We start from the raw sequence: 54384 nt of genomic DNA on the forward strand, positions 1-54384 counted from the left end.
ACCGACCACGATGCATTGCACGCCAAAGCGGTCAGCCAGACGGGTAATCAGCGTCGGGTCAGCCAGCGCCGGCGAGTTGATAGAGATTTTATCTGCGCCAAACGAGAGAATTTTGGCGGCATCGTCGACCGACTTAATCCCGCCCGCTACGCAGAAAGGAATGTCGATCACTTCCGCGACGCGCGAAACCCAGCTTTTATCGACTACCCGACCGTCGCTGGAGGCCGTGATGTCGTAGAACACAAGCTCATCGGCACCTTCATCGGCATAGCGTTTCGCCAGCGGGACGATGTCGCCGATGATTTCGTGATTGCGAAACTGCACACCTTTTACGACCTGACCGTCGCGAACGTCGAGGCACGGGATTATACGTTTTGCCAGCATTGGATCGCCTCCTTAACGGTGAATTTACCTTCCAGCAGCGCACGTCCGACGATCACGCCGCGCACGCCAGTTCCGCGCAGTGCAGCGACATCATTGATATCACCGATCCCCCCGGAGGACTGAAAGGCCACCTGTGGATATTTTTTGCATACCTCTTCATACAAAGAGACGTTTGAGCCCGCCAGCGTGCCGTCGCGAGAAATATCCGTACAGAGCACATGTTTCAGGCCTACGGGTAGATAGGTTTCCACCAGTTCTTCGAGCGAAATGCCGGAGTTCTCCTGCCAACCGCTCACGGCTACCTGCTTGTTTCCCTGCTCATCAATGCGTACATCCAGCGCGAGAACCAGCGCGTCGGCGCCAAAACGCTCGAACCAGCCCTTCACCTTTTCCGGCGACTTTACCGCCGTGGAGCCAATCACCACGCGAGCGACACCCGCCGCCAGCAGCGCCGCGACGTCGTCTTCGGTGCGTACGCCACCGCCCACCTGAACCGGCACGTTCACGCCCGCGACCAGGGTTTTAATCAGTGGGATCTGCCGTTTCGCCGGATCTTTCGCGCCGGTTAAATCAACCAGATGTAGCACCTCAGCACCTTGCGCCGCGTAATCCTGCAAGCGCGGTAGTGGATCGCTGCCGTAATCACGCTGTTGCGCGTAATCGCCCTGATGGAGACGTACGACGGTGCCGTCGATCAAATCTAAAGCCGGAATAATCATCACATCTCCAGAAAGTTTTTCAGCAATTGCGCGCCAGCGGCACCCGAGCGCTCCGGGTGGAACTGCACGCCGAAGAAGTTATCTTTTTGCACGGCGGCAGTGAACGGTTCGCCGTAGTGACACTGGGCGATGGTCCACGGATTGACCGGCATTGCATAGCTGTGCACAAAGTAGAAATATGCGCCATCCTCAATGCCCCGAAAAAGACGATTCCCGGCCTGAGGATAAACGCGGTTCCAGCCCATGTGCGGCAGCGGCAGGCCCACGTCAGTCATCTTTGGAACATCCTGATCGATAATGCCCAGCATATCGACGCCCTGTGTCTCTTCACTACGCCGTCCGAGGATCTGCATGCCGAGACAAATACCCAGTACCGGTTGGGTACAGGCTTTAATCAGATCAATCAGTTCACGCTCGCGTAACTGGTCCATTGCCGCCTGCGCCGTGCCGACGCCGGGTAGAAACAGTTTATCCGCACGTAAGACCACATCCGGGTCGCGACTGACCAGGGGAGCATAACCATGGCGCGCGACGGCAGATTTCACCGAGTTCAGGTTGGCGCAGCCGGTGTCGAGGATCACCACGTTCATCACAGCACTCCTTTGGAGGAGGGAAGGGTATCACCTTCAACACGGATGGCCTGGCGCAGAGTACGACCGAAGGCTTTGAACAGGCTTTCCACACGGTGATGGTCGTTTTTACCTTTGGTCTTCAGATGCAGCGTCACGCCCATGGTGTAGGAGAGTGAACGGAAAAAGTGTTCGATCATTTCGGTACTGAGATCGCCGACACGCTGATAGGTAAACTCGGCACGGTATTCGAGGTGCGGACGCCCGGAGATATCCAGCGCACAGCGCGCAAGGCATTCGTCCATTGGCAGCACGAAGCCAAATCGGCTGATACCACGTTTATCACCAAGCGCCAGTTTTAACGCTTCACCCAGCGCCAGGCCCGTGTCTTCCACGGTGTGGTGGTCGTCGATATAGAGATCGCCCTTGACGGTGATCTCCATACGAAACCCGCCGTGCGTCGCAATCTGATCGAGCATATGATCGAAGAAGCCGACGCCGGTGTTAATTTTGCTGCCGCCTTCGCGGTCCAGCCACACTTTGACGTCAATCTGCGTCTCTTTAGTTACGCGCTCAACGTGGGCATAGCGGTCGCGTTTCGTCAGTTGCTCGCCAATTGCCGCCCAGTTTAGCGTCTCGCGATGGTAACGGAGCCCGGTAATCCCCATGTTTTCTGCCAACTGGATATCGGTAGCGCGATCGCCAATGACGTAGCTGTTGGCGCTGTCCATCGCCTGTTCTGCGAGATAACGTTCGACCAGCTTCACTTTCGGCTTACGACAGTCGCACTCCTCTGCGGGCAGGTGCGGGCAGATCAGCACGTCATCGAACAGCACGCCCTGCGAGGTAAAGATTTGCATCATCAGATTGTGCGGGCCGTCGAAATCCGCCTGCGGGAAACTCTGTGTTCCCAGCCCGTCCTGATTGGTGATCATCACCAGCCTGAAGCCCGCTTTTTGCAACTTCAGCAGCACCGGTACAACGTCTGGTTCGAAGGCGAGCTTGTCAAAACGATCCACCTGGAAATCGCTTGGCGGTTCGGAAATCAGGGTTCCATCACGATCGATAAAGAGATACTTCTGGCTCATACTTGCTCCGCACGTAAAGCGTCGATGACGCGCTGGCTTTCTTCACGGGTACCAACAGTAATACGCAGACAGCCGCTTAAAGAAGGTTGTTTGTTCTGGTCTCGTAAGATAATGCCCTGATCCCACAAAGATTTAAATACGCTGCTGGAGGCGGTGAAGCGCGCCAGAATGTAGTTGGTCTCGGAGTCAAAAACCTGTTCGACACAGGCAATCTTGTTGAGCTCGCTCATCAGGTACTGGCGCTCAAGCAGGATCTGCGCCACGCGCTCACGCATCGCATTGATGCCCTGGGGACTGAGCGCTTGCGCGGCGATGTCGGCGACGGGCGTGGATAGCGGGTAAGGGGCGATTACCTTCAGCAACAGGTTAATCACCTCCTCATTCGCCAGCGTAAAGCCACAACGCAGACCGGCAAGAGCAAACGCTTTAGACAGCGTGCGCAGAACGACCAGGTTGGGGTACTCGGAAAGCCAACCCGCCAGCGTAGCCTGTGGGCAGAACTCGATATAGGCTTCGTCGGCGACCACAATGGCTTTGCCGCGCGTCAGTTCCAGCAGCGTGCGCAGATCCTGTGGATTAATCAGTTGCCCGGTTGGGTTATTGGGGCTGCACACGTAAACAACCTTCACGCCGTCCAGGTTGTCAGAAATACCCTGCATATCCAGTTGCCAGTCGGCGAGCGTGGGGACGGTGCAACATTCGACGCCAATGGTTTCGGCGCTGACGCTATACATTCCATAGGTGGGCGGGCAGAAGAGAATCGCGTCTTTCCCCGGTTCGCAGAAGGCGCGGATAAGCAGCTCAATACCTTCATCTGCGCCACGGCTGACCAGCACCTGTTCCGGTTTAACCCCGGCGTACTGTGCATAATTTTCAATCACCGCTTTCGGCTGGCATTCCGGGTAGCGGTTAAGCGTTTGCTGAGTGAGCTGATAGTCGACCGCCGTCGGGAATTCGTTGGCATTGAGCCAGACGTCGCCGTTGCCGCCCAGACGACGAGCAGATTGATACGGCGTCAGATTACGGACGTTTTCACGGGCTAAGTCGTTGACGCTGAACGTGTTTTCAGTGCTCATGCTTGCTCCTTCAGGGCGTTGACACGCAGGGTGACGGCATTTTTGTGAGCGGTCAGGCGTTCAGCCGCCGCCAGAGTCTCAATAGTTGAAGCGAGCGCAGAGAATCCCGCTTTTGACAGTTCCTGAACCGTCATACGCTTCTGGAAATCCGCCAGTCCGAGGCTGGAACAGGTGGCCGTATACCCGTAGGTCGGCAGCACATGGTTAGTCCCGGAGGCGTAATCGCCCGCTGATTCCGGCGACCAGTCGCCGAGGAACACCGAACCGGCGCTGGTGATGTCATCAACCAGTTCGCGGGCGTTGCGGGTCTGGATAATTAAGTGCTCAGGACCATACAGGTTCGAAATGGCAATACACTGCGCCACATCTTTTGTCACAATCAATCGACTGGCGCTGAGCGCCTGACGTGCCGTTTCCGCACGCGGGAGTTCAGCCAGTTGGCGTTCAACGGCCAGCGCAACGCGACCGGCGATATCGGCATCCGGGGTCAGCAGAATCACCTGTGAGTCCGGGCCGTGTTCCGCCTGCGAAAGCAGATCGGAGGCGACGAAATCTGGCGTTGCGCCGCTGTCAGCAATCACCAGCACTTCAGAAGGACCGGCTGGCATATCAATCGCTGCGCCGTCGAGACGCTGGCTAACCTGGCGCTTCGCTTCGGTCACAAACGCGTTTCCGGGGCCAAAAATTTTGTCCACTTTCGGTACGGATTCGCTGCCAAATGCCAGAGCGGCAATGGCCTGCGCGCCGCCAACGTTAAAGATCTCCTGCACACCGCACAGTTGCGCCGCATAGAGAATTTCATCGGCAATTGGCGGCGGGGAACACAGCACAACCTTTTTACATCCCGCAATGCGCGCTGGCGTGGCAAGCATCAGTACGGTAGAAAAGAGTGGAGCGGAACCCCCTGGAATATATAAACCGACGGATGCCACCGGACGCGTCACCTGCTGACAGCGTACACCTGGCTGGGTTTCTACATCGACGGTCTGTATTTTTTGCGCGTTGTGGAAGGTCTCAATATTTTGCACCGCGACGGCCATCGCTTGCTTGAGATCGTCGCTCAGTCGTGCGCTGGCGGCGGTTATCTCTTCTGCGGTTACCCTCAGCGCCGCAACCTCGGTTTTATCAAACTTTGCGCTGTATTCGCGCAGGGCGTCATCACCACGGGCTTTGACATTATCCAGAATCTCACTCACGGTACGAGAGATGCTGTCAGACGCAGAAATCGCCGGGCGCATCAGTAATTCACGCTGCTGCTCGGGGGAACAGGTGTTCCAGTTAATGATTGTGCTAAAGCTCATGGCTATCACTCCATCATCTTCTCAATCGGCAGCACCAGAATCGAGCTGGCGCCGAGCGCTTTCAGTTTTTCCATTGTCTCCCAGAACAGGGTTTCGCTGCTGACCATGTGCATCGCCACGCGCTGTTGATCGCCAGCCAGCGGCAGAATGGTCGGGCGTTCTGCGCCCGGCAGCAGGGCGATCACTTCTTCCAGACGCTCGCTTGGCGCGTGCATCATGATGTACTTCGATTCGCGCGCCTGGATAACGCCCTGAATACGGGTCAGCAGTTTATCAACCAGTTGCTGCTTGGCATCGGTCATCTCGCCGTCACGCTGGATCAGGCAGGCTTTAGAGCGATAAATCACTTCCACTTCGCGAAGACCGTTGGCTTCCAGCGTCGCACCGGTCGATACCAGATCGCAGATGGCATCGGCGAGGCCCGCGCGCGGAGCCACTTCCACAGAACCGTTCAGCAGACAGGATTTAAAGGAGACGCCTTTCTGGTCGAGATAACGTTTGAGCAGGTGGGGATAAGAGGTAGCGATGCGTTTACCATCCAGCGCGGCGGGGCCATTCCAGGTTTCATCGACCGGCGTTGCCAGAGAAAGGCGACAACCGCCGAAGTCGAGGCGACGCAGCGTAAAGTAGCGCGGGTCTTCGCCCTGGGCACGGCGGTTCAGCAGTTCCTCTTCCAGAACGTTTTCGCCGATGATGCCCAGGTCAACGACGCCGTCCATCACCAGACCGGGGATATCGTCGTCACGCACGCGCAGAATATCAATTGGCATATTCTCTGCCATCGCAATCAGGCGCTGGGTGTGTAAGTTAATTTTAATCCCACAGCGGGCGAGTAATTCGCGTGAGTCATCGCTCAAACGACCTGATTTCTGAATAGCTATGCGTAAACGGGTGTTATCTAACATTCTCTTTTCCTCTTTATCCTGTCTGAACCTGTCTGAATTTCGCACCAAAAAAAAAGCCCCCGGAAGAAATCTTCCGGGGGCTTTCTCATACGTTCATGCACCACTGGAAGATCTGAATGTCTCCCAGCACACATCGCCTGAAAGACTAGTCAGGATGATGGTGATGATGGTGGTGTTTAAATTGAACGCGTGTCATAAAATTCTCGATGAATGCTTATTCATTTGATGCCTTTTAACCTAAACCACTTTAACGCCTTAAAGCAAGCGCTTTTTTTAATTCCTATTTATAGTATGAATTGTCAGTCTTAAAACGCTGGCGTAGCCTTGTAGACATAGTGCTGGAGTCAGGAGAAAACGGATGAAAAAGGTCGCAGTTGTCGGTTTAGGATGGTTAGGCATGCCGCTGGCGATGTCACTTACTGCCAGAGGCTGGCAGGTGACGGGGAGCAAAACCACCCAGGATGGCGTGGAAGCGGCCAGAATGAGCGGGATCGAAGGGTATCCGCTACGGCTCGAGCCTGAGCTGGTGTGTGAAACAGATGACCTGGATGCGCTGATGGATGTTGATGCGCTGGTGATTACATTACCGGCTCGTCGCAGCGGTCCGGGAGAAGACTTCTATTTGCAGGCGATGCAGGAGCTGGTGGACAGTGCGCTGGCGTATCGTATTCCGCGCATTATCTTTACCAGTTCGACCTCCGTCTATGGCGACGTGCAGGGGACGGTGAAAGAGGGAACGGCGCGTAATCCAGTCACCGCCAGTGGTCGCGTGTTAAAAGAACTGGAAGACTGGTTGCATAATTTACCGGGTACGTCGGTCGATATCCTGCGTCTGGCCGGGCTGGTAGGGCCTGGACGTCACCCGGGCCGCTTCTTCGCCGGTAAAACTGCCCCTGACGGTGAACACGGCGTCAATCTGGTCCATCTGGAAGATGTTATCGCCGCCATCACGCTGCTGTTACAGGCACCGAAAGGGGGACACATCTATAATATATGTGCGCCTTCGCATCCTGCCCGAAATGTATTTTATCCGCAGATGGCGCGTCTGCTGGGAATGGAGCCGCCGCAGTTCCGTGATTCTGCGGATAACGGTAAAGGTAAAATTATAGATGGCAGCCGGATCTGTAATGAGCTTGGGTTTGAATACCAGTATCCCGATCCGCTGGTGATGCCGTTGGAGTAATGCATACCGCCAGCAGTTAGTCGCCATACACCGCAAGGGGGCGTGTATGAAACCACTGCTGGATGTGCTCATTATTCTCGATGCCCTTGAAAAAGAGGGCAGCTTTGCGGCGGCGTCGGCCAAACTGTATAAGACGCCGTCGGCACTCAGTTATACCGTCCACCGCCTGGAAAGCGATCTCAACATTCAGATCCTCGATCGCAGCGGTCATCGCGCCAGGTTCACGCGTACAGGACAAATGCTGCTGGAAAAAGGCCGGGAAGTCTTGCATACCGTGCGGGAGCTGGAAAAGCAGGCGATTAAACTCCACGAAGGTTGGGAAAATGAGCTGGTCATTGGCGTAGACGATACGTTCCCTTTTTCTCTGCTTGCCCCACTGATTGAATCCTTTTATCAACATCACAGCGTAACGCGTCTGAAGTTCATTAACGGCGTGCTGGGGGGATCGTGGGATGCGCTGACTCAGGGCAGGGCGGACATTATTGTCGGCGCGATGCATGAACCGCCCTCATCCAGCGACGTTAGCGTTGCGCGTCTGGGTGAACTGGAACAGGTTTTTGCTGTCGCGCCGCACCATCCTCTGGCTCAGGAGGTGGAGCCGTTGAGCCGCAGTACCATCAAACGCTATCGCGCAATTGTGGTTGGTGACAGTTCGTCTCTCTCTTCTGCAACCGCGACGCAACTGCTTGATGACCAGGAGGCGATCACCGTCTTCGATTTTAAAACCAAACTGGAACTGCAAATCAGCGGTCTGGGATGCGGCTATCTGCCACGCTATCTGGCGCAACGCTTCCTGGAAAGTGGGGCGCTGATCGAGAAAAAAGTGGCGGCACAAATACTCTTTGAACCAGTGTGGATGGGGTGGAATGAGCAGACGGCAGGTCTCGCCAGCGTCTGGTGGCGGGATGCAATTTTAGCAAATAGTGCTATTGCCGGCGTCTACACAAAAGACGAGACAAACAAATCAAACATTTAAGAAAAAATAGTTCGCGACAAGCCTCTCATTCTCTTGTCTTTTCGCCTCATTTTAGTGCACAATGCGCCGCTTGCAAAAAATGACATTAACCGACGTTTTCATACGCGTCGGTTATTTTTTTGCATCAAACCAATCATTCATACAAAGAGGCCGGGCTTCGTACCGGATAGATATTTACTAAAAACCGACAGTTGTTGTCGCTGAGGAATCCAGAAAATGGGGCAATTTTTTGCTTACGCGACGGCATTCGCCGTAAAGGGGAATGACCATGTCGCATAACGCTACTCCAAAAACCTCTCGCGTGGAATTGCGTAAAACGCTTACGCTGATTCCGGTTGTCATGATGGGTCTTGCCTATATGCAGCCAATGACGCTGTTCGATACGTTTGGTATCGTTTCAGGCCTCACTGACGGTCACGTTGCAACGGCTTACGCCTTTGCGCTGATCGCAATTCTTTTTACTGCGTTGAGCTACGGTAAACTGGTTCGCCGTTTCCCGTCTGCAGGCTCGGCGTATACCTATGCCCAGAAATCCATTAGCCCGACCGTTGGCTTTATGGTGGGCTGGTCATCCCTGCTGGACTATCTGTTCATGCCGATGATCAACATTCTGCTGGCTAAAATTTACTTTGAAGCGCTGGTGCCGTCTGTGCCATCGTGGATCTTCGTTGTTGCGCTGGTGGCCTTTATGACCATTTCTAACCTGCGTAGCATCAAGACCGTGGCGAACTTCAATACCCTGATTGTGATCCTGCAGATGGGTATTGTGGCGGTGATTGTTGGCCTGATCATCTACGGTGTCTCCAACGGCGAAGGGGCCGGTACGCTGACCAGCACCCGTCCGTTCTGGTCGGAAGGTGCACACGTTGTGCCGATGATTACCGGGGCAACGATTCTGTGCTTCTCGTTCCTGGGCTTCGACGGTATCTCCTCGCTGTCTGAAGAGACTAAAGATGCAGAGCGCGTGATCCCGAAAGCTATTTTCCTGACGGCGCTGATTGGCGGTCTGGTGTTCATCGGTGCCTCTTACTTCCTGCAACTGTACTTCCCGGATATTTCTCGCTTTAAGGATCCGGATGCGTCTCAGCCGGAAATCATGCTCTATGTGGCGGGTAAAACCTTCCAGTGGGGCGTGCTGATTTTCTCCAGCGTGACCGTTCTGGCTTCCGGTATGGCGGCACATGCAGGCGTCTCTCGTCTGATGTACGTGATGGGTCGTGATGGTGTATTCCCGACGCGTTTCTTCGGCTACATTCATCCGAAGTGGCGTACCCCGGCATGGAACGTGCTGCTGGTTGGGGCGATTGCCCTGATGGCGATTAAATTTGACCTGGTGACGGCGACGGCGCTGATCAACTTCGGCGCGCTGGTGGCGTTTACCTTCGTGAACCTGTCTGTGATTTCACAGTTCTGGATCCGCGAAAAACGCAACAAGACGCTGAAAGACCATTTCAACTATCTGGTGTTGCCGGTCTGTGGCGCGCTGACCGTTGGCGCTCTGTGGATCAACCTGGAAGAGAGTTCTATGGTTCTGGGCCTGATCTGGGCCGGCATCGGTCTGGTGTATCTGGCTTGCGTGACCAAAAGCTTCCGCAACCCGGTTCCGCAGTACGAAGATATCGCACAGTAATTCATAAGGTCTGTAGGCCCGGTAAGCGAAGCGCCACCGGGCAGGAAGCCGGAGTTAACCACTCCGGCTTTTTTTATGTCGTTGGTTTATTTCCAGTCATTATTCATAACCATTTGTTCTAAATTAGAGAATTTGGTTATTGGTTCCCCGCCGCGTGGTCAGGAATAATTTCCTGATTGATATTCTTCAGGCTAACTAATTTATGTTTTCAATGATTTTGAGCGGGGTTATCTGCGGCGCGTTGCTGGGTTTTGTGATGCAACGCGGTCGATTCTGTCTGACCGGTGGTTTCCGCGATATGTATATCGCCAAAAACAACCGCATGTTCTATGCGCTGCTGATCGCGATTTCCATACAGAGCGTCGGCGCTTTTGCCCTGATTCAGGCGGGGGTGATCCGCTATGATGCAGGCGCGTTCCCGTGGCTTGGCACCGTTGTCGGCGGTTACATCTTTGGGATTGGGATTGTTTATGCAGGCGGATGCGCCACCGGAACCTGGTATCGTGCGGGTGAGGGGCTAATCGGCAGCTGGATAGCACTGGTGACCTACATGGTGATGAGCGCGGTGATGCGTTCGCCTCATGCCAGCGGTTTAAACCAGACGCTCAAGACGTACAGCACGGAGCACAACTCCATTGCCGACACCCTGAACCTCTCGGTCTGGCCGCTGATTGCGGTTCTGCTGGTGGTAACGCTCTGGGTGGTCAGCAAAGAGCTGAAAAAGCCAAAACTGAAAGTGGCTTCTTTGCCGCCGCGCCGTACCGGGCTTGCACATATTTTGTTTGAAAAACGCTGGCACCCGTTCGTGACGGCAGTGCTGATTGGTCTTATCGCACTGCTGGCATGGCCGTTGAGCGAAGCCACGGGGCGTATGTTTGGGCTCGGGATCACTTCGCCGACGGCAAACATTCTGCAGTTCCTGGTGGCGGGAGACAGTAAATTCCTCAACTGGGGCGTTTTCCTGGTGCTGGGGATTTTCCTCGGTTCGTTCATTGCAGCAAAAGCCAGTCGCGAATTCCGCGTGCGGGCTGCCGATGCGGCAACCACGCTGCGCAGTGGTTTCGGTGGGATCCTGATGGGCTTTGGCGCCAGCATAGCCGGCGGTTGCTCTATCGGTAACGGTCTGGTAATGACAGCGATGATGACCTGGCAGGGCTGGGTTGGCCTGGTATTTATGATCCTTGGCGTCTGGACCGCGTCGTGGATTGTGTTTGTACGACCGCAGCGTAAAGCCCGTCTGGCAACCGCTGCGGCAAATTAAGCGTAAGGATTAATGATGGCGATTAAAAAACTGGACGTGGTCACGCAGGTTTGCCCGTTCCCACTGATTGAAGCAAAAGCTGCGCTGGCCGAGATGGCGAGCGGTGATCAACTGGTAATTGAATTTGATTGCACCCAGGCAACCGAAGCGATCCCTCAGTGGGCGGCGGAAGAGGGGCATGCGATTACGGATTTTCAGCAGGTTGGCGATGCCGCCTGGAGCATCACCGTACAGAAAGCGTGATAGCAGGCCCTCCGCCGCGATGCGGAGGGCGAATCTCAGACGATCTCCTCCGCGTACTGCCACAGCGCCTTCAGCAGTGCCTGCTTCTCTTTATCATCCGCATATTCCTGATACAACACCTGCAACTCATCGGCGTAGCGCTGTAAATATTCCGGCGTAAAGACCTGGCGACGGTGTTCCAGCCAGCGCTGCTGTTCTGCCTCATCCAGCGTACCGGGGAAGTTACGCGCCCGGTAGTTGAACAACAGTTTCTCAATCCGCGGGTCGACAAAGGTGATATCCAGCGCCGGCAGGTTCTGCGGGTCAGTTTCCAGCACAATCTTCATCGCCGCCCGGTCAGCATCGCTGAAGAAGCCGTTATAGAGCTGGGCATCCACGTTGTCAGACGGCGTGAAAGGTTCCGCTTGCGCAAAGACAGCGACCACGTTGTCACGCACCTGCGGATTTTCACGCAGTATTTTCAGATTATCGAGACAGTGCTGACGATTAATCCCCAGACGATCGGCATCTTCGGGACGCAGCGTGTTAGCCTGCGCCAGCACCGGGCATTTATTGATGTGTACCAGCTTCAGCGGCACGGCGGCGTTATCGCCCAGATCGGCTTTGGCGGTGTACAGACGTTCGCGCAGGGTGTCGCTGTCCAGTTCCAGCAATGGCGAAATATCACCGGCCAGATCAACCATAATCACTGCATTACGGTTATCCGGATGCCAGGCCAGCGGCGCAACCCAGCTGGTGTTGCCGCGCCATGCGCCAAACATGCCAGAAACATGCACCAGCGGCTTCATTTGCGGCACATCAATCAGCGCGGCAAGCTTGTGCTTGTTGCGGTGCGTATAGAGATACTCAAACAGACGCGGCTGACGTGACTTCACCAGTTGCGCCATGGCAATGGTGGCATAGACGTCCGCCATCGCATCGTGCGCGTTGCTGTGTTCAATACCATTCGCTTTCGTCAGATGCTCCAGGCGAAAACTGGGAAGCCCGTCGTCGTTTTCCGGCCAGTTGATGCCTTCCGGGCGCAGGGCGTAGCAGGCGCGCATAACGTCCAGCAGATCCCAGCGTGAATTATCATGCTGCCAGCTCCAGGCGTAGGGATCGTAGAAGTTGCGGTACAGCACGTTACGTGTGACCTCGTCGTCGAAACGCACGTTGTTGTAGCCAATAATGCAGGTTTTCGGCACCGTAAACAGCGCGTGGATCCGCGCGGCAAACTCCGCTTCATTGTCACCTTTCTCCCGCGCTTCCTGAGGGGTGATCCCGGTGACCATTACGGCGCCAGGCTGAGGCAAGTAGTCATCCGCAGGTTTGCAGTAAAACACCTCTGGCTCGCCGATGACATTGAATTCGCTATCGGTACGCAGGGCGGCAAATTGCGCAGGTCTGTCGAGCGCCGGGTGAACGCCAAAGGTTTCGTAATCGTGAAAAAGAAAGGTGGGTTGCTGCTTGCCGTCATTCATAAATAAGTGGATTCCGTGACATCTGGTTGCGCACTGCCTGAACTGCACAGAGTACCAAAGTTCGACGCGGTAATCAGCCGGACTCGCCGCGAAGACATGAAGAAACTCGCGATCGGGAACGCGCTCAGAGGGACTCAAGAGAGAAAACTCTGCGATAAGTCACATTTTCTTGCAATTAATCCCTGTTTGTTTCGCCAGTTTTCCGTAAAAAGGACGGCTATTTTGGAACACCTGAGGACATGCTGTTGAAACCCCGTCAGTTTATTGCCGCTTCTTTACTTGTGATGAATCTCTCTTCTGCGTTTGCCGCTACTTCGGCCAATTTTGCTCCCCCTCCGCCCAGCATCGAGGCCGGTTCGTGGGTGCTTATGGATTACACCACGGGGCAAATTCTCACGGCGGGTAATGAACATCAGCAGCGCAATCCTGCCAGCCTGACCAAACTGATGACCGGCTATGTGGTCGACCGCGCCATTGACAGCCAGCGCATTACGCCGGATGACATAGTCACGGTGGGACGCGACGCGTGGGCGAAGGACAATCCGGTCTTTGTTGGATCCTCGTTGATGTTCCTCAAAGAAGGTGATCGGGTATCCGTGCGCGATTTAAGCCGTGGACTGATTGTTGATTCCGGTAACGACGCCTGCGTTGCGCTGGCTGACTATATCGCCGGTGGGCAGCCGCAGTTTGTCGCCATGATGAATAATTACGTTAAGAAGCTTAATTTGCAGGATACCCATTTTGAGACGGTTCACGGACTGGATGCCCCCGGTCAGCACAGCTCGGCTTACGATCTGGCGGTGTTGTCCCGGGCTATCATTCATGGCGAGCCTGAGTTCTATCATATGTACAGTGAGAAAAGCCTCACCTGGAACGGTATTACACAACAGAACCGTAACGGGCTGCTGTGGGACAAAACCATGAACGTCGATGGGCTGAAAACCGGGCACACTTCGGGCGCGGGCTTCAACCTGATTGCCTCAGCGGTGGATGGCCAGCGGCGACTGATTGCCGTAGTGATGGGGGCGAATAGCCCGAAAGGGCGTGAGGAGCAGGCGCGCAAACTGCTGCACTGGGGGCAACAACATTTCGACACGGTGCAGATCCTGCGCAGCGGTAAGCAGGTTGGAACGGAGCGCATCTGGTACGGCGATAAAGAGAACATCGCGTTGGGCACCGAGCACGATTTCTGGATGGCGCTGCCGAAGGCAGAAATCCCGAACATCAAAGCGAAGTACATCCTCGATAAGAAGGAACTGGAAGCACCGCTCGCCGCGCATCAACGGGTCGGCGAAATTGAACTCTACGACCGTGACAAACTGGTTGCTCACTGGCCTCTGGTGACACTGGAAGCCGTTGGGAAGGGGGGCGTTTTCTCCCGCCTGAGCGACTACTTTCACCATAAAGTCTGAGTCGTACTGACAACAAACTGGCAGGAGTTCGGCTCCGCTCACATAATAACCACAAAGTGCTTGTGATGGCTGTTTAGTCTTCGTTACACTGTATATAAATACAGTGTAATAATGGAGGCAACATGAACTACGAGATCAGAAATGTTGATAAACGCACCGTTGCAGGTTTCCACCTGGTGGGGCCGTGGGATCAGAAGGTGAAACAGGGCTTTGACCAACTGATGGTGTGGGTGGATGGCAAGCAGGTTGTCGCGCAGGAATGGATCGCCGTTTACTTCGACAATCCGGATGAAGTGCCCGCCGAAAAACTGCGCTGTAGTACGGTTGTTTCTGTGCCCGCCGATTTTGTTATACCGGAAAACAGTGAAGGCGTGACGCTCAGCGAAATCGACGGCGGTTACTACGCCACGGCGGTTGCGCGCGTTGATAATGGTGACTTTGCGACGCCATGGCATCAGTTATTTAATAGCCTGATGCAGGATCAAACGTATGAAATGACGTGCAAACCCTGCTTTGAAGTCTATCTGAACAACGGTTGCGAAGACGGTTACTGGGATATTGAGATGTATATATCGGTGCAACCTACCACGAAGTAAGCATAAAACCAGGCGGACCGGCGCTGAGCGACTACGCTTAGCGTGATGTCCTGTCCGCCGTGACAATCTTCTGCGCGTAAAAACAGGTACAATCTTTTTTTTATTCTTGCCTGACGGAGTGCCTGAGTGCGTGCCGACAAGTCACTGAGCCCATTTGAAATACGCCTGTATCGCCATTACCGCATCGTGCATGGTATTCGCATCGCGCTGGCCTTCATTTTGACCTTTCTGCTCGTTCGTTTATTTAACATTCCGGAAGGAACATGGCCCTTGATTACGCTGGTGGTGATCATGGGGCCAATCTCGTTCTGGGGAAACGTGGTTCCCCGCGCGTATGAGCGGATTGGCGGCACGATCCTCGGGTCGGTACTGGGTCTGGTGGCGCTGCGTCTGGAGCTTTTTTCATTGCCGTTGATGCTGCTCTGGTGTGCGGCGGCGATGTACCTCTGCGGATGGCTCGCACTAGGAAAAAAACCGTATCAGGCGCTTTTAATTGGCATAACCTTAGCCGTAGTGGTGGGCGCACCCGCAGGCGACATGGAGACCGCGCTCTGGCGCGGCGGGGATGTTATTCTCGGGTCGCTCCTCGCCATGCTGTTCACTGGAATCTGGCCGCAGCGCGCCTTCATCCACTGGCGCATCCAACTGGCACACTGCGTAACGGCCTATAACCGTGTGTATCAGGCTGCGCTATCGCCTAATCTGTTAGAACGTCCCCGGCTGGATAAACATCTGCAACAGCTCCTGGCTGACGTGGTAAAAATGCGCGGACTGATAACTCCTGCAAGCAAAGAAACGCGCATCCAGAAATCCATTTTTGAAGCCATTCAGACCGTCAACCGTAATCTGGTTTGCATGCTTGAATTGCAGATCAATGCCCTGTGGGCGACCCGTGAGAGCCATTTCGTCATGCTCAACGCCCATACGCTGCGGGAAACGCAGCAAATGACCCAGCAGGCGTTACTGACGATTGCTCATGCGTTGTTTGAAGGTAATCCGCAACCGATTCTCGCGAACAGTGAAAAACTAAATGAGACCGTTAACGAACTGCGCACGCTGATACGTCAACATGATGAGCACAATGTGGCCGAAATACCGATTCATGGTTACGTCTGGCTAAGCCTGGAAACGGCCCGTCAACTGGAGCTGCTGTCGCATCTTATCTGCCGAGCACTGCGCAAATAAAAAACAGGTAAGGGGGAATACTGCCCCTGCTGCTTCGATTCAGCAAGGAATAAGGGTATGATGGAAACCAGAATGAAGCCATTGTCATTTGTGGCTGCGAAAAGTAATGTTAGCCCTATCGTTTAAACGAATCCGACTCTCACATTATCAGGGGTGTAAAAATGGAAACTACCAAGCCATCTTTCCAGGACGTGCTGGAATTTGTCCGTCTGTTCCGTCGTAAAAACAAACTGCAGCGTGAAATCCAGGACGTTGAGAAAAAGATCCGTGACAACCAGAAACGTGTTCTGCTGCTGGACAACCTGAGTGATTACATCAAACCGGGTATGAGCGTTGAAGCTATTCAGGGCATCATCGCCAGCATGAAGAGCGACTATGAAGATCGCGTTGATGACTACATCATCAAAAATGCAGAGATCTCCAAAGAACGTCGCGACATTTCCAAGAAACTGAAAGCGATGGGCGAAATGAAAAACGGCGACGCGAAAGCGGAGTAACGTTTGTATGCAGTGAGGATCCGCAGTGCGATCCTCACTGAGGTTTTACGCCGCCGCTGACCATCCGCAATAAGTGCTGTTCCGGCCAGTGTTCGGTCAGTCTGTTCTTTGCCAGTAGCCACTTAACGTAGTCCACATCGTGTCGCTGCCTGTCGAGCATCAGTCCGACGACGCTGCCACTGTGCGCCACGTTCACACCGTATAAATCGCACTCTTCAACCAGCGACAATAGCGCATCGAAATCGGGCTTCGGCAACAACATCTGGCTGGCAATAGCGCTCAGCGTCGCCGCTTCTCCCATCCGATAAGGATTCTGCTCCGCGCAGGCTTCTTGTACTTTTTCCCATGCCCGCTTCAGCGCAGGCGCGCCAGCATGCAAGCCAGCCTGCCGCGGAATGCGGTGATAGTCAGCAGTACGTAAAGTTTGCGGGCTTTCCAGCACGAGGAGATCAAGCGTTGGTTGAGAATCGCAGGAGATTTGCGTCGATGCGTCGTTGTGGTCAAACAGAGTGAGTTGATGAAAAACGGTGCTGTCGGTCGGTTCCAGTGAGACGCAAAGCTGTGCGAGCGTGGATTCATCCAGTTGATGACCGAGGTGCTGCGCAGTGGCGACGGCTGTGGCGGCGATATCCGCCGTACTGCTGGCCATGCCTTTTGCAACTGGGATGGTTGAATGGATCGAAATACGGATATCCTGGCTCAGGTGCGCGGGGTAATTCCAGTGTTCAAGGAGTGTGTTAACCATCGCCCGGGAAAGAGGGCGCTCATCTGTTAAAGGGGAACCGGTACTGACCTCGACGGTGCTGTACCAGTCAACCGGGCAGGAGACCAGTTTCTCGCTGCCCATAATCCAGCCCTGAATAAGCTCTCCGCATGACGCGGGGCACTGCGCAACAGCCACGTTATCACCTTTCCGCTCTGCAATCCTCGGCGCATAGTGTCATGGCGATTGCGCTATTACCATGATTTGCCGCAATTTGTGCGGCGCGAACTCAGGCCGACACGACGAAAGATTCTGATTCTGCGAGAGCAATCCGCATCACGTCCTGGGCTATCATCAGCTCTTCGTTGGTGTTGATGACCGCGACCTTAACGATCGCGTTTTCCGCCTGAATAAAGGTCGCATTCCGTTGGTTCTTCTCTTCATCTATGGCAAGACCCAGGAAGTGCAGATTCTGACAGACTGCCGCTCTGGCGCGCGCCGAGTTTTCTCCGATACCACCGGTAAACACCAGAGCATCCAGTCCCCCCATCTGCATAATATAGCTGCCAATCGTGGCACGAATACGCTCCGCAAATAGCGACAGGGCGAGCGTGGCGCGAGGGTTCCCGCCGTCGGCGGCCTGTTCAACGTCACGATAGTCATGCGAGACGCCTGAAACGCCAAGCAGCCCGGATTCATTGTTCAGCAGGTGGTTGAGTTGCTGCGGGGTCATGTTTTCACGCTGGGCAACCCACGGCAAGATAGACGGGTCGATATCTCCGCTACGGGTTCCCATCATGACGCCAGACTGCGGGGTGAAACCCATCGATGTATTCACCGACTTCCCGCCCTTAATCGCACAAATACTGCTGCCGTTGCCCAGATGACAACACACAACGCGCAGCGCGCTGAGTGGAACGCCAAGCTTTTCGGCGAGTGTTGCGCTGACATACTTATGGCTGGTCCCGTGAAAACCGTAGCGGCGGATACCAAACTCCGTGTAATACCGCCACGGAAGCGGATAGATATAGGCGGGTTCTTCCAGCGTTTGATGAAACGCGGTATCAAAAACGGCCACTGAAGGCACATCGGGCAACAACTGGCGAAACACGTTAATGCCGAGTAGGTTAACCGGGTTGTGCAAGGGAGCCAGTTCGGCAAGGCGTTCAATTTCCGCCAGCGATTCATCGGTTACACGTACTGAGTCCTTAAACGATTCTCCGCCATGCGCCACGCGATGGCCGACCCCCTCAATATCCTGCAGGCTGCTGATAACACCGTGGCTAATCAGCATTTCGAGAAGCAGGGTCACCGCCTCGCGATGATCGGCAACCGGCGTGGTCTGCTGCCACTTTTGATCCTGCGCTTTTAGGGTGATCCGGGCATCCGGCAGGCCGATACGCTCAATGAGCCCCTGACACAGCAAATCGCCCTGCGGCATGTCCAGCAACTGAAATTTAAGGGACGAGCTGCCCGCATTGATCGCCATTATTTTGTGAGACATGAAGATTCCTTTTGGTTCAGAAAGGCAAACAGTTCATCGAGTCCGGAATGGTTGACGGCGCTGGTCACGAAGACGCGCTGTGCTCCGGCCTGCTCCAGCCAGCCGGTGACCTGCGCAATTTTTTGCGCGTCCGCTAAATCTGATTTGGTCACCACGCCAAACGCAGGTCTGTTCATCGGTGCGGTAAAGCCGGGGGAGAACGGTGACCACTGCGCATCGCTATTGAGTACCAGCGCAATGACATCCGCCTCGCAGGCACTTGCCAGCAGTGCACTGTACAGACATCGGTTTTCCAGGTATTCGCCGGGGGTGTCGATAGTTTCGGCTGACCAGACAATTGCCTGCGTTTTCTGATACTCGAGAGCCTCGCCGCGCAGACATTGTGTCAGCGAGGTCTTACCGCACTGGCTGGGGCCAATTAACATCATGCGCTGCATAATGCTATGTCCGCGTGATTGAACAGGTTGTAAAACGCATCATTTCGCCGAGCGTGCGCGTCACCTGTTTCAGGGCGTATTCCACTGCCGATACGTCGCCGGTTAACACCACTGCACCGGTAAAACGGTCGAGAAAGCCGATCTCTACTGCGCCGGATTTCGTCGCGATATCGCAGGCAATGATGGAGGCTTCACTTGGCGTGATGGTGAGAATGCCAATCGCCGAGACGCTGTCCTGTAATCCCAGTTTCTTGAACAGATCTTTACCTGGGTTCGCAATCAGATGCGCCAGCGTGACCTGTTTGCCCGGTACGTACTCCTGGATCATGCGATCCGTGGTCGGTTGTCTTTCCATTACCCCTCCACCATCTGACGCCACATCGCTTCGTGTGGGCGTGGGATCACCGAACGATAAACCAGCAAACCTTTTTCACCCGCGCTCTCACTGGCAACCGTGACCGCGTTGTTGACATCGGAAACGTCGCCTGCGACCACCATGTAACATTTGCCACCGATGCCGAATGCCATATGCACGCGAACGAGAGTCACGTTAGAGGCCTTCACCGCCCGGTCAGCCGCGCTGATACAGGCCGCTACGCTCCAGGTTTCGACTATCCCCACCGCCTGACGTTTATCCACGCTGTTCAGGCCGCTGATTGCGGGAAGCACGCTGGCGTGAATGTTGGGTAATACCAGACTATCGACCAGCATCTCGCCAGCGAGCGCGTTTCCGGTTTCGATGGCCTGTTGTACTGCGCCGACATCGCCGCCCAGCATGAGCAAAAATTTGCCCGGACAAATGGTTTTGCTGACCAGCAGATCCACATTGGCGCTTTTCAGCATGGCATCACCCGCTTCCATCCCTTTGGCGATGCTGGTGAGTTCTAAAATACCTATGGCCTGAGACATGGTTAACCTCTTACAACAATGATGGCCTGATCTGTTACCTCACAGACAATGCCGTCAATACTGGCGTGAACAGGCGCACCGAGCGCACCTTGCGGAATAGTTGCGACGCACTGACCACGCGCGACGCGCTCACCTTTCTGAACGCACGGCACCGCGCTGGCACCGATATGCTGGCGCAGCAGTAGCGTGGTTCTCTCAACAACGGGCTCGTTGTCGACTAACGGTGCTTCCTGATACCACGGCGTTAATCCCAGTTTGGCGATGAGTCGCTTTACCGGCACCAGACGGTATTTCGCCATCTCATCAGCCGGATTGAGCGGGCCTTCGTAACGCTGATTCTGTGCGCGCAGTTCACGCTTCAGCATGCGGTTAATCCGCATGGGGGAAATTCCTACCGGACAGGCCACACTTTCACAGACGTTACATTCGGAACAGGTGAGGGCACTGAGCAGCAGTTGTGGTGTGGCGGCCTGGTGGAAATTGACCGCACGAACCAGCAGATGCGGAGAGAGTTCATGGCCGATGAGATGTCTTGGACAGAGATCGGTACACAGGCGACACTGTTCACAGACGGTTCTCGCCACTGACAGCACGGTGCGCTCATCCTGCATACGTCGCTGAATCAACGGGTGCGATTTTGGCAGCACCAGCAGTCCACCGGTGGTTTTCGTGACCGGTGCGTCCAGCGACGTCACCAGGCTTCCCATCATCGGCCCACCGTTGATAAATCCCGGATCGTCGATGGTTGCGCCACCCGCCATCTCCAGCACGTCGCGTAAGGACATGCCGATGGGAACGGTCACGGTTTGCGGACGGGCAACGGCACCGTTAATGGTGAGCGTGCGGCGCGTCACGGGATACTGCTGCTCGACCGCACGAGCGATATTCAGCACGGTTTGTACGTTGTTGACCACCACTCCCACGCTGACCGGCAGAGCGGCCGGGGGAACGCGACGACCCGTTGCCATCCAGATAGTCAACACTTCATCGCCCGCCGGATAGACGTCGGGCAGAATGTGCAGTCTGATCGTCGGGGGCAACAGCGGCGTCAGCGCGGCAATCGCTGGCTGATACTTTTCTTTCAGGGCGATAATCCCTTCGCGGGCGCCCGTGGCCTTCATCGCATACTGTACGCCGCGAATCAGACGTGCCGCCTGTTGCGCCATGAGTTGTTGATCGACTTTCAGCATCGGCTCGCATTCAGCGGCATTGACCAGGAATATTTCTACCTGAGCCTGCAGTTTGACATGCGTCGGAAAGCCAGCTCCGCCCGCCCCCACGATGCCTGCCGCGCGAACGCGTTCAACGAGAGTCAGCGCATCCAGGGTGTCCAGTTCATCATGCAGGGCGGTATTCATAGCAACTCCTCAAGCAGTTCCTGAATGGCCCCGGCATCTGCTGCTCTGGGGCTGGTCTTCAGCGTTACGTCCGCCAGCGCGGCCTGAACCATTGCCGGAATACGCTGTGACCAGTCCTGTTTTTGTTCTTTAAGCGCTGCGGCGAGGGTGGGGATGGCGCATGCTTTTTTCAGCTGCTCAATGTGCTGCACCAGCGCATTTACGCTCGTCGTATCATTGGCACTGTCAGGACATAAATGACAGGTTTTCGCGAATCGGGCGTAACGTTTAGCCGCCCGCGGATCGTGCGCGTTGAAGCGGATCACCGACGTCAGCAGCATGGCGTTCGCCAGACCGTGGGGCAGATGGAACTGGCCGCCTAACTGGTGGGCGATGGCGTGGTTCAACCCTAGTCCTGCCTGGCTGAATGCCATCCCTGCCAGCGTAGAGGCGTTGTGCATTTTGCCTCGGGTGGCAAGACAGTCGCCTTTGCGGACGGCAACAGGCAGGTACTGAAAGACGATCTGGGCTGCTTTTTCAGCAAGTGCATCGGTGAAGTCGTTGGCGCGTGTGGACACATAGGCTTCCAGCGCGTGGGTCAGAACATCCATCCCGGTATTAGCGGTAATAGCGGGCGGGACGCTGACGACCAGCATCGGATCCAGGATCGCCATATCCGGATAGAGCGCGTTGTTGAACAACGGATACTTAATGCCTTTCTCCGGATCGCTAATCACGCAGGCGCTGGTGACTTCCGACCCGGTTCCGCTGGTGGTCGGAATCGCCACGCAGGTTTCGATGTCAATATCGAACTGACGACTGAACCAGACAATGGCCTTCGCCGCATCCAGCGCGGAGCCGCCGCCGAAACCGATCACCACGTCAGGGCGCAGGGACTGCATTTGCGCGATGCCCTGAACGACGGTTCCGATGGTCGGATCGGGCGTGATCTCACTGAAGACGCTGATCCGGTTATCCGCCGGTATCGCCTCGCGTAGTGAATCAATCAGCGGCGAACGAGCGAGAAAACCATCGCAGATAATCCAGATGTGCTTGTTCGTAAAACGACCAAGCACCTTCAGACTTCCAGGGCCGCTGTACAAACGGGTTTGCAGTGAAAAGGTATTCATCACAACCTCATTAGCGGATTGAGAAACCGTTAGTCAGCACACAGCGACGGGAGCGAGCAAACGTGCGCGCCGACGTTGTCCCTTCACCGGTAGGCGTGGCGATAGTGAAGGTGGTAAATCCTTCGCCGCCGACGCCAATTCCCGCATAGGAGGGGCCATTTTTAACGAAAATGGAGGTCTGCAGGGTCCGCGCAGCGAGGTTCAGGCGGGACACATTTTGTGAGTGCATGATAGCGGTATGATGCAGCCCATCTTCCACTTTCAGTGCCAGCGACAGCGCGGCGTCAAAATCTTTTACCTTCACCACTGGCAGCATCGGCATCAACTGCTCACTGGTGACCCAGGTGTCATCCGTGCTGACGACGCCAATCAACAGGCGTGGCGCTTTTGCCGGGACCGGAATGCCGGCGGCGTCGAGCATGGCAGAAGGACTTTTACCGACCAGTTTTTTATTGGCTATGCCATCTGGCAAGCAGGTCGCGCGCAGTTTCTCTATATCGGCCGGACTGAGCAACAGAGCGCCGAAACTTTGCATTTGCTGGATCAGTTGTTCCGCAACGGACTCCACCACAATCAGGCTCTTCTCTGAGATACAGGGCAGGTTGTAGTCAAACGACGCGCCGTTGATGATATCTTCTGCGGCCTTCACCAGGTCCGCGGTCTCATCGACGATGCATGGGGGATTCCCCGCGCCGGCGCCAATCACTTTCTTCCCGCTCTTCATGCCCATTGCCACAATGCCCGGGCCACCGGTTATTGCCAGTACGGCAATTTTTGGATGCGCCATCATCTGCTGGGTGGCTTCAAATGTTGGTTCGGCAACGGTCACCACCAGATTGCGAATGCCACAGGTGCGAAACGCAATATCCTCAATCATGGCAATGAGCTTCAGCGATACCGCTTTGGCGCCCGGATGCGGACTGAAATAGACGCTGTTGCCCGCTGCCAGCATGCTGATGCTATTGTTGATAATGGTTTCCGTCGGGTTGGTGCTGGGGGCGACGGAGCCAATCACGCCAAACGGTGAATATTCAAACAGCACCATGCCGCCATCACCGGTGAGCGCGGTGGTGGTCAGGTCTTCGATACCCGGTGTGTTGTCCAGCGCAGCTTTGTTTTTGAGGAATTTATCTTCTTTGTTCCCCATTCCGGTTTCCGCTGCGCTTTCTGCTGCCAGGGTAGCCAGCTGTGGTGCCAGTTCTTCCCGGATGGCGCTGATAATGGCGCTGCGTGTTTTCAGGGGTGACTGCTGATAACGCAAGAACGCCTGGTGGGCGGCATTGACTGCTTCATCAACAGACTGAAAGATTCCGTTCCCTTTGATTTCAGTTTTCGCGGGAGCCAGTTGCTCGCTCAAAATGGTGCGGATGAGGGTTTCCAGTTCAGTAGTATTCATTGATGTGTTCTCACGTTTATTGCTGCAATGGCAGCCTGTGCAATGTCCATGTCCTGTTCAACGCTTCCTCCGCTGATACCAAGACCCCCAATAAGCAATCCATCACGCCATAGTGCGTAGCCGCCGCCAAATGTGACGACTTTTCCCTGCATATGACTTTCCAGTCCGTACAACGGTGCGCCGGGCTGAACCACCGACGCGAGTTCATGAGTCGCGGTTTTCATCGCCACGGCGGTCCAGGCTTTTTTCGGTGCCAGTTCGCTGCTAACCAGCAGAGCGTCCGGCATCCGCCAGGTGACAGCTTCTGTGCCGTGGGCGTCAACAATACTGACGACCACCGGGACGTTTAAGGCTTGCGCCCGCTCGACGGCGGCGCGGGTTAACTGATGGAGATCGCCAAAAGAAAGCGACATCGCAGATTCCTTTTTGACAGGGGCGTGACCGGTCGCCAGATAGCGTTTCGTCACTTCCCGGATAATCGTGTCCTGATGAGCGTCGTGATCTTCCGCGCGCGCCAGCGCATACAAGCAGTCTGACAGGCGATTGATATAACGCATCAGCACATGCCTTACGCTGACATCGGCAGCGAGTTCCACCAGACGGCGTTCAGCCCGGCGCGCCAGCGTACGGGCAAAATGCAAGCGGCTTGCGGCTTCACTGCGGCCTGGCAGAATAAAACTGCGCAAGGGCGCGACGCGTCCCATCGCGGTATCGATGGCCGCTTCCAGCGCGGCAATTTCCTCAGAGCTGATATAGCGTCGGTCCGCTGAAGGTTGCTCGCTTTCACTGGCAAGCTCAGCGCTGAACCAGAAAATTTGCAGTTGAATGGCCTCCAGCAGCGCGCGATGTTGCGTGTTGCGGGTGGCGCAGACACACAGGCTCAGCGCGGCGTTAAGCTCATCGAGCGTGCCGTATGCTTCCACTCGGGGGTGCGTTTTACTGACGCGCTGTCCGGTAAAGAGCGCCGTGGTACCAGCGTCGCCTGTGCGGGTATAAATCGCCATAACTCCCCCTTAACGAGAAAGCGTGTCGACAATGCCGACAACGGCCAGATCGATGGCCTCATTCGGCCCGGAAAAAACATGCCTGGCGCTGGAGCCGCTGCTCAGGAGCACCAGTTCGCCAACGCCTGCGCCAACAGAATCAACGGCGACTTCATCGCCTGCCGTCGGATTCGCCGGCAGTTCACCGTCGGCACTGACCCGGCGTACCAGCAGAAGTTTTTTACCGACCAACGAGGGCGATTTTTGCGTGGATACCACCGCGCCTGTAACACGTGCCAGATGCATGGTTCACTCCTGCTTAATCAAGTGGATGTGGCGTGAACTCGCGGTCTCGCGAGCCAGCGCGGTAACAACACATTTGCGATGCAGCACCAGTAATCCTGAGGGTAACCGGGCAACATCGGCATAACTTAACAGTCGGGTAGGGTGCAACATGATCGGCTGACCCTGTTCATCGCAGAGAACCAGCGGCAGTCGGGCCAGTTTCTTCACCGGCAATGCGGGCAACAATCGACGTTGCACTGAGAGTTGCACCCGAAGACCAAATGCCAGGGCCTCATGGATCATGACGGCACTGACATGCGACGAATCGTTGTCGGCAATCTGTTCCAGCAGAGGCAGATCGACCTGCAAAATATGCAGAGAGGCGTACTGACAAAACAGGGTGCGGGAAGGGGTTTCCCGCAGTTGCGCGACGCTCAGCGTGACGGTACTTTGCGCACGTCGTTGCAGGCGGGAGACCACCTCTTCGACGATTCGCTGCAACAGATCGCCGTTCATCGCGGCGTCACCAGTGTGACAAAAGCATTGGCGTCATCAGCCCCGGCAGCATTGGCTTCGTCGGTATCAATATGCATTTCCAGACGCATATCAGGGGAAACGCGAACCGCAACGTTATCGAAGATTAGCCGACGATCGGTTCCCTCAATGGCGACACTGACGCTATCGCCGTGGGCAACACGCAGGATCAGCGCATCCAGCGGTGACATGTGAATGTGGCGCTGGGCGACGATCACGCCAGAGGGAAGCTCCACTTCGCCAAAGGGACTCACGAGGCGAATACCCGGCGTTCCTTTGAGATTACCGGACATCCGTAATGGCGCGGCGATGCCCAGCGTTCTGGCATCCGTGCGCGAAATCTCCACCTGGCTGGTGCTACGCAGCGGCCCCAGCAGGCGGACATTTTTCAGTTGACCTTTTGGACCCACTAACGTGACGGTCTGCTCAGCCGCGTACTGTCCCGGTTGCAGGAGTCCTTTTTTCTCACTAATCGGATGTCCCGGAAAAAGACGGGAATAATCCTCAGCGCTAAGGTGGATATGACGGTTGGAAACGCCCAGTGGAATAGGGCGATCCCGTAATTCATTCAGCACTTTGCTGACCGTCGTCTCCAGAAGTTGCTTATCCATTACGCTTAACCTCGTTTACCTGAATGCAGGCAGAGCGACCGGGGTTCGCCTTTCTGGCGCTTACAGGCCGGGTCCAGACACAAATTGCAGCTGATAATCCCGTCTTCAGGCGCCGCTTCCGGTGCTGACTCTTCTACAACGACTTCAGTTTCAGGTTCTTTGATGGGGGCTGGTACGGGCTCCGGTGCAGACACCGTTGCGGGTGTTGGTACAGGTGCCGGGGTGGCAGCCATCGCCCGGGAGAGAATGCCCTCGCCGGGTCTGGCGATCACTTTGTGCGCGACCAGGCCATCTTGCTGTTCGGCGAGATGAGCACCGGTGATGATGGCAGACTGTACTGATGCCACATCACCGGCGATCTTGATCACCGTCCAGCCTGAACCGTTGGTTTTTTCAAGGCCAACCAGCGTGATGGAAGCCGCTTTCGCCATGGCATCTGCGCAACAAATGGCTAATGCCAGACCACTAACTTCGAGTAATCCCAGTGATTGCTTCACGCTGTGCTCCTTTTCGATAATGCTCAGGCCGATTTCGGTAAAATAGCCTCAACGTCGCTGTGCGGACGCGGGATAACGTGGCTGGATTTCACCTCACCCACGACGCTTGCTGCCGCGCAGCCCGCATCAACAGCGGCTTTAACGGCGCCGACGTCACCGCGAACCATGACGGTCACCAGACCGGAGCCGATTTTTTCGTAACCGACCAGTTGCACGTTGGCGGATTTCACCATGGCATCTGCGGCTTCAATCGCGCCGACCAACCCTTTTGTTTCAACCAGACCCAGTGCGTTATTCATACTGCAATTCTCCTGTGGATTAAGCATTGAGATCCCGGAAGGGGATCCCTTTGACTAACCTTGCCGCGTTGTTTCCAGTACTTCGCCGGTCAAGGCTGTTTTGGCGATACGTCAGCGTAAAAAGCGGCGCTGAAGTGGGTAAATTTTTGTAGTGCACCACCAGGGTTTCTTCGTTGCAGGCGATACCAACCAGCAGCGGTGACATGCGGGCTGCCTGCCATGCGCTCTGAACGACTTCTCCCGCCGCCTGGTGTTGAATCACAAACGGGATGCCTTCTTCTTCGATGCCGAGCAACACTTCTTTCCAGACTGAAAGACAGTCGCCGATAGTCGAAATCACAATGGCGGGCGTGGTGACGCTACTGTCCATGGACAAACTCCTTATGCCAGGAGAGGATGAGCCCCGTCGCCACTGCGTTTCGCGGACCTTCGGTGCCGCGAATATTTCCGCGTCCGGCAACCAGTCGATAATGCGCCAGGGCATCCGTCACCAGTTGCGGCACTTCAAAGTCCAGCGAGGAGCCGCCCACCAGAACGACAAACGGAATGTCGCGGATATTGCCCGTCGGGCTGACCTGTCGCAGTGCGCGCAGAGCATTAGTGACAAACACACGCTCTTTGGCACTGCGGCGAATAGCGCGAACTTTTTCCAGCGCGAGATCGCCGGGCAGAGGCACCAGTTCATCCGGCTTGACCACGCAGACGCGGGCAAACACCGCAGGAGGAAGCGGAGTCGGGAAGAACTGAACGCTGCCGTCTTCGTGACGCAAATGGAACAGGCTTTCGACCTTGGCTAACGGATACTTTTTGATCTCTTCCGCCAGATAGCGGTCATCGAGTCCCAGTTCCCGGGCGATGATCATGGTGACCATGTCGCCAGCCCCGGCGAGGTGCGTGGCGATAATTTCGCCTTTAGGATTAATGATGGAGGCGTCTGTCGAGCCAGCACCTAAATCCAGAATCGCCAGCGGACGCGTGGTCCCGGGCGTAGTGAGTGCGCCCAAAATCGCCGCTTCAGCTTCTGCGCCGCCGACCTGGACGTCCACGTTCAGCTTTTCTTTAATTTCGCTGGCGATCATTGCCATCTGTAGGCGGTCTGATTTCACCATCGATGCGATACCGACGGCCTGTTCCAGCGAAAACTCGCCGGCCAGTCCGCCGGTGACGCTGACCGGAACGGAAGTATCGACGGCCAGCAAATCCTGGATAAAAATTTCGTTGCTTGGCTTGTTGGTCAGTTCCGCCATTGTCTGGCGAACGTGTTCCAGCATGCCGCCAATATTGGTGCCCGCTTCCCCGGTGACGTTGTCCAGTTTCGGGCATTCGCCTACCGCCTTCATAATGGCGTCGGCACCAGCAGCGACATCAACGCGTAGCGTACGCCCTTGAGACTGCAGCTCGATGTTTCCGGCAGGAATAGCACGCGCTTTAACATCTCCCGAAGGCGTTTTCACCACCACGGCGGAGCGGTTGCCAATCAGTGCTCGCGCCATCGGAACAATGTTTTTGGTCTCGTCCGCATTGAGATTAAACACCGTCGCGATGCCATAAGGGTTTGACAGCGTTTCGATAACCTTACCGGGTACGGCGACCTCAATGGCGGCCAGCATTCCGAGCGGAATGCGGTCGATGTACAGCACTTCGTCAACGATGGGCAGGGTTTTTTCCAGTCGGTTACTGACCAGAACGCCATCGTCCTGTTGTAAAATGACACCGGTTAACTGGTAACCGGCACGGACAGAGGCGTTAATCATGGTGGCGACATCAGCGAAATCGAAGGCCGATGACACCACCAGAATTAACGGGGTATCCGCCGGTCGGGTGAGTAACTCTTCCGGCGTAATCGTGATCCCCACACCAAGACCGACACCGCCCGGCGTTTTCGGGTTATGACCGATCATGGTGGATTCGGTGATGATGGTTTCCGTGATGGTTTCCATCGCGACATCACCAATCACCGGGGTGGCTTCATTGATACGGATAAGCGAGATATCGCTGACATTGATGCCCGCATTGTTAGCCGCAAGCGTAAGCGCCTCCTGAATCCCAAACACATTACGCAATGTGCCTTTTATCCCGGTGGTTTCCGCCAGCGCGCTACCGGTAATGGTGAGCACGCCAGTGCCATCCAGCGTCGCCAGCGCGACTTCTGTGGATGAGTTGCCGATATCAATGCCAGCTATATATCTCATGACCTTTCCTTAGTCGTCGCCTTTCAGTTTCTTACGCTCGACATACAACACCGCAGCTTCACGAACAAACGCGGCGCAGATTTTGGCCTGATAGCGATTTTCAAGATCGTCCGCAATCGCGAGCAGTTCTTCTTTCGTTGAACGGTAAGGACGCAGGGCGTTATAGATCTCAAGAATGCGATCGTCCGGTACAGCCGTCAGTTCTGCGGCGCGCTCAAAGTTCATTGCCAGGCGGTCACGTCCGGCATCTTTGGCGATAGCCGCCTGAATGCGCAGCGTTTCCGGTGTGATACGCATATCCTGCGCGGTCACTTTGTTGCTCAGAACGTTTTCGAGAGTGAACTCATCCAGCGTTTTGTTGGTAGCCGTTTTGACCCACTCAGGATGCTTACTGGCGAGCGGATAGTCGGTCACTTTTGCGGTCTGGGTCGTACTGCTCGAACCAGTTGCCGGGGCAGATGTGTCGCCCTGTAGACTGTTCATGCGACTCAACACATCCCGTACCATCGATTCAATTGCATCGGTATTCATAAAGGGATCCTTATTAAAGCGCCACGCGCAGTTCCTGCGGATTTTTGCCCGTCACGACGTACTTCGTCTCTTTAATGTGCAAAATGGCGGATTTAGCCTGATATTTCGGGCGCGCCATCTGATCGTTCAGCGTCGGAACCGGCTGCGGTGATTCACGCTTGGCATAACGCGCAGCGTTTTTACCAATCTGGCGATAGGTTTCCAGCGTCAGCAGCGGTGCCTGCGGGAACAGCTCCAGGTTGGACAGCGGAGGCAGTCCCTGTTGGTGGATGACCGTCGTGCCTTTTGACTGGATGCCGATAGAGATGCCGGAGCCACTCAGACGGTTACCCTCCACGGCAACGAAGGCCACGTCGGATGATTTAAAGCAGCGAATTACACGCGCTTTGATGCCTTCTTCTTCAATACCGGCAATCACTTCACGCAGAATGTTCTTGTGCGGCAAACCGACGATGTTAACGGTCTGGGAAAGGCCAAACGCCGGGCCGACAGCAATGATCACTTCATCCTGTTGCGTACCTTGTTTTGCCTCGCCAATTTCCGTCAGAAAACTGTCACCGGCCGGAGCAGCAGGCGCGGCTGACGTTCCCGGCGCGCGAAACGAGACGGGTTTATCGCTGGTCTGCATTTCGGACAGAACGTCTTCGATAATCTGGCGCAGCAATTTTTCATTAATTTCCATTGTTCACCCCTTAGCCAAGCTCGTTGGGATCAAGTGCGCCAGGGATGTTCTTAATTTCTTCCCAGCGTTCGCCTTGCAGGCGATAACCTGTTGCCGGACCGGCATAATCGTTGACATCATTGACTGCAGAGAGCACTTGTCCGTCGCCGACGATAATGGCGGAGGTATGCAGATAGTCCCCGGTTAACTTGGCTTTCTGGATGTTGAGCATGTCCTGCGCGACATCGGTAAAGCCGCCCTGAGCCAGCGCTTTCACCACTTCCAGACCGTTGCGGTTTTTGTTGATGATTTCCTGTGCAAACTTAATGTCCTCAACGATGTTACGTTCAGGCATATCTTTTGAACCGTGTGCGTAGGTTGCGGCTTCGACTTCTTCATCCGTAATCGGCGGCAGACCCATACCGGCGAAAACCGCCTGCAGAGCACGTGCTGCTTTGTTACGGATAGCGATAACGTCCTCTTCACGCACCGGACGCAGACCGCCGTCCACTTTCAGGTCACGCTGGATAACGTTGTAGTCATCGAAGTCTTCTGCATCTTCGTTGGAGCCCGCAAACATGTTGTCGTAGTTCGGTACGGCGGAATAACCAGAGGAGATAAAGTCGGTACCCGGCAGGAACTGCATCAGCAGACGTGCGGTACGACGCATATCGGAGTGGGTGAAGGTCTGGTCGTTACTGGAAGCGCATTCCAGATCCAGTGATGAACAGATCAGGTTTTCTGCCAGCACCGCACGGATCCCTGATGGCACCGCGGACGGAACGCCGATGCAGCTCACGGAGCCGTTCTGCAGACCCTGCACACCTGCCGCTTTGGTGATGTAAATGCAACGGGCTTCCAGATACAGCATGGATTTGCCTTCGGCATAGCCCATCTGCACCTCGGAACCTGAACCGGAGGTGAAACGCATTTTCAAACCACGGGAAGCGTAAGAAGACGCGAGGAAACCTTTTGACCACGGCGTATCATCGCCATCAGTAAAGACCGGTTCAGTACCGTAGACGGAAATGGTTTCGGCGTAGCAGGTATGGCCCAGCATGCCGAGTTTCAGTTCAGTGGCTTCTTCCAGCGAACATTGCGTCAACACGCCCGGACGACCGACCTGAGAACCGACGAGCAGAGCAATGGCGTTGAACGGGGCATAACGTGCCACGGCTACGGTAGTCTCTTGCTCATCAAAACCGCGCCATGCGCCTTCTGCTGCGTCGGCAGCAATCTGTACCGGGTTATCTTTGACGTTGGTGACGTGTGCCTGTTGAGAAGGCGTACGACGAGCGCGCATTTTTTGCATCGCCATCATCATCTCAACCACGTTCATGTGTGAAACCACTTCGACAATTTTTGCCGGGGTCATCGCCGTTGTCAGTGGCACAATGTCGCGACGCTTCACGTTAGGATCGCACAGCATGTTGGCGAGCTTAACGGAGTCCATCGCCATCACTTCTTCTGCACGCGCCAGGTTGATGCCGTAGCGGGCAATAAAATGGTCAATCAGGTCAAACTGGCTGACTGATTTTCCGTCGAGTTCGGTGACTGCACCGTTAACGATTTTAATCGACGGTTTAGGATCGTTCGGGCTTTCCATCGCAATGAAGCCTTCTTCGATCCACTCCTTAACGAATCCGTCCTGATTGACAGGGCGTTTCGCCAGTGCTTCAAATCTTTTCGATCTCATGAATGAGCCTCACGGATATCAGATGTAGGACGGGCGATCGTTTTTCGGTTCAGAACCGAGGGTCGCAAGGACGGTTTTGCCGATTTCTCGCGCTGAGATAACCGCCTGACGCACTGCGCCGGAATCGCCGGAAATCACCAGGATCGCTTCGTTACTGAAGCTGGTGCCATGTGCCGGAGAACTGTAAGCCACGACTTCAACGTTCGCGGCTTTCAGCGCGGTATCCGCCATCAGCACGCCGACGGAGGCTGGGGCACCAACAATCACGCCGCAGGCACGGCCAACCGGAGCGCCAAAGGCTTTTTCCAGCGCGTAACTGGCGCGTGCGGTGTACTGCAGTTCGATGTGTCCGGCTTCATTGCCATAAACATCACCGAAGGTGCGGTCGAGTTCTTTCAGCGCCACTTCAATCCCGCGCTTAACGTCGGAAACGTCATTACCGCCGATAATGATTAGCGAACCGTGACCCGCACCGCCTTTGGTATCGCGAGGAAGTTCAATGCTCACCACTTCGGTATTGGTGGCTTTGACTGCTTCGTCAGCCGCCATAATGTGTGGACCCGCGCCGGTACGCGCGCCCAGGATGCCAATGGAGCGATAGCGCTTCTCAAGCTTCATTGCTTCCAACAGTGCACTGTCTACGTTTGCAATCACCAGACCTACGGTGTCACCAATCGCAGTGCCAACAAATTCCGTTAAACTGCAGCTCTTCTCTGCCATAGCCGTCTCTCGTTTTGGATGGGTTTTATCAGGGATGCCCGCTTGATCAGGCGTTGCCACACGGGCAATGACCTGCGCCATGATCTGTTCAACCAGTTCATTGCTGCTCATGGGTTAATTCCCTTCGGTAAGATTTTTTCAACATCGGTATGAGGGCGTGGAATCACGTGTACGGCTTTCACTTCTCCCACGTTGCGCGCAGCAGCAGCACCGGCATCGGTTGCCGCTTTTACGGCACCGACATCACCGCGAACGATGACGGTTACCAGCCCTGAGCCAATTTTTTCGTAGCCGACCAACATGACATTGGCTGACTTCACCATTGCATCTGCGGCCTCTATGGCTGCAGTTAAGCCTTTGGTTTCTACCATTCCTAATGCTTCTTGTTGCATAAAGACCTCGCCTGGGTTTGTCCCGATAATCATGACTATAAAAAGAAGCGAGGAAAAAGAATGGCTGACTTGAAGGTTAGGGTGAAAAATTAGTGGGGCGTGAATGTGACAAACTTGCTTGATTATATTTTATCTAATTGTTTTTATTGGTTTTGTTAATTTTTTTAAATGTGATATTTTGGCTTTTGCTATTCCATATTTACATTTTTGATAGTGACAGTATTAATTTAATTTGTTATGTGGAAAGGCCGATTTGTGACGTTGATTGGAAAAAGGGAATCTTCAAATAACCAAATTTTATTATTCTGAATTGTCCTGGTTAATTACATTCAGGCACTCTACACGCCGCCCATGAATAAATGGATGACAAGAAATTGCTATAACAACACGATTTTTCTAGGCCTCAGCGTGCTCAGTTTGCCAACAATTTTCAGTAGCCTCTTCCTATAGTAGGTGCTGTTGTACTCTACGACCAGCAAGGGTCCGCTGGTAAGGACACGAACGCTTCTAAGAAGGTGTCACAATGAATGATTCACTGAAAGCGCAATGCATTGCCGAGTTTTTGGGTACCGGATTGTTTTTATTTTTTGGTATCGGCTGCCTTAGCGCACTGAAAGTCGCAGGTGCCAGTCTGGGCCTCTGGGAAATTTGTATCATTTGGGGCCTGGGAATTTCGCTTGCGGTTTATCTGACAGCGGGAATTTCCGGGGCACATCTGAACCCGGCGATCACGGTTGCACTCTGGTTGTTTGCCTGTTTCCCTGGACGCAAAGTCCTGCCTTACACCATCGCGCAGGTTGCGGGGGCGTTTGGCGGCGCGGTACTGGCTTATCTGCTTTACGGCAATTTATTCACCGAGTACGAAACTGCCCATAATATGGTTCGCGGCAGCGTCGATAGCCTCTATCTGGCCAGCATTTTTAGTACGTATCCGGCGGCCGCGCTTAGCGTGTGGCAGGCGGCAGGGGTCGAAATCGTCATTACCTCTATCCTGATGGGGCTGATCATGGCGCTGACGGATGATGGCAACGGCGTGCCTAAAGGACCACTGGCACCGCTGTTGATCGGTATTCTGGTCGCGGTGATTGGTGCATCCACAGGGCCGTTGACAGGGTTTGCGATGAACCCGGCCCGTGATTTTGGTCCTAAACTGTTCGCCTGGATGGCGGGCTGGGGGGATATTGCGATGACTGGCGGACGTGACATTCCGTACTTTATTGTACCGATTATTGCGCCAGTGATTGGGGCATGCTTGGGGGCTGCTGTCTACAAGTACCTCATCGGTAAAAATTTGCCCTGTAATACCTGTAAAATTGAAGAGACAGACGCGTAATTCGGACACGCACCGCTATTATCACGTCTTTAATTTCTATTTCGTGATCTGCTTTCACGAACTGACTAAAAAGTCTCCCCACCCGGGGAGACTTTTGTTATTGTCCCTTGTACTTTCTATCATTTACATACAAGGATAGGGGATGATAAAAAGTAAATGTAAAATTTATGTTTTTATTATAACAATGGATTAACTGAGGGATTTTATCATGATTTCTGCGAGTACCCTGAACTCAGAACTCATTAATAAAATCGCACAGGATTTTGCGCAAGCGACCAGCCTGGCTGTTGTGGTTGTCAATATTCATGGTGATGAGATTTCTGAGCTGTTTAATTTCACGCCTTTTTGTCAACTGATGCGTCAGCATCCACAACACAGTACCCGGTGTCGTATGAGCGATCGCTGTGGGGGACTGGAAGCGTCAAAATCGGATCAACCCTGTATCTATCGCTGTCATGCCGGGCTTACCGATTTCTCTATTCCTCTCGTGATTGCAGGCCATCTTGTTGGGTTCGTCTTGTGCGGCCAGGTGCGTTTACGTAACGATGATGGTGCCGATCTGCTCGATATCATGAAGGTTGACGATCGCTGGCAGGCCGATCCTGAACTGCTCAATGAGTTCAGTAACGTCCCGGAAATGGACTATTCACGCGTGATGGCCTCGGCGGATCTGCTTAAACTCATTGTTGAAAACTGCCTCAAAAAGCAACTTAATTTCGTGGTGATCAAAGACAGTGCGCAGCCTGCAGAACCTGCACGTCCGGCCCGCGTCGCCAGCCCCCATGACAGCAAGATGAAAAAAGCGTTGCGTTATATTGATGCACATCTGTCTGACGATCTTCGTCTTGAAGATGTGGCGTCGCACGTTTATCTGAGCCCGTACTATTTCAGCAAATTGTTCAAAAAATATCAGGGCATTGGTTTTAACGCGTGGGTCAATCAACAGCGTATGGCCAGTGCCAGAGAGCTGCTTTGCCATAGTGACTGGAGCATCGCCAGTATTGCCCGCAATTTAGGTTTTTCGCAAACCAGCTATTTTTGCAAAGTGTTCCGTCAGACTTATCAGGTTACGCCGCAGGCCTATCGACAAAAAATAAATGAAAATTTGCCTGCTGAATCGGCGTAAATAGCAATATTTTGCTATTGCCGATTTTTGATATTCCCGCGTAATCCGGTCATTTATAATGGTTAAGTGTTTTTAGTACAGCAATAAATTGTCATAGCGCAATAAAATATCGCTCTTTACGGAATAAACTTCACCAGTTTTTATTTCTGTGATGAGATACAGTGTCATTGTTAAGAGGTTTCATTATTCTCTTGCATGACATTTCATTCAGAATCGTTTTATTGCGGCATTTTATGTTGATAAAAAATGCGCAACGAATAAGTAACGAAAAAGTATTGTTGTGATGAGGAGAATTCATTCTGCTCATCATTTAAGCTGACAGGTTTGACACATTTGTGTCTGGGAAGGGGGTGAAAATCCCCCGCAGCCCCCGCTGCTGTGATGCTGACAACCCCGTGAGGACCACTGATCGCAAGATTGGGAAGGACGGGCGAGGATGACGCTAAGCCAGAAGACCAGCCTGTCGGACACTACCAACAACTTCGGTGGGAAGTGGGTTGCTCAGATGCGTACAGTCGAAAGACTGGGTGTCAGTACATCCCTACCACCCTGAACAGGATCAGGGTCATGGCGGCGAAGCAGTACGCGTTTGTTCTGGCAGGTACCGGTAGTGGCTGTGGTAAAACCACGGTGACCCTGGGCTTGCTGAACGTATTGAAACAACGTGGTTTACGCGTTCAGCCCTGCAAAGTCGGCCCTGACTATCTGGATACCGCCTGGCATACGGCCATCAGCGGCGCCGCTTCCCGTAATCTCGACAGCTTTATGCTTCCCGAATCGATCCTTAATGCCCTGTTCCGCGAGCAGATGCAGGACGCAGATATTGCGGTGATTGAAGGGGTGATGGGGCTGTATGACGGCTATGGCACTGACCCTGACTACTGCAGTACCGCCGCGATGGCAAAACAGTTAGGCTGTCCGGTGATCCTGCTGGTTGACGGGAAAGCCGTTTCAACCTCCATTGCCGCTACGGTGATGGGCTTCCAGCATTTTGACCCGACGCTGAACATTGCCGGCGTTATCGTTAATCGCGTTAACAGCGAGTCCCATTTTCAGTTGCTGAAAACTGCCATTGAGCACTACTGCGCGGTGCCAGTGCTGGGTTACGTCCCGCGTGTTGATGGCGTCGCGCTACCTGAAAGGCACCTGGGGCTGGTGACCGCGCGCGAATCAGTTGTAAATCAACAGTCGTGGCAGGATTTCTCCGCCCGACTGGAAAACACGCTGAATATCGACCAGTTACTGGCGTTAAGCCATCTTGCGGCGTTACCGCAGGGTGACTGGCCAGAGGTTCCTGCGGCGAACGCCGGGGAGGGGCTGACGCTGGCGATGGCCGATGACGAAGCCTTTAACTTTTATTATCCCGATAACGTGAAGCTCCTGGCGCGTACTGGTGTCAACATTGTGCGCTTTAGTCCGATCCACGATCGCGCGTTGCCTGATTGCCAGATGGTCTGGTTGGGCGGCGGTTATCCGGAACTGCATGCGGCTGCGCTGGCGGCTAATACCACGATGCTGGCAAGCCTGCGCGAGGCGCATCATCGCGGCGTCGCGATCTACGCCGAGTGCGGCGGATTGATGTACCTCGGCAGCGTGCTGGAAGAGGCTGACGGGGTTGAGCATCGCATGGCCGGTATCATCCCAGGCCGTAGCAAAATGGGTAAACGACTGACCCGCTTCGGCTATTGCGAAGCGCAAGCTCTACAGCCCACGCTGTTGGCCGCAGAAGGTGATGTGCTGCGTGGCCATGAATTTCATTACTCCGATTTTTCTCCCGAAACGCCTGCTGTGTTGGCATGTCGCAAAGTCCGTGACGGTCAGACGGTGCAAGCGTGGTCCGGCGGCTGGCGAATCGGCAATACCTTTGCCAGCTATCTGCACGTTCACTTTGCTCAGCGTCCATTAATGCTAAATCACTGGCTGAACGCCGCAAGGGAGGCGTTATGACGCTACTGGCATGGTGCGTGGCCTGGCTTCTCGACATTGTGATTGGCGACCCGCCAGAGTGGCCGCACCCGGTGCGCTGGATAGGCAATTTGATCAATGTCGTGCAACGGATTGTTCGCCGCTACTGCCGCAGCGACCGGGCATTACGTATCGGCGGCGGAGTGATGTGGCTGGTGGTTGTGGGGCTGACGTGGGCGGTTGCCTGGGGTGTGTTGTGGCTGGCGGCAGTGATTCATCCCTGGCTCGGTTGGGTTGTTGAAGTCTGGATGATCTTCACCGTGCTGGCGGGGCGCTGTCTGGCGACGGCGGCGCAGGAGGTTGAGCGTCCGCTACGTGAAGGTAATCTTGCGGAAAGTCGCGAAAAACTCTCGTGGATTGTGGGGCGTGACACGTCGCAACTACACCCGGAACAGATCAACCGGGCGGTCGTGGAAACCGTCGCGGAGAATACGGTTGACGGTATTATCGCCCCGCTGTTCTTCCTGTTAATCGGCGGTGCGCCGCTGGCAATGGCCTACAAAGCGGTGAACACCCTGGATTCCATGGTGGGCTATAAGCACGAAAAATATCGGGCGATCGGCATGGTAAGCGCTCGCCTTGACGACGTCGCGAACTACATTCCTGCTCGGCTGAGTTGGCTGTTGCTGAGCGCGGCGGCGGTGTTGTGTCGGCGTGACGGCTCCCGGGCGCTCTGCGTGGGGTGGCGGGATCGTTATAACCACAGCAGTCCAAACTGCGCATGGGCGGAAGCCTCCGTTGCTGGCGCGCTGGGCATCAGGCTGGGCGGCCCCAACGATTACTTTGGTGAGCGTGTTGAAAAACCGTGGATCGGCGACGCGCAGCGCACTATTTCCGTAGACGACATTTCCCAAACGATTCGACTGATGTGGGTTGCCTCCACGCTGGCTCTGGCGCTGTTCCTCGTGACGCGCTGGCTGGTGGTTGGGGTGGCCTGAGGATATATGACAATGCAATACATCCAGCAACCCCAGGCGATTGAAGCCAAAAGTTTTGACATCATTGGCGAGATCATTAATGAAACGCGCCCGGAGTACCAGTTTGCCAGTCCGCTGCATGAAGCGATCGTCAAACGGGTGATTCATACCACTGCCGACTTTGACTGGCTGGACATTCTCTGGTTTTCGGGCGACGCGCTGGAAAAGCTCTGCGCGGCGCTAAGTCGTCCGACGGTTATTTATACCGATACCACGATGGCACTTTCGGGGATCAACAAAACCTTGCTGGCGAAGATGGGGGGCGAGTGCCGCTGCTACATCAGCGATCCGCGCGTGGTGGCACAAGCGAAAGCGCAGGGGATCACCCGTTCAATGGCGGCGGTGGATATTGCTGTGACGGAAGAGAGTGAAAAAGTGTTTGTCTTTGGCAACGCACCGACCGCGCTGTTTCGCCTGCTGGAGCATGATGTGGCGGTAAGTGGCGTAGTGGGGGTGCCGGTGGGGTTTGTCGGCGCGGCGGAGTCTAAAGAGGCGCTGACGCACAGTCAACTGCCCGCCATTGCGGCTCTTGGGCGTAAAGGTGGTAGCAACGTTGCTGCGGCGATCGTTAACGCCATGCTGTATCACCTGCAGGGGGCGCGATGAGCGATCAGACTTTCGACGCGCCCGTCTGGCATAACGGTAAAGCGTTGCGCAAAGGTTACACCACCGGATCGTGCGCCACCGCAGCGGCAAAAGTCGCCGCGCTGATGGTTCTGCGCCAGCATCTGATCCACCAGGTGTCGATTGTCACGCCGTCCGGCGTCACGCTGTGCCTGAACGTGGAGTCGCCGCACATTGAAGGACAGCAGGCCATTGCCGCCATCCGCAAAGACGGCGGCGATGATGTGGACGCCACTCACGGCATGTTGATATTCGCCCGCGTCACGCTGAACGATAGCGGCAAAATTGTCCTGCTCGGCGGCGAAGGAGTCGGCACCGTCACCCGCAAGGGGATTGGTTTACCCGTTGGCAGTGCGGCAATTAATCGCACCCCGCGTCACACCATCGAGTCCGCCGTGCGTGAGGCAATAGGTCCGGCACGTGGGGCGGAGATTGAAATTTTTGCGCCGGAAGGCGAAGAGCGGGCGCAAAAAACCTACAACTCGCGACTGGGCATTCTTGGCGGCATTTCCATCATTGGCACGACCGGCATCGTGACCCCAATGTCCGAAGAGAGCTGGAAGCGGTCATTATCGCTGGAGCTGGAAATTAAACGCGCCGAAGGGCTGGAGCGAGTGGTTCTGGTGCCGGGGAACCACGGTGAGCGTTTCGTCCGCGAACAGATGGGCATCGACAGCAACGTGGTGGTTACCATGAGCAATTTTGTCGGCTACATGATTGAAGAGGCGGTGCGGCTGGGATTTCGCCAGGTTGTACTCGTTGGTCATCCTGGAAAACTGATCAAAATTGCCGCCGGGATTTTCCATACTCACAGCCACATTGCCGATGCGCGGATGGAAACGCTGGTGGCACATCTGGCGCTGCTCGGTGCGCCGCTGGAGTTGCTCACGCTGGTGAGCGATTGCGATACCACCGAGGCGGCAATGGAGCACATTGATGCGTACGGTTTTCAGCATATCTATAACCACCTTGCCGAACGCATCTGCCTGCGCGTGATGCAGATGCTGCGTTTTACCAAAACGCCACCGACCTGCGACGCTGTCATGTTTTCGTTTGATAACCAGGTGCTGGGGAGTAACCGGCCCGTCGACGCTATCGCCCGGGAGATGCAATGCTGACGGTGGTCGGGATGGGGCCAGCCGGTCTGCAACTGATGACGCCGGCGGCGCGCGCGGCGATTGACGAGGCCGATGTACTGGTTGGGGGGCGGCGCCATTTGCAGCAGTTCCCGGACTTTCGCGGTGAGCAGTTTGCGCTGGGCGCCAACATTCCCGAGCTGCTGGCGTGGATTGAAGCGCATCAGGATAAGCAGGTGGTGGTTCTGGCTTCCGGCGATCCGCTGTTTTACGGCATCGGTACGCGGATGGTGGCGCATTTTGGCATTGCGCAGGTACGCATCATTCCTGGTATTAGCGCAGTGCAGTATCTGTGTGCGCAGTCGGGGATCGACATGAATGATATGTGGCTCACCAGCAGTCACGGGCGCAGCGTCTGTTTCGATACGCTGGCCGAACATAGCAAAGTGGCAATGGTCACCGACGGTCAGTGCGGACCGCGTGAAATTGCCGCCCAACTGGTTGCGCGAGGAAAAGGCCATCGCTGGATGGTGATTGGCGAAAACCTGGCAATGGAAAACGAACGGATCCACTGGCTGCGCGTCAGCGAGGTCCATGCCGAATACGAGATGAATGCAGTGGTGATCCTTGATGAAAGATGAGCTTTTCCTGCGCGGTGAGAAGGTGCCGATGACCAAAGAAGCGGTACGTGCACTTGCTCTCGCAAAACTTGAGCTGCACCGGGCCAGTCACCTGATTGATATCGGGGCGGGAACGGGCAGTGTGTCCATCGAAGCCGCGCTGCAGTTTCCGTCGCTGCACATTACAGCTATCGAGCGAAATCCCGCGGCGCTGCGTTTGCTCGACGAAAACCGGCAGCATTTCGCCTGCGCGAATATCGACATTCTGCCGGGTGAAGCGCCGATGACGATGACCGAGAAAGCCGATGCCGTCTTTATGGGCGGCAGCGGGGGACATCTCACGGAACTGATCGACTGGTCCATGCGCCAGTTGCACGTCGGTGGACGTCTGGTGATGACTTTTATTTTGCAGGAAAACCTCAACACCGCGCTGGCGCATCTGCAACAACTCGGCATGCAGGAGGTGGACTGCCTACAAATGCAGGTTTCGTCACTGACTACGCTGGGTGCTGGTCACTATTTCAAACCGAATAATCCCGTTTTTGTTATCGCCTGTCAGAAGGAAGAACACCATGTCTGAGACATTTGATCCCCGTTGTGTGTGGTTTGTCGGCGCAGGTCCCGGTGACCGGGAACTGATTACCCTCAAAGGGTACCGGCTGCTGCAACAGGCGCAGGTGGTGATTTACGCCGGATCGCTTATCAACACCGAACTGCTGGAGTATTGCCCGGCGGGCGCGGAGTGCCACGACAGTGCGGAACTGCACCTGGAGCAAATTCTCTCCCTGATGGAAGAGGGGGTGAAGGCCGGGAAAACAGTGGTGCGCCTGCAAACCGGCGACGTGTCGCTGTATGGCTCGGTGCGCGAACAGGGGGAAGAGCTGACCAAACGCGGTATCAACTGGCAGGTAGTGCCGGGCGTCAGCGCATTCCTCGGCGCTGCGGCGGAGCTGGGTGTTGAATACACCGTGCCGGAAGTCTCGCAGAGCCTGATTATCACGCGGCTTGAAGGCCGCACGCCGGTGCCGGAACGCGAACAGCTGGAATCCTTCGCCAGCCACCAGACATCAATGGCGATTTATCTCTCCGTTCAGCGCATCAATCGGGTGGCGGAACGCCTGATTGAGGGGGGGTATCCGGCGACCACGCCGGTGGCTGTTATCTATAAAGCGACCTGGCCGGAAAGCCAGACCGTGCGCGGCACGCTGGCGGATATCGCTGATAAAGTGCGCGATGCAGGGATCCGCAAAACGGCGCTCATCCTGGTCGGGAATTTCCTCGGAGATGAGTATCACTACTCCAGACTCTATGCCGCGGACTTTAGCCATGAATACCGTAAAGCCTGAATCTATCGCACTGTTTTGCCTGACGCCGGGCGGCGTTCAACTGGCAAAACGGCTGGCAGCGATGTTGCCGCTGACCTGTTTTACCAGTGAAAAGCTGCTGGAGGACGGTTTTCTGCCGTTCGACGGCGGATTCGCCCACGCCGCGCGCGACGCGTTCTCTAATTATTCCGCGCTGATTTTCATCGGGGCAACCGGCATTGCGGTGCGCGTGCTGGCTCCGCTGGTGAATGACAAGTTCAGCGATCCGGCGGTGGTGGTGATCGACGAACGCGGGCAGCATGTCATCAGCCTGCTTTCCGGTCACGCAGGGGGGGCGAACGCGCTGACCCGTTATCTCGCCGGCATGTTGGGGGCCGATCCGGTGATTACCACTGCGACCGATGTCAATGAAATGGCGGCGCTGGATACCCTCGCATTTCAGCTCAATGCCCGCATGACCGACTTCCGCGCGGCGGTAAAAGTGGTGAATCAGATGCTGGTGAGCAATCAGCGAGTGGGGTTGTGGTGGGATGAAGAGCTGGATGAAGACGTCCGCCACTGCGATCGCCGGGGGTTTATCACCGTCACCGATCTCCAGCAACTGCCTGAACTGGATGCGCTGGTATGCGTCACGTTACGTAACGAACTGCCGGATATCCCGATTCAGCACTGGAAACTGGTGCCACAGCGGGTGGTTGCCGGAATTGGTTGCCGCCGCGATACCCCGTTCCCGCTACTGGCGGCACTGCTGGCCCGTCAGCTTGAAGCGCAGCGCTTTGATCCGTTGGCGTTGAAAGCCATCGGCAGCGTGTCGCTCAAGAAAGACGAGGAGGGGCTGATTCAGCTTGCCTCCTGCTGGCGCGTGCCCTTTGAAACTTTTACCGCTGACGCGCTGCGTGAGCATGAACATCACTTTCCGGCCTCACCGTTTGTTCGCCAGACGGTCGGCGTCGGAAGCGTCTCGGGTCCGGCAGCGTGGCTGCTGAGTCATGGGCAATTGACCGGCGAAACCCTGCGCGAGCAGGGCGTCACTATCACTTTGGGAGTTTCACACTGATGTTAACCGTAATCGGAATCGGCCCCGGCTCACAGGCCATGATGACCATGGAAGCCGTTGAAGCACTGCAGGCGGCAGAAATCATTGTGGGTTACAAAACCTACACCCACCTTGTCAAAGCGTTTACCGGTGACAAACAGGTGATCAAAACCGGCATGTGCAAAGAGATCGAGCGCTGTCATGCGGCGATCGAACTGGCGCAGGCCGGGCACAACGTGGCGCTGATCAGCAGCGGTGACGCCGGTATTTACGGCATGGCAGGACTGGTGCTGGAACTGGTCAGCAAGCAGAAACTGGACGTTGAAGTGCGGCTGATCCCAGGGATGACGGCCAGCATCGCCGCCGCGTCGCTGCTCGGTGCGCCGCTGATGCATGATTTTTGCCACATCAGCCTGAGCGATCTGCTGACACCGTGGCCGGTGATCGAAAAACGCATTATTGCTGCCGGGGAAGCCGATTTCGTGATCTGCTTCTACAACCCGCGTAGCCGGGGTCGTGAAGGACATCTGGCGCGGGCATTTGAACTGCTTTCCGCCAGCAAAAGCGGGCAAACGCCGGTGGGGGTGGTGAAATCTGCCGGACGTAAAAAACAGGAGAAATGGCTGACCACGCTGGGTGAGATGGATTTTGAACCGGTGGACATGACCAGTCTGGTGATCGTCGGTAACAAAGCGACTTATGTACAGGACGGTCTGATGATCACGCCACGAGGTTACGTGCTGTGAATTTTGGTGAAGTTCTGGTCATGGGGGGCACCAGCGATGCCCGCGCGCTGTGCCAGCAACTGGATGCCGCCAGGGTGGCCTACACCTTGTCGGTAGCGACGCCGACAGGAAAACAACTGGCTGGCGACATCAAAGGTCAGGTGCGCTGCGGACGGCTGGAGCAGGATCAGATGGTGAACTGGCTTACGGAGAACGGGACGCGTTGGGTGATCGACGCGTCGCATCCATATGCCGAAGTGGTGAGTCGCAACATTATGCACGCGTGCGAACGGGCAGGCGTACTGCTCAGTCGTTACCAGCGCCCGGAACAGCTCAGTAATCTGACGCATCCGCTGCTCTTCGCCGTGCAGAGCATTGAAGAGGCGTGTGGCGTTGCGCGGCGTTTCGGCGAACGGGTACTGCTGACCACCGGGAGTAAAGATTTGGCAACGTGGCGTGCGGGTTTACCGGAAAAAACGCTGCTTGCCCGCGTGTTGCCCGTACCCGAAGTGATTCAGCAATGCGTCGATCTTGGCTTTGGCGTTGGCGAAACGTTCGCGCTGTGCGGACCGTTTAGCGCCGAGTTTAACGCCGCGTTTTATCGTCAGTGTCAGGCTGACGTCGTGATAACCAAGTCTTCTGGTGCAGAGGGCGGTTATCAGGAAAAGGTTCAACCCTGTCTGGATGCAGGCATTCCCTGCATCGTGATTACCCGCCCGGCGCCGCTGGTGACGGGAGATGAGTTACTGGAAAGTCAGGCCGCATTTGCGCAGCGTTTGGCGCGCTGGCTGGCCGCTGCTTAAGGAGTCAGAAAATGAAAAAAGCGCTTCTGGTGATAAGCTTTGGCACCAGCTATCACGATACCTGCGAGAAGAACATTGTGGCCTGCGAGCGCGATCTGGCCGCCAGCTGTCCTGACCGCGATTTGTTCCGTGCTTTTACCTCTGGGATGATAATTCGCAAACTCAAACAGCGTGACGGCATTGAGATCGACACCCCTCTGCAGGCCCTGCAAAAGCTTGCTGAGCAGGGATATCAGGATGTGGCGATTCAGTCACTGCACATCATTAACGGTGACGAATACGAAAAAATTGTCCGTGAAGTGCAGAGTCTGCGTCCACTGTTTGTCCGTCTGACGCTGGGCGTGCCGCTGCTGAGCAGCCATGACGATTACGCGCAGTTAATGCTGGCCCTGCAACAGCAGATGCCTGTGCCTGCCGACAATGAAAAAGTGGTGTTCATGGGCCATGGTGCCAGCCATCACGCGTTTGCCGCCTATGCCTGCCTCGATCACATGATGATGGCGCAGGGCTTCCCGGCGCGCGTCGGCGCGGTGGAGAGCTATCCGGAAGTCGACATTCTGATTGAGAGCCTGAGCAAAGAGGGCGTCAAAGCCGTCCATCTCATGCCGCTGATGCTGGTGGCGGGGGATCACGCCATTAACGATATGGCTTCTGACGAAGAAGACTCGTGGAAAACGTTGTTTACTGCGGCGGGGATCACGGCAACGCCGTGGCTGAGCGGTCTTGGTGAGAATCCGGCGGTACGAGCGATGTTCGTTGCGCATCTGCAACAGGCGCTGAGCGTGACGATGGAGGAAGCGGCATGAGCGGCAAACTCTACGCCCTGAGCACCGGTCCGGGAGCGGCCGATCTGATTACCGTTCGCGCCTCACGCATTCTGGGGACGCTCGATATTCTCTATGCCCCTGCGGGACGTAAGGGCGGTGACAGCCTCGCGCATTCCATCGTGCGGGAATACATCGGCAAAAATACCGAGGTACGCTGTTGCCATTTTCCGATGAGCGCGGACAGCGCGGAAAAAGAGGCGGTCTGGGATGAAGTGGCCGCCGCGCTGGTTAAGGAAGTGAAGGCGGGCAAACAGGTGGGGTTTATCACCCTGGGCGACGCCATGTTGTTCAGCACCTGGGTCTTTTTACTCCAGCGCATCGGTTGTCCTGACTGGCTGGAGATCGTTCCGGGTGTGACGTCGTTTGCCGCCATTGCCGCACGATCCAAAACGCCACTGGCGATGGAACAACAGTCGCTGGCGGTGATCTCCTGTACCGCGCCGGAAGCGGAAATCACTCAAGCGCTCCGCCAACACGATAGCCTGGTACTGATGAAGGTCTATGGTCGTTTTGCGCGCATCAAAGCGCTGCTGGATCAGGCCGGATTACTGGACTGTGCACTGATGATGTCAGAGGCCACGCTGCCTGGTGAGCAGTGCTGGCGGCATCTCAACGAGGTCAGCGACGATCAGCCGTTGCCTTATTTCTCGACCATCCTGGTCAACAAACAGTGGGAGTATGCAGAATGAAACTCGAACAACAGCTGAAACAGCTGTCATTCAGTGGGCTGGCTGCGGCGCTATTGCTGATGATTGTGCCGGAGCAGGCGTTTGCCATGCACATCATGGAAGGGTTTTTACCACCGATGTGGGCGCTGGCCTGGTGGCTGCTGTTTTTGCCGTGTCTGTGGTACGGACTGGTGCGCCTGCGACATATCGTGATGGACGACAGTCATCAGAAAGTGCTGCTGGCGCTGTGCGGGGCGTTTATTTTTGTGCTGTCGGCACTGAAGATCCCGTCGGTCACCGGTAGCTGCTCGCATCCGACAGGCGTAGGGCTGGCGGTGATCCTGTTTGGACCGGGCGTCGTGGCGGTTCTCGGCGCTATCGTACTGCTGTTCCAGGCGCTGTTGCTGGCGCACGGTGGCTTAACTACCCTGGGTGCGAACGGTATGTCGATGGCGGTGATTGGCCCGGTTGTCGGCTATATGGTGTGGAAGATGGCCTGCCGCGCCGGGATCCGCCGGGATGTCGGCGTCTTTCTCTGTGCCATGCTGGCGGATCTGGTGACCTACTTTGTCACGTCGGTGCAATTGGGCGTGGCCTTCCCGGATCCCGAAGCGGGGGCGACAGGGTCTGTCGTCAAGTTTATGGGGATTTTCTGCCTGACGCAGATCCCGATTGCTATCGCCGAAGGATTGCTGACCGTAATGATCTACGACCAGTTGACGAAACGGCAACTGATTACCGCGCAAGGACATTAAGATGAAAAAGACGCTGATATTGTTAGCCATGGTGATTGCCCTGGTCATTTTGCCGTTTTTTATTGACCATGGCGGAGAGTTTGGTGGCTCAGACGGTGAGGCGGAAAGCCAGATTCAGGTAGTTGCCCCGCACTATGAGCCGTGGTTCCAGCCGCTGTACGAACCGGCGAGTGGGGAAATTGAAAGCCTGCTGTTTACGTTGCAGGGCTCGATTGGCGCGGCGGTGATTTTCTACATTCTGGGTTATACCAAAGGCAGACAACGCCGTGATGACCGGGCTTGATCGACTGAGCTATCAGAGCCGCTGGTTTCACGTCGCACCAGAGCGTAAGTTTCTGTTCTGGCTGCTGTTGATGATTCTGGCCTTCACCCTGCCAGCCTGGGGGCAGGGGATTGAACTGGCGCTGATCGCCGGGCTGACCTGCTGGCTGCTGCGCATCTCTCTGCGCCGCTGGTGCCGCTGGATGGCGCTGCCGTTTGTCTTCTTACTGGTCGGCGTGGTGACGATCCTGTTCAGCGTCAGCCGTGACCCGCAAACGCTGCTGGTAAGCTTTCCGGTTGGCAGTTACTGGCTGGGGGTGACGGTGTCAGGGCTTCACACCGCTAACGAGACGTTCTGGCGCAGCCTGGCTGCGCTGGCTGCTACCTTCTGGCTGGTGCTCAACCTGCCATTTCCGCAGCTGATTTTACTGCTTAAACGGGCGCGGGTGCCGCGATTGCTGACGGAGCAGATCCTGCTCACCTGGCGCTTTATTTTTATTCTGTTAGATGAAGCGATGGCAATTCATCGCGCGCAGACGCTGCGTTTTGGCTATCGTAGTTTGCCGATTGGCTATCGCTCACTGGCGATGCTGGTAGGCGTTCTGTTTACCCGGGTGCTGATTCGCTATCAGCAAATGGCGGCGACGTTAGATATCAAATTGTATCAGGGTGATTTTCACCTGTAAGGAAAAGCATGCTTGCCACCACCGAACTCTGGTTTCGTTATCAGGATGCGCAGGTACTTAAAGGGTTGACGCTGGATTTTTCGCAGCACGCTGTCACCGGACTGGTGGGGGCCAACGGCTGTGGGAAATCCACCCTGTTTATGAATCTGAGCGGCTTACTGCGACCGCAGCAGGGCGCGGTACTGTGGCAGGGAAAACCACTGGACTACAGCAAACGCGGGCTGTTGGCGCTGCGTCAGCAGGTTGCAACGGTGTTTCAGGATCCCGATCAGCAAATTTTCTACACCGATATCGACAGCGATATCGCCTTCAGCCTGCGCAACCTTGGCGTGGAGGAGACGGAAATTGCCCGACGAGTCGACGAAGCGTTAACGCTGGTGGACGCCCAGCATTTTCGCCAGCAGCCGATTCAGTGCTTAAGCCACGGACAGAAAAAGCGAGTGGCCATCGCCGGTGCGCTGGTGTTACGGGCGAAATATCTGTTACTGGATGAACCCACGGCGGGTCTTGATCCCTCTGGGCGCAGCCAGATGATAGACATCATCAAGCGGATTGTGGCGCAGGGCAACCACGTGGTGATCTCCAGCCATGATATCGATCTGATTTATGAAGTCAGCAACGCCGTTTACGTTTTGCGTCATGGCGAAGTGCTGGCGCACGGTGAACCGGGCGAGGTCTTTGCCCGCACGGCGCTGATTGAAGAAGCCGGGTTAACGCAGCCCTGGCTGGTGAAATTGCACGCAGAGTTAGGCATGCCGCTGTGCAAAACAGAAGATGAATTTTTCAGTTGTATGCGACAACGCGCAATCAAGGAGGCGTCATGACGCAGGCCATTATGTTGCAGGGAACGGCGTCAGACGTCGGCAAGAGTGTTCTGGTGGCGGGACTGTGCCGCATTTTTTATCAGGATGGTCTGCGAACCGCACCGTTCAAATCGCAGAATATGGCGCTCAACTCCGGTATTACCCCGGAGGGGAAAGAGATGGGGCGTGCGCAGATATTCCAGGCCGAAGCCGCGGGGATTGTGCCAGATGTCCGCATGAATCCGGTGCTGTTGAAACCGACCAGCGATCGCAAAGCGCAGGTGGTGCTAATGGGTCAGGTGGCGACCGATATGGACGCGGTCAGCTATCACGAATACAAACCGCGCTTGCGCGAGCAAATTCTCTCTGTTTACACCAGTCTGGCGCAGGAGTTTGATGTACTGGTACTGGAAGGTGCGGGCAGTCCGGCGGAGATCAACCTGCGTGACCGGGACATTGTCAACATGGGGATGGCCGAGATGGCGCAGTGCCCGGTGATTCTGGTCGCCGATATCGATCGCGGTGGAGTGTTTGCGTCTATCTACGGGACGCTGGCGCTGCTGCATGAACACGAGCGTGCGCGGGTGAAAGGGGTGATCATCAATAAATTTCGCGGTGATGTGGCGCTGCTTAACCCCGGCATCGAACAGATTGAAAGTCTGACCGGCGTTCCCGTGCTGGGGGTGATGCCGTGGCTGGATGTCGATCTCGAAGATGAAGATGGCGTGGCGCTGCAAAAGGGGAAATACCTGCGCACGGAAAAACGCGATATCAACATTGCCGTTGTGCAGATCCCGCATATCTCCAATTTCACCGATTTTAACGCGCTGGCAGCACAACCGGATGTGCGCGTACGTTACGTGCGCCATCCGCAAGAGCTGGCGGACGTTGATCTGGTGATCTTGCCGGGCAGTAAAAATACGCTTGGCGATCTGGTATGGCTACGTGAAAGCGGCATGGCCCACGCAGTGTTACAGGCGCACCAGCAAAACATCCCCGTCGTTGGGATCTGCGGTGGCTATCAGATGCTTGGCGAGACCATCATTGATGAGGTTGAATCGGGACTGGGAACGCTGCCGGGGCTGGGGCTGCTCGATACCGTGACCCATTTTGCCCAGCGGAAAACCACCACCCAGGTGACGGCGACGATGTCGTCAACACTGCCGGACTGGCTGTCTGCGGCGTCCGGGTTACCGGTACGCGGCTATGAAATTCACATGGGTGAAACGACGCTAAACGGCGACTGTCTGCCGGTGATGGAACTCCAGAAGCATGGCGAAAACGTCGCGGATGGTGCCGTCACGGCAGACGGGCGGGCGTTTGGCACCTATCTGCACGGCCTGTTCGACAGCGATGACTTTACGCGAGCGTTGGTCAACGGCCTGCGCGTGCGTAAAGGGCTGGTTCCCCTGGATCCCACCTTCCAATACGCGCAATATAAATCGCAGCAGTTTGATCTGCTGGCAGATGCGATGCGGCAACACATCGATATTGAGAAAATTTATACCATCATGCAGCAACACCGGGAGTCCGTATGATGATTCTGGTCACTGGCGGCGCGCGCAGCGGTAAGAGTCGTCATGCCGAAGCGTTAATCGCTGATTTTCCGCAGGTGCTGTACATCGCGACATCGCAGATTTTTGATGACGAGATGGCAGCGCGTATTCAGCATCATCGCGAGGGGCGTCCTGCGCACTGGCGTACCGCCGAGCGCTGGCAACATCTTGATACGCTGATTACTGCGGATAATACGCCGGATGAAGCCATTCTGCTGGAGTGCATCACCACGATGGTCACTAACCTGCTGTTTGCCTTTGGCGGTGACAGCGATCCGGATAACTGGGACTACGCGGCGCTGGAAACGGCGATTGAGGCGGAGATCCAGACGTTGATTGCGGCCTGCCAGCGATGTCCGGCAAAGGTGGTGCTGGTGACCAACGAAGTCGGGATGGGCATAGTGCCGGAAAATCGTCTGGCGCGGCACTTTCGGGATATCGCCGGGCGCATTAATCAGAGTCTGGCGGCGGCGGCGGATGAGGTCTGGCTGGTGGTATCCGGTATTGGAGTCAAAATTAAATGAGTAAGCTGTTCTGGGCAATGCTCTCTTTTATTACGCGCTTGCCTGTTCCCGGTCGCTGGTCCCAGGGACTGGAGTTCGATCAGTATTCACGCGGTATTGTGACTTTCCCGTTCATTGGCCTGTTGCTTGGCGCCTTGAGTGGGCTGGTGTTTATGCTCTTTCAGCCCTGGTGCGGTGCACCGCTGGCGGCGCTTTTCACCGTGCTTGCGCTGGCGCTGATGACTGGCGGTTTTCACCTCGATGGTCTGGCCGATACCTGCGACGGCGTTTTCTCGGCTCGCAGCCGGGAACGCATGCTGGAAATCATGCGCGACAGCCGGCTGGGAACACACGGCGGCCTGGCGCTTATTTTTGTTCTGCTGGCGAAAGTACTGGTGGTCAGCGAACTGGCGCTACGAGGCACTCCCATGCTGGCGGCGCTGGCGGCCGCCTGTGCGGTCGGACGCGGGACGGCCGTGCTATTGATGTATCGCCATCGCTATGCCCGTGAAGAGGGGTTAGGCAATGTATTTATTGGTCATGTCACCGGGACACAAACCTGCTTTACCCTGGGTCTGGCGGCGATTCTGGCGGCGGTCCTGCTGCCTGGAATGCAGGGGGTAGCGGCGCTGGTCGTGACGATGGTGGCGATCTTCCTGCTGGGACAACTGCTAAAACGGACGTTGGGTGGGCAAACCGGCGATACGCTGGGTGCGGCAATAGAACTTGGTGAGTTGATCTTCCTGCTGGCTCTGCTGTGAGTCAGCCAACACAATGAGAACCCTTATGCAAACGTTAACCTCTTTACTCCGCGAAATACCGCCACCAGACCGTGGTGCCATGACACGAGCTCAGCAGCATATTGATGGCCTGCTTAAGCCTCCGGGTAGTCTTGGGCGACTGGAGGCGCTGGCGGTACAACTGGCGGGTATGCCGGGTTTGAACGGTGTACCGCACGTCGGGGAAAAAGCGATACTGGTGATGTGTGCCGATCACGGTGTCTGGGATGAAGGGGTTGCCGTTTCACCTAAAGTGGTGACCGCTATTCAGGCAGCAAATATGACGCGCGGTACGACAGGCGTCTGCGTGCTTGCGGCCCACGCCGGTGCAACGGTTCATGTGATCGACGTCGGGATAGATGCTGAGCTCATCCCCGGCGTGGTGAACATGCGCGTGGCGAGAGGGTGCGGGAATATCGCCACCGGTCCGGCAATGCACCGTACACAGGCGGAAGAACTGCTGTTGGAGGTGATTCGCTACACGCGCGAACAAGCACAGCGCGGCGTGACGCTGTTTGGTGTCGGTGAGTTGGGGATGGCGAATACCACGCCTGCCGCGGCGATTGTCAGCGTGCTGACAGGCAGCGAGGCGGAGGCAGTGGTAGGGATTGGCGCCAATCTGCCGCTTTCCCGCGTGGGCAATAAAGTGGAAGTGGTTCGTCGCGCGATTGCCGTCAATCAACCTAATCCACAAGATGGAGTGGATGTGCTGGCGAAAGTCGGTGGTTTTGATCTGGTGGGCATGGCGGGGGTAATACTGGGCGCAGCCTCCTGCGGCTTACCGGTACTGCTGGACGGTTTCTTGTCCTATTCCGCTGCGCTGGCAGCCTGCCAGATTGCACCTGAGATCAAGCCGTATCTGATTCCTTCGCACTTCTCAGCCGAAAAAGGGGCGCGGATTGCGCTGGAGCATCTGGAACTCGAACCCTATCTCAATATGGGAATGCGTCTGGGTGAGGGTAGCGGCGCCGCACTGGCTATGCCGATCGTGGAGGCCGCTTGCGCGATGTACAGCAACATGGGGCTGCTTGCTGCCAGCAATATCGTACTGCCGGATGGTAAAGAAACCGCCTGATGCAGCTGTATTCTGGCCTGCGCGCTGTATTGTTCGTCGGCCAGATTCTGAAGACGGCAGAAGGGATAGGTTTACACCTGCTAAAAAAGCTATAATTTCCCTACATCTGCCGCGACTGAGGAAAGGGAAATGTTGCCTCGTGTAAAATTGTTCTGTTCATTATTCATGCTGTTTGCAAGCCAGAGCGCGCTGGCTGTCAGCTACCCGCTTCCCCCTGAAGGAAGTCGTCTGGTCGGCAATCCGCTGACGATGATTGTCCCTGACAAAAATACTCAACCGCTTGAAGCTTTTGCCGCTCAATACGGGCAAGGACTGAGCAATATGCTGGAAGCGAATCCAGATGTGGATGTGTTCCTGCCGAAGTCTGGGTCAACGTTGGTTGTGCCGCAGCAAATCATTTTGCCGGCTACGGTTCGTCAGGGCATTGTCGTGAACGTGGCGGAGATGCGTCTCTACTATTATCCGAACGGCAGTAATACCGTTGAGGTCTTTCCCATTGGCATTGGCCAGGCAGGGCGAGAAACGCCGCGTAACTGGGTGACGAGGGTTGAACGTAAGCAAGAGGCACCGAGTTGGACGCCGACGGCAAATACCCGTCGGGAATACGCGAGAAGGGGAGAAAGCCTGCCGGCCTTCGTTCCTGCCGGCCCGGATAATCCAATGGGTCTGTATGCCATCTATATTGGCAAGCTGTACGCTATTCATGGCACCAATGCTAATTTCGGTATTGGTCTGCGCGTGAGCCAGGGCTGTATCCGTTTACGCAACGATGATATTGAACATCTGTTCCAGAACGTGCCAGTCGGAACCCGCGTACAGATCATCGATCAGCCAGTGAAAACCACCACGGAACCGGATGGAAGTCGCTGGATAGAAGTGCATGAACCTCTGTCCCGTAATCGTGCGGAATATGAATCTGACAGAAAAGTCCCGCTGCCGATCACGCCCGTGATGCGTAGCTTTATGAGCGGTGAGGGTGTGGATGTTCATCGCGTCAGCGAAGCGCTCGAGCGCCGTTCGGGGATGCCCGTCAACATCAGCCGTGGTCAAACCCGCATTTAATGGCGCAGAGGTTGTTGTCAGAAAAGCAAAAAGCCCGCTAAAAAGCGGGCTTTTCAAAATCTGGCTCCTCTGACTGGACTCGAACCAGTGACATACGGATTAACAGTCCGCCGTTCTACCGACTGAACTACAGAGGAATCGTTGTGGAGGCTTATCTTAGCGGCGAAAAAACTTTTGTCAAACCTCATTTCCGACATTAGCGGTTAATTGGCGCTTCTCTCAACAATTTGTTGCAATTGCAGAGATTTTATCGGGAAAAAACTTTGCAGCTTTTCCGTTTCTCCCTCATCATTTGAAATGTGGTTTCAACTTTCTTCTCTAAGGTCCATTTTGAACGTCTCCGCAGCCCTACGCCAGGCCGTCACCCGCACGCCCTGGTATGCCAAACGCAAGCGTTATAAGGTTCTTTTCTGGCGAGAAATTACCCCGCTTGCTGTGCCTATATTTCTGGAGAATACCTGTGTTTTGCTGATGGGCGTACTCAGTACGTTTCTGGT

64 protein-coding genes, 1 tRNA gene, 1 riboswitch and 1 other annotated feature (2 of these 67 running past the window's edge) are annotated in these 54384 nt (G+C 55.6%); of the genes, 34 read left to right on the top strand and 31 right to left on the bottom strand.

What is annotated here, in order from left to right:
• The 8 genes from hisF to hisL all read right to left on the bottom strand — a co-directional run.
• Nucleotides 1-384, bottom strand: partial view of an imidazole glycerol phosphate synthase subunit HisF gene (gene hisF, locus I6L53_RS08010; RefSeq protein ID WP_042318148.1) — the 5' portion only. Its footprint begins 393 nt before the window's first position; only the first 384 of its 777 coding nucleotides appear in the window; its start codon is at nucleotides 382-384; the stop codon falls past the left edge of the window.
• On the bottom strand, nucleotides 366-1103 hold the full coding sequence (gene hisA / locus I6L53_RS08015) for a 1-(5-phosphoribosyl)-5-[(5-phosphoribosylamino)methylideneamino]imidazole-4-carboxamide isomerase (RefSeq protein ID WP_042318150.1): 738 nt from the start codon (nucleotides 1101-1103) through the stop codon (nucleotides 366-368). Before hisA ends, hisF begins: the two co-directional genes overlap by 19 nt.
• A complete protein-coding gene (gene hisH, locus I6L53_RS08020; RefSeq protein ID WP_042318151.1) occupies nucleotides 1103-1693 on the bottom strand; it encodes an imidazole glycerol phosphate synthase subunit HisH in 591 nt (196 codons plus the stop codon). The genes hisA and hisH overlap by 1 nt, the downstream gene beginning before the upstream one ends.
• Entirely contained in the window at nucleotides 1693-2760 is a 1068-nt protein-coding gene (hisB, locus tag I6L53_RS08025) for a bifunctional histidinol-phosphatase/imidazoleglycerol-phosphate dehydratase HisB (protein ID WP_042318153.1), read from the bottom strand. Before hisB ends, hisH begins: the two co-directional genes overlap by 1 nt.
• The gene (gene hisC, locus I6L53_RS08030) at nucleotides 2757-3836 is read right to left on the bottom strand and encodes a histidinol-phosphate transaminase (protein ID WP_042318155.1); all 1080 of its coding nucleotides are present in this window, start codon (nucleotides 3834-3836) and stop codon (nucleotides 2757-2759) included. The genes hisB and hisC overlap by 4 nt, the downstream gene beginning before the upstream one ends.
• Complete coding sequence (gene hisD / locus I6L53_RS08035; RefSeq protein WP_042318157.1) at nucleotides 3833-5137, bottom strand: histidinol dehydrogenase; 1305 nt, start codon at nucleotides 5135-5137, stop codon at nucleotides 3833-3835. The genes hisC and hisD overlap by 4 nt, the downstream gene beginning before the upstream one ends.
• Nucleotides 5138-5142: 5 nt before the next feature.
• Nucleotides 5143-6042, bottom strand: coding sequence for an ATP phosphoribosyltransferase (gene hisG / locus I6L53_RS08040; protein ID WP_042318159.1), 900 nt, complete (start codon nucleotides 6040-6042; stop codon nucleotides 5143-5145).
• A 47-nt stretch (nucleotides 6043-6089) separates the two neighbouring features.
• Nucleotides 6090-6212, bottom strand: a sequence feature (His leader region).
• A complete protein-coding gene (hisL, locus tag I6L53_RS08045) occupies nucleotides 6188-6238 on the bottom strand; it encodes a his operon leader peptide (RefSeq protein WP_001364200.1) in 51 nt (16 codons plus the stop codon). It overlaps the preceding feature by 25 nt.
• A gap of 162 nt (nucleotides 6239-6400) precedes the next feature.
• Between hisL and I6L53_RS08050 the strand changes: the two genes are divergently transcribed.
• The 6 genes from I6L53_RS08050 (at nucleotide 6401) to tsuB (ending at nucleotide 11335) form a co-directional block, all read left to right on the top strand.
• Complete coding sequence (locus tag I6L53_RS08050) at nucleotides 6401-7225, top strand: SDR family oxidoreductase (protein ID WP_042318161.1); 825 nt, start codon at nucleotides 6401-6403, stop codon at nucleotides 7223-7225.
• Nucleotides 7226-7271: 46 nt separating this feature from the next.
• Nucleotides 7272-8201 (top strand): LysR substrate-binding domain-containing protein, encoded by a 930-nt coding sequence (locus tag I6L53_RS08055; RefSeq protein ID WP_042318163.1) that lies wholly within the window; start codon nucleotides 7272-7274, stop codon nucleotides 8199-8201.
• Nucleotides 8202-8417: 216 nt separating this feature from the next.
• A complete protein-coding gene (yoeI, locus tag I6L53_RS08060; RefSeq protein ID WP_099433339.1) occupies nucleotides 8418-8480 on the top strand; it encodes a membrane protein YoeI in 63 nt (20 codons plus the stop codon).
• Nucleotides 8470-9831: an APC family permease gene (locus I6L53_RS08065; RefSeq protein ID WP_042318166.1), complete on the top strand. Its 1362-nt coding sequence runs from the start codon at nucleotides 8470-8472 to the stop codon at nucleotides 9829-9831. Before yoeI ends, I6L53_RS08065 begins: the two co-directional genes overlap by 11 nt.
• A gap of 202 nt (nucleotides 9832-10033) precedes the next feature.
• Nucleotides 10034-11092 carry a thiosulfate utilization transporter TsuA/YeeE gene (tsuA, locus tag I6L53_RS08070; protein WP_042318168.1) on the top strand — a complete coding sequence of 353 codons (1059 nt, stop codon included), beginning with the start codon at nucleotides 10034-10036 and terminating at the stop codon, nucleotides 11090-11092.
• Nucleotides 11093-11107: 15 nt separating this feature from the next.
• Nucleotides 11108-11335: a thiosulfate utilization sulfurtransferase TsuB/YeeD gene (tsuB, locus tag I6L53_RS08075; RefSeq protein ID WP_042318170.1), complete on the top strand. Its 228-nt coding sequence runs from the start codon at nucleotides 11108-11110 to the stop codon at nucleotides 11333-11335.
• Between the two features lie 35 nt (nucleotides 11336-11370).
• On the opposite strand, the gene sbcB is transcribed toward tsuB, so the two are convergent.
• Nucleotides 11371-12795: an exodeoxyribonuclease I gene (gene sbcB, locus I6L53_RS08080; protein WP_042318171.1), complete on the bottom strand. Its 1425-nt coding sequence runs from the start codon at nucleotides 12793-12795 to the stop codon at nucleotides 11371-11373.
• Between the two features lie 239 nt (nucleotides 12796-13034).
• On the opposite strand from sbcB, the gene dacD reads away from it, so the two are divergent.
• The 4 genes from dacD (at nucleotide 13035) to I6L53_RS08100 (ending at nucleotide 16485) form a co-directional block, all read left to right on the top strand.
• The gene (gene dacD / locus I6L53_RS08085; protein WP_042318172.1) at nucleotides 13035-14207 is read left to right on the top strand and encodes a serine-type D-Ala-D-Ala carboxypeptidase DacD; all 1173 of its coding nucleotides are present in this window, start codon (nucleotides 13035-13037) and stop codon (nucleotides 14205-14207) included.
• Between the two features lie 122 nt (nucleotides 14208-14329).
• Entirely contained in the window at nucleotides 14330-14803 is a 474-nt protein-coding gene (gene sbmC / locus I6L53_RS08090) for a DNA gyrase inhibitor SbmC (RefSeq protein WP_042318173.1), read from the top strand.
• A gap of 126 nt (nucleotides 14804-14929) precedes the next feature.
• Complete coding sequence (locus tag I6L53_RS08095; protein WP_042318174.1) at nucleotides 14930-15988, top strand: FUSC family protein; 1059 nt, start codon at nucleotides 14930-14932, stop codon at nucleotides 15986-15988.
• 161 nt (nucleotides 15989-16149) lie between these two features.
• Nucleotides 16150-16485, top strand: coding sequence for a DUF496 family protein (locus I6L53_RS08100; protein WP_042318175.1), 336 nt, complete (start codon nucleotides 16150-16152; stop codon nucleotides 16483-16485).
• Nucleotides 16486-16519: 34 nt separating this feature from the next.
• Here the strand turns inward: I6L53_RS08100 and I6L53_RS08105 are convergent, their stop codons facing one another.
• From I6L53_RS08105 to pduA, 21 genes are all read right to left on the bottom strand, one after another.
• Nucleotides 16520-17386 carry a GHMP family kinase ATP-binding protein gene (locus I6L53_RS08105; protein ID WP_042318176.1) on the bottom strand — a complete coding sequence of 289 codons (867 nt, stop codon included), beginning with the start codon at nucleotides 17384-17386 and terminating at the stop codon, nucleotides 16520-16522.
• A gap of 91 nt (nucleotides 17387-17477) precedes the next feature.
• Complete coding sequence (locus I6L53_RS08110) at nucleotides 17478-18692, bottom strand: acetate/propionate family kinase (RefSeq protein ID WP_042318177.1); 1215 nt, start codon at nucleotides 18690-18692, stop codon at nucleotides 17478-17480.
• Entirely contained in the window at nucleotides 18677-19129 is a 453-nt protein-coding gene (pduV, locus tag I6L53_RS08115; protein WP_042318178.1) for a EutP/PduV family microcompartment system protein, read from the bottom strand. The genes I6L53_RS08110 and pduV overlap by 16 nt, the downstream gene beginning before the upstream one ends.
• Nucleotides 19130-19133: 4 nt before the next feature.
• Nucleotides 19134-19484, bottom strand: a complete 351-nt coding sequence (gene pduU, locus I6L53_RS08120; RefSeq protein WP_042318179.1) for a propanediol utilization microcompartment protein PduU — start codon at nucleotides 19482-19484, stop codon at nucleotides 19134-19136.
• On the bottom strand, nucleotides 19484-20038 hold the full coding sequence (gene pduT / locus I6L53_RS08125) for a propanediol utilization microcompartment protein PduT (protein WP_042318180.1): 555 nt from the start codon (nucleotides 20036-20038) through the stop codon (nucleotides 19484-19486). Before pduT ends, pduU begins: the two co-directional genes overlap by 1 nt.
• A gap of 2 nt (nucleotides 20039-20040) precedes the next feature.
• Nucleotides 20041-21396, bottom strand: coding sequence for a 4Fe-4S dicluster domain-containing protein (locus tag I6L53_RS08130; protein WP_042318181.1), 1356 nt, complete (start codon nucleotides 21394-21396; stop codon nucleotides 20041-20043).
• Nucleotides 21393-22505 (bottom strand): 1-propanol dehydrogenase PduQ, encoded by a 1113-nt coding sequence (locus I6L53_RS08135; RefSeq protein WP_042318182.1) that lies wholly within the window; start codon nucleotides 22503-22505, stop codon nucleotides 21393-21395. Before I6L53_RS08135 ends, I6L53_RS08130 begins: the two co-directional genes overlap by 4 nt.
• Before the next feature lie 10 nt (nucleotides 22506-22515).
• Entirely contained in the window at nucleotides 22516-23901 is a 1386-nt protein-coding gene (gene pduP / locus I6L53_RS08140) for a CoA-acylating propionaldehyde dehydrogenase PduP (RefSeq protein WP_042318183.1), read from the bottom strand.
• On the bottom strand, nucleotides 23898-24905 hold the full coding sequence (pduO, locus tag I6L53_RS08145; protein ID WP_042318184.1) for a two-domain cob(I)yrinic acid a,c-diamide adenosyltransferase PduO: 1008 nt from the start codon (nucleotides 24903-24905) through the stop codon (nucleotides 23898-23900). Before pduO ends, pduP begins: the two co-directional genes overlap by 4 nt.
• A 9-nt stretch (nucleotides 24906-24914) precedes the next feature.
• Nucleotides 24915-25190, bottom strand: a complete 276-nt coding sequence (pduN, locus tag I6L53_RS08150; RefSeq protein ID WP_012906340.1) for a propanediol utilization microcompartment protein PduN — start codon at nucleotides 25188-25190, stop codon at nucleotides 24915-24917.
• 3 nt (nucleotides 25191-25193) lie between these two features.
• Complete coding sequence (gene pduM, locus I6L53_RS08155) at nucleotides 25194-25685, bottom strand: microcompartment protein PduM (RefSeq protein ID WP_042318185.1); 492 nt, start codon at nucleotides 25683-25685, stop codon at nucleotides 25194-25196.
• Nucleotides 25682-26314: a phosphate propanoyltransferase gene (locus I6L53_RS08160; RefSeq protein WP_042318186.1), complete on the bottom strand. Its 633-nt coding sequence runs from the start codon at nucleotides 26312-26314 to the stop codon at nucleotides 25682-25684. Before I6L53_RS08160 ends, pduM begins: the two co-directional genes overlap by 4 nt.
• A 5-nt stretch (nucleotides 26315-26319) precedes the next feature.
• Entirely contained in the window at nucleotides 26320-26811 is a 492-nt protein-coding gene (locus I6L53_RS08165; protein ID WP_042318187.1) for a BMC domain-containing protein, read from the bottom strand.
• Between the two features lie 23 nt (nucleotides 26812-26834).
• Nucleotides 26835-27110 carry a propanediol utilization microcompartment protein PduJ gene (gene pduJ / locus I6L53_RS08170; protein WP_042318188.1) on the bottom strand — a complete coding sequence of 92 codons (276 nt, stop codon included), beginning with the start codon at nucleotides 27108-27110 and terminating at the stop codon, nucleotides 26835-26837.
• A gap of 19 nt (nucleotides 27111-27129) precedes the next feature.
• Entirely contained in the window at nucleotides 27130-27480 is a 351-nt protein-coding gene (locus I6L53_RS08175; RefSeq protein WP_042318189.1) for a glycerol dehydratase reactivase beta/small subunit family protein, read from the bottom strand.
• Complete coding sequence (locus I6L53_RS08180; RefSeq protein WP_042318190.1) at nucleotides 27470-29302, bottom strand: diol dehydratase reactivase subunit alpha; 1833 nt, start codon at nucleotides 29300-29302, stop codon at nucleotides 27470-27472. The genes I6L53_RS08175 and I6L53_RS08180 overlap by 11 nt, the downstream gene beginning before the upstream one ends.
• Nucleotides 29303-29311: 9 nt before the next feature.
• The gene (gene pduE / locus I6L53_RS08185) at nucleotides 29312-29833 is read right to left on the bottom strand and encodes a propanediol dehydratase small subunit PduE (RefSeq protein WP_042318191.1); all 522 of its coding nucleotides are present in this window, start codon (nucleotides 29831-29833) and stop codon (nucleotides 29312-29314) included.
• A gap of 13 nt (nucleotides 29834-29846) precedes the next feature.
• Nucleotides 29847-30515, bottom strand: a complete 669-nt coding sequence (gene pduD, locus I6L53_RS08190) for a propanediol dehydratase medium subunit PduD (RefSeq protein ID WP_042318192.1) — start codon at nucleotides 30513-30515, stop codon at nucleotides 29847-29849.
• Between the two features lie 10 nt (nucleotides 30516-30525).
• Nucleotides 30526-32190: a propanediol dehydratase large subunit PduC gene (gene pduC / locus I6L53_RS08195; RefSeq protein WP_042318193.1), complete on the bottom strand. Its 1665-nt coding sequence runs from the start codon at nucleotides 32188-32190 to the stop codon at nucleotides 30526-30528.
• 18 nt (nucleotides 32191-32208) lie between these two features.
• Complete coding sequence (gene pduB / locus I6L53_RS08200) at nucleotides 32209-33021, bottom strand: propanediol utilization microcompartment protein PduB (protein WP_042318194.1); 813 nt, start codon at nucleotides 33019-33021, stop codon at nucleotides 32209-32211.
• On the bottom strand, nucleotides 33018-33302 hold the full coding sequence (gene pduA / locus I6L53_RS08205) for a propanediol utilization microcompartment protein PduA (protein WP_012906330.1): 285 nt from the start codon (nucleotides 33300-33302) through the stop codon (nucleotides 33018-33020). Before pduA ends, pduB begins: the two co-directional genes overlap by 4 nt.
• 523 nt (nucleotides 33303-33825) lie before the next feature.
• Here pduA and pduF point away from each other — a divergent pair.
• The 23 genes from pduF (at nucleotide 33826) to ldtA (ending at nucleotide 53887) form a co-directional block, all read left to right on the top strand.
• Nucleotides 33826-34635, top strand: a complete 810-nt coding sequence (gene pduF / locus I6L53_RS08210; protein WP_042318196.1) for a propanediol diffusion facilitator PduF — start codon at nucleotides 33826-33828, stop codon at nucleotides 34633-34635.
• Between the two features lie 208 nt (nucleotides 34636-34843).
• Complete coding sequence (pocR, locus tag I6L53_RS08215; RefSeq protein ID WP_042318198.1) at nucleotides 34844-35761, top strand: transcriptional regulator PocR; 918 nt, start codon at nucleotides 34844-34846, stop codon at nucleotides 35759-35761.
• 303 nt (nucleotides 35762-36064) lie between these two features.
• A riboswitch (cobalamin riboswitch) is annotated at nucleotides 36065-36239 on the top strand.
• A gap of 89 nt (nucleotides 36240-36328) precedes the next feature.
• Nucleotides 36329-37708: a cobyrinic acid a,c-diamide synthase CobB gene (locus I6L53_RS08220; protein WP_042318199.1), complete on the top strand. Its 1380-nt coding sequence runs from the start codon at nucleotides 36329-36331 to the stop codon at nucleotides 37706-37708.
• Complete coding sequence (gene cbiB / locus I6L53_RS08225; protein ID WP_042318201.1) at nucleotides 37705-38664, top strand: adenosylcobinamide-phosphate synthase CbiB; 960 nt, start codon at nucleotides 37705-37707, stop codon at nucleotides 38662-38664. The genes I6L53_RS08220 and cbiB overlap by 4 nt, the downstream gene beginning before the upstream one ends.
• A 12-nt stretch (nucleotides 38665-38676) precedes the next feature.
• A complete protein-coding gene (locus tag I6L53_RS08230) occupies nucleotides 38677-39309 on the top strand; it encodes a cobalt-precorrin-8 methylmutase (protein ID WP_042318202.1) in 633 nt (210 codons plus the stop codon).
• The gene (cbiD, locus tag I6L53_RS08235) at nucleotides 39306-40445 is read left to right on the top strand and encodes a cobalt-precorrin-5B (C(1))-methyltransferase CbiD (protein WP_042318204.1); all 1140 of its coding nucleotides are present in this window, start codon (nucleotides 39306-39308) and stop codon (nucleotides 40443-40445) included. Before I6L53_RS08230 ends, cbiD begins: the two co-directional genes overlap by 4 nt.
• Complete coding sequence (locus I6L53_RS08240; protein ID WP_042318205.1) at nucleotides 40439-41044, top strand: cobalt-precorrin-7 (C(5))-methyltransferase; 606 nt, start codon at nucleotides 40439-40441, stop codon at nucleotides 41042-41044. Before cbiD ends, I6L53_RS08240 begins: the two co-directional genes overlap by 7 nt.
• Nucleotides 41034-41603 (top strand): decarboxylating cobalt-precorrin-6B (C(15))-methyltransferase, encoded by a 570-nt coding sequence (locus I6L53_RS08245; protein ID WP_042318207.1) that lies wholly within the window; start codon nucleotides 41034-41036, stop codon nucleotides 41601-41603. The genes I6L53_RS08240 and I6L53_RS08245 overlap by 11 nt, the downstream gene beginning before the upstream one ends.
• The gene (locus I6L53_RS08250; protein ID WP_042318208.1) at nucleotides 41596-42369 is read left to right on the top strand and encodes a cobalt-precorrin-4 methyltransferase; all 774 of its coding nucleotides are present in this window, start codon (nucleotides 41596-41598) and stop codon (nucleotides 42367-42369) included. Before I6L53_RS08245 ends, I6L53_RS08250 begins: the two co-directional genes overlap by 8 nt.
• The gene (cbiG, locus tag I6L53_RS08255) at nucleotides 42350-43405 is read left to right on the top strand and encodes a cobalt-precorrin 5A hydrolase (RefSeq protein WP_094465571.1); all 1056 of its coding nucleotides are present in this window, start codon (nucleotides 42350-42352) and stop codon (nucleotides 43403-43405) included. Before I6L53_RS08250 ends, cbiG begins: the two co-directional genes overlap by 20 nt.
• On the top strand, nucleotides 43405-44130 hold the full coding sequence (locus tag I6L53_RS08260) for a precorrin-3B C(17)-methyltransferase (protein ID WP_042318211.1): 726 nt from the start codon (nucleotides 43405-43407) through the stop codon (nucleotides 44128-44130). Before cbiG ends, I6L53_RS08260 begins: the two co-directional genes overlap by 1 nt.
• On the top strand, nucleotides 44127-44912 hold the full coding sequence (locus tag I6L53_RS08265) for a cobalt-precorrin-6A reductase (protein WP_042318212.1): 786 nt from the start codon (nucleotides 44127-44129) through the stop codon (nucleotides 44910-44912). Before I6L53_RS08260 ends, I6L53_RS08265 begins: the two co-directional genes overlap by 4 nt.
• An 11-nt stretch (nucleotides 44913-44923) precedes the next feature.
• Nucleotides 44924-45718: a sirohydrochlorin cobaltochelatase gene (gene cbiK, locus I6L53_RS08270; protein WP_042318213.1), complete on the top strand. Its 795-nt coding sequence runs from the start codon at nucleotides 44924-44926 to the stop codon at nucleotides 45716-45718.
• Nucleotides 45715-46428 carry a cobalt-factor II C(20)-methyltransferase gene (locus I6L53_RS08275; RefSeq protein ID WP_042318215.1) on the top strand — a complete coding sequence of 238 codons (714 nt, stop codon included), beginning with the start codon at nucleotides 45715-45717 and terminating at the stop codon, nucleotides 46426-46428. The genes cbiK and I6L53_RS08275 overlap by 4 nt, the downstream gene beginning before the upstream one ends.
• Nucleotides 46425-47162, top strand: coding sequence for a cobalt ECF transporter S component CbiM (cbiM, locus tag I6L53_RS08280; RefSeq protein WP_042318216.1), 738 nt, complete (start codon nucleotides 46425-46427; stop codon nucleotides 47160-47162). Before I6L53_RS08275 ends, cbiM begins: the two co-directional genes overlap by 4 nt.
• Before the next feature lies 1 nt (nucleotide 47163).
• Nucleotides 47164-47445, top strand: a complete 282-nt coding sequence (locus I6L53_RS08285; protein ID WP_042318217.1) for an energy-coupling factor ABC transporter substrate-binding protein — start codon at nucleotides 47164-47166, stop codon at nucleotides 47443-47445.
• A complete protein-coding gene (locus I6L53_RS08290) occupies nucleotides 47432-48109 on the top strand; it encodes an energy-coupling factor ABC transporter transmembrane protein (protein ID WP_042318219.1) in 678 nt (225 codons plus the stop codon). The genes I6L53_RS08285 and I6L53_RS08290 overlap by 14 nt, the downstream gene beginning before the upstream one ends.
• 8 nt (nucleotides 48110-48117) lie before the next feature.
• A complete protein-coding gene (locus tag I6L53_RS08295) occupies nucleotides 48118-48933 on the top strand; it encodes an energy-coupling factor ABC transporter ATP-binding protein (protein ID WP_042318220.1) in 816 nt (271 codons plus the stop codon).
• A complete protein-coding gene (locus tag I6L53_RS08300) occupies nucleotides 48930-50450 on the top strand; it encodes a cobyric acid synthase (protein WP_042318221.1) in 1521 nt (506 codons plus the stop codon). Before I6L53_RS08295 ends, I6L53_RS08300 begins: the two co-directional genes overlap by 4 nt.
• Nucleotides 50447-50992 carry a bifunctional adenosylcobinamide kinase/adenosylcobinamide-phosphate guanylyltransferase gene (gene cobU / locus I6L53_RS08305; RefSeq protein WP_042318222.1) on the top strand — a complete coding sequence of 182 codons (546 nt, stop codon included), beginning with the start codon at nucleotides 50447-50449 and terminating at the stop codon, nucleotides 50990-50992. The genes I6L53_RS08300 and cobU overlap by 4 nt, the downstream gene beginning before the upstream one ends.
• Nucleotides 50989-51732, top strand: coding sequence for an adenosylcobinamide-GDP ribazoletransferase (gene cobS / locus I6L53_RS08310; protein ID WP_042318223.1), 744 nt, complete (start codon nucleotides 50989-50991; stop codon nucleotides 51730-51732). The genes cobU and cobS overlap by 4 nt, the downstream gene beginning before the upstream one ends.
• 25 nt (nucleotides 51733-51757) lie before the next feature.
• On the top strand, nucleotides 51758-52825 hold the full coding sequence (gene cobT, locus I6L53_RS08315) for a nicotinate-nucleotide--dimethylbenzimidazole phosphoribosyltransferase (RefSeq protein WP_042318224.1): 1068 nt from the start codon (nucleotides 51758-51760) through the stop codon (nucleotides 52823-52825).
• Nucleotides 52826-52954: 129 nt separating this feature from the next.
• A complete protein-coding gene (gene ldtA, locus I6L53_RS08320) occupies nucleotides 52955-53887 on the top strand; it encodes a L,D-transpeptidase (protein ID WP_094465565.1) in 933 nt (310 codons plus the stop codon).
• A gap of 61 nt (nucleotides 53888-53948) precedes the next feature.
• On the opposite strand, the gene I6L53_RS08325 is transcribed toward ldtA, so the two are convergent.
• Nucleotides 53949-54024: transfer RNA gene (locus I6L53_RS08325), tRNA-Asn, on the bottom strand.
• A 160-nt stretch (nucleotides 54025-54184) separates the two neighbouring features.
• Here I6L53_RS08325 and I6L53_RS08330 point away from each other — a divergent pair.
• A protein-coding gene (locus tag I6L53_RS08330) for an EmmdR/YeeO family multidrug/toxin efflux MATE transporter (RefSeq protein WP_042318226.1) crosses the window boundary here: on the top strand, nucleotides 54185-54384 show its start. Its footprint extends 1288 nt past the window's final position; only the first 200 of its 1488 coding nucleotides appear in the window; its start codon is at nucleotides 54185-54187; the stop codon falls past the right edge of the window.

The organism is Citrobacter farmeri (assembly GCF_019048065.1).
In the GTDB taxonomy this organism is placed as follows: Bacteria; Pseudomonadota; Gammaproteobacteria; order Enterobacterales; family Enterobacteriaceae; genus Citrobacter_A; species Citrobacter_A farmeri.

What these genes read in the sequence shown, in the direction of transcription:
- I6L53_RS08275 (WP_042318215.1), top strand. Translation starts at nt 45,715, where the DNA reads ATGAGCGGCAAACTCTACGCCCTGAGCACCGGTCCGGGAGCGGCCGAT.
- pduE (WP_042318191.1), bottom strand. Translation starts at nt 29,833, where the DNA reads ATGAATACCGATGCAATTGAATCGATGGTACGGGATGTGTTGAGTCGC.
- pduJ (WP_042318188.1), bottom strand. Translation starts at nt 27,110, where the DNA reads ATGAATAACGCACTGGGTCTGGTTGAAACAAAAGGGTTGGTCGGCGCG.
- pduA (WP_012906330.1), bottom strand. Translation starts at nt 33,302, where the DNA reads ATGCAACAAGAAGCATTAGGAATGGTAGAAACCAAAGGCTTAACTGCA.
- I6L53_RS08065 (WP_042318166.1), top strand. Translation starts at nt 8,470, where the DNA reads ATGTCGCATAACGCTACTCCAAAAACCTCTCGCGTGGAATTGCGTAAA.
- cbiG (WP_094465571.1), top strand. Translation starts at nt 42,350, where the DNA reads ATGAATACCGTAAAGCCTGAATCTATCGCACTGTTTTGCCTGACGCCG.
- I6L53_RS08100 (WP_042318175.1), top strand. Translation starts at nt 16,150, where the DNA reads ATGGAAACTACCAAGCCATCTTTCCAGGACGTGCTGGAATTTGTCCGT.
- hisA (WP_042318150.1), bottom strand. Translation starts at nt 1,103, where the DNA reads ATGATTATTCCGGCTTTAGATTTGATCGACGGCACCGTCGTACGTCTC.
- tsuA (WP_042318168.1), top strand. Translation starts at nt 10,034, where the DNA reads ATGTTTTCAATGATTTTGAGCGGGGTTATCTGCGGCGCGTTGCTGGGT.
- I6L53_RS08050 (WP_042318161.1), top strand. Translation starts at nt 6,401, where the DNA reads ATGAAAAAGGTCGCAGTTGTCGGTTTAGGATGGTTAGGCATGCCGCTG.
- hisD (WP_042318157.1), bottom strand. Translation starts at nt 5,137, where the DNA reads ATGAGCTTTAGCACAATCATTAACTGGAACACCTGTTCCCCCGAGCAG.
- cbiD (WP_042318204.1), top strand. Translation starts at nt 39,306, where the DNA reads ATGAGCGATCAGACTTTCGACGCGCCCGTCTGGCATAACGGTAAAGCG.
- pocR (WP_042318198.1), top strand. Translation starts at nt 34,844, where the DNA reads ATGATTTCTGCGAGTACCCTGAACTCAGAACTCATTAATAAAATCGCA.
- I6L53_RS08055 (WP_042318163.1), top strand. Translation starts at nt 7,272, where the DNA reads ATGAAACCACTGCTGGATGTGCTCATTATTCTCGATGCCCTTGAAAAA.
- cbiK (WP_042318213.1), top strand. Translation starts at nt 44,924, where the DNA reads ATGAAAAAAGCGCTTCTGGTGATAAGCTTTGGCACCAGCTATCACGAT.
- hisC (WP_042318155.1), bottom strand. Translation starts at nt 3,836, where the DNA reads ATGAGCACTGAAAACACGTTCAGCGTCAACGACTTAGCCCGTGAAAAC.
- cobS (WP_042318223.1), top strand. Translation starts at nt 50,989, where the DNA reads ATGAGTAAGCTGTTCTGGGCAATGCTCTCTTTTATTACGCGCTTGCCT.
- pduU (WP_042318179.1), bottom strand. Translation starts at nt 19,484, where the DNA reads ATGGAAAGACAACCGACCACGGATCGCATGATCCAGGAGTACGTACCG.
- hisH (WP_042318151.1), bottom strand. Translation starts at nt 1,693, where the DNA reads ATGAACGTGGTGATCCTCGACACCGGCTGCGCCAACCTGAACTCGGTG.
- I6L53_RS08175 (WP_042318189.1), bottom strand. Translation starts at nt 27,480, where the DNA reads ATGGACAGTAGCGTCACCACGCCCGCCATTGTGATTTCGACTATCGGC.
- I6L53_RS08130 (WP_042318181.1), bottom strand. Translation starts at nt 21,396, where the DNA reads ATGAATACCGCCCTGCATGATGAACTGGACACCCTGGATGCGCTGACT.
- pduD (WP_042318192.1), bottom strand. Translation starts at nt 30,515, where the DNA reads ATGGAAATTAATGAAAAATTGCTGCGCCAGATTATCGAAGACGTTCTG.
- pduT (WP_042318180.1), bottom strand. Translation starts at nt 20,038, where the DNA reads ATGTCTCAGGCCATAGGTATTTTAGAACTCACCAGCATCGCCAAAGGG.
- cbiB (WP_042318201.1), top strand. Translation starts at nt 37,705, where the DNA reads ATGACGCTACTGGCATGGTGCGTGGCCTGGCTTCTCGACATTGTGATT.
- I6L53_RS08250 (WP_042318208.1), top strand. Translation starts at nt 41,596, where the DNA reads ATGTCTGAGACATTTGATCCCCGTTGTGTGTGGTTTGTCGGCGCAGGT.
- pduC (WP_042318193.1), bottom strand. Translation starts at nt 32,190, where the DNA reads ATGAGATCGAAAAGATTTGAAGCACTGGCGAAACGCCCTGTCAATCAG.
- pduB (WP_042318194.1), bottom strand. Translation starts at nt 33,021, where the DNA reads ATGAGCAGCAATGAACTGGTTGAACAGATCATGGCGCAGGTCATTGCC.
- I6L53_RS08160 (WP_042318186.1), bottom strand. Translation starts at nt 26,314, where the DNA reads ATGGATAAGCAACTTCTGGAGACGACGGTCAGCAAAGTGCTGAATGAA.
- I6L53_RS08240 (WP_042318205.1), top strand. Translation starts at nt 40,439, where the DNA reads ATGCTGACGGTGGTCGGGATGGGGCCAGCCGGTCTGCAACTGATGACG.
- cobU (WP_042318222.1), top strand. Translation starts at nt 50,447, where the DNA reads ATGATGATTCTGGTCACTGGCGGCGCGCGCAGCGGTAAGAGTCGTCAT.
- pduN (WP_012906340.1), bottom strand. Translation starts at nt 25,190, where the DNA reads ATGCATCTGGCACGTGTTACAGGCGCGGTGGTATCCACGCAAAAATCG.
- I6L53_RS08300 (WP_042318221.1), top strand. Translation starts at nt 48,930, where the DNA reads ATGACGCAGGCCATTATGTTGCAGGGAACGGCGTCAGACGTCGGCAAG.
- I6L53_RS08220 (WP_042318199.1), top strand. Translation starts at nt 36,329, where the DNA reads ATGGCGGCGAAGCAGTACGCGTTTGTTCTGGCAGGTACCGGTAGTGGC.
- hisB (WP_042318153.1), bottom strand. Translation starts at nt 2,760, where the DNA reads ATGAGCCAGAAGTATCTCTTTATCGATCGTGATGGAACCCTGATTTCC.
- I6L53_RS08285 (WP_042318217.1), top strand. Translation starts at nt 47,164, where the DNA reads ATGAAAAAGACGCTGATATTGTTAGCCATGGTGATTGCCCTGGTCATT.
- tsuB (WP_042318170.1), top strand. Translation starts at nt 11,108, where the DNA reads ATGGCGATTAAAAAACTGGACGTGGTCACGCAGGTTTGCCCGTTCCCA.
- I6L53_RS08295 (WP_042318220.1), top strand. Translation starts at nt 48,118, where the DNA reads ATGCTTGCCACCACCGAACTCTGGTTTCGTTATCAGGATGCGCAGGTA.
- I6L53_RS08245 (WP_042318207.1), top strand. Translation starts at nt 41,034, where the DNA reads ATGAAAGATGAGCTTTTCCTGCGCGGTGAGAAGGTGCCGATGACCAAA.
- sbcB (WP_042318171.1), bottom strand. Translation starts at nt 12,795, where the DNA reads ATGAATGACGGCAAGCAGCAACCCACCTTTCTTTTTCACGATTACGAA.
- cobT (WP_042318224.1), top strand. Translation starts at nt 51,758, where the DNA reads ATGCAAACGTTAACCTCTTTACTCCGCGAAATACCGCCACCAGACCGT.
- dacD (WP_042318172.1), top strand. Translation starts at nt 13,035, where the DNA reads ATGCTGTTGAAACCCCGTCAGTTTATTGCCGCTTCTTTACTTGTGATG.
- pduV (WP_042318178.1), bottom strand. Translation starts at nt 19,129, where the DNA reads ATGCAGCGCATGATGTTAATTGGCCCCAGCCAGTGCGGTAAGACCTCG.
- I6L53_RS08135 (WP_042318182.1), bottom strand. Translation starts at nt 22,505, where the DNA reads ATGAATACCTTTTCACTGCAAACCCGTTTGTACAGCGGCCCTGGAAGT.
- sbmC (WP_042318173.1), top strand. Translation starts at nt 14,330, where the DNA reads ATGAACTACGAGATCAGAAATGTTGATAAACGCACCGTTGCAGGTTTC.
- I6L53_RS08290 (WP_042318219.1), top strand. Translation starts at nt 47,432, where the DNA reads ATGACCGGGCTTGATCGACTGAGCTATCAGAGCCGCTGGTTTCACGTC.
- I6L53_RS08110 (WP_042318177.1), bottom strand. Translation starts at nt 18,692, where the DNA reads ATGTCTCACAAAATAATGGCGATCAATGCGGGCAGCTCGTCCCTTAAA.
- I6L53_RS08230 (WP_042318202.1), top strand. Translation starts at nt 38,677, where the DNA reads ATGCAATACATCCAGCAACCCCAGGCGATTGAAGCCAAAAGTTTTGAC.
- pduP (WP_042318183.1), bottom strand. Translation starts at nt 23,901, where the DNA reads ATGAATACTACTGAACTGGAAACCCTCATCCGCACCATTTTGAGCGAG.
- ldtA (WP_094465565.1), top strand. Translation starts at nt 52,955, where the DNA reads ATGTTGCCTCGTGTAAAATTGTTCTGTTCATTATTCATGCTGTTTGCA.
- I6L53_RS08180 (WP_042318190.1), bottom strand. Translation starts at nt 29,302, where the DNA reads ATGAGATATATAGCTGGCATTGATATCGGCAACTCATCCACAGAAGTC.
- pduO (WP_042318184.1), bottom strand. Translation starts at nt 24,905, where the DNA reads ATGGCGATTTATACCCGCACAGGCGACGCTGGTACCACGGCGCTCTTT.
- pduF (WP_042318196.1), top strand. Translation starts at nt 33,826, where the DNA reads ATGAATGATTCACTGAAAGCGCAATGCATTGCCGAGTTTTTGGGTACC.
- I6L53_RS08260 (WP_042318211.1), top strand. Translation starts at nt 43,405, where the DNA reads ATGTTAACCGTAATCGGAATCGGCCCCGGCTCACAGGCCATGATGACC.
- cbiM (WP_042318216.1), top strand. Translation starts at nt 46,425, where the DNA reads ATGAAACTCGAACAACAGCTGAAACAGCTGTCATTCAGTGGGCTGGCT.
- hisG (WP_042318159.1), bottom strand. Translation starts at nt 6,042, where the DNA reads ATGTTAGATAACACCCGTTTACGCATAGCTATTCAGAAATCAGGTCGT.
- pduM (WP_042318185.1), bottom strand. Translation starts at nt 25,685, where the DNA reads ATGAACGGCGATCTGTTGCAGCGAATCGTCGAAGAGGTGGTCTCCCGC.